This window comes from Streptomyces sp. NPDC057002, assembly GCF_042673825.1.
GTDB lineage: Bacteria > Actinomycetota > Actinomycetes > Streptomycetales > Streptomycetaceae > Streptomyces.
In genome coordinates this window covers 113,377-165,438 of sequence record NZ_JBHURZ010000013.1, presented here as the reverse complement: position 1 = coordinate 165,438, position 52,062 = coordinate 113,377, and the positions used below count along the sequence as shown (strand labels likewise).

55 protein-coding genes (1 of these 55 only partly in view) are annotated in these 52,062 nt (G+C 71.0%); 28 read left to right on the top strand and 27 right to left on the bottom strand.

The window, feature by feature from the left end; genetic code table 11:
* Positions 1 to 359: 359 nt before the first annotated feature.
* A complete protein-coding gene (locus tag ACFT32_RS42540) occupies positions 360 to 1,001 on the bottom strand; it encodes a DNA-3-methyladenine glycosylase (RefSeq protein ID WP_382499922.1) in 642 nt (213 codons plus the stop codon).
* A 146-nt stretch (positions 1,002 to 1,147) separates the two neighbouring features.
* Here ACFT32_RS42540 and ACFT32_RS42535 point away from each other — a divergent pair, with 146 nt between their 5' ends.
* The 3 genes from ACFT32_RS42535 to ACFT32_RS42525 all read left to right on the top strand — a co-directional run bounded on the left by ACFT32_RS42535 (position 1,148) and on the right by ACFT32_RS42525 (position 3,226).
* The gene (locus ACFT32_RS42535; protein ID WP_382499920.1) at positions 1,148 to 1,930 is read left to right on the top strand and encodes a sporulation protein; all 783 of its coding nucleotides are present in this window, start codon (positions 1,148 to 1,150) and stop codon (positions 1,928 to 1,930) included.
* A gap of 41 nt (positions 1,931 to 1,971) precedes the next feature.
* Positions 1,972 to 2,511 (top strand): YbhB/YbcL family Raf kinase inhibitor-like protein, encoded by a 540-nt coding sequence (locus ACFT32_RS42530; protein ID WP_382499918.1) that lies wholly within the window; start codon positions 1,972 to 1,974, stop codon positions 2,509 to 2,511.
* A 208-nt stretch (positions 2,512 to 2,719) separates the two neighbouring features.
* A complete protein-coding gene (locus ACFT32_RS42525) occupies positions 2,720 to 3,226 on the top strand; it encodes an HNH endonuclease (protein ID WP_382499916.1) in 507 nt (168 codons plus the stop codon).
* Between the two features lie 85 nt (positions 3,227 to 3,311).
* Here the strand turns inward: ACFT32_RS42525 and ACFT32_RS42520 are convergent, their stop codons facing one another.
* The 3 genes from ACFT32_RS42520 to ACFT32_RS42510 form a co-directional block, all read right to left on the bottom strand.
* The gene (locus tag ACFT32_RS42520) at positions 3,312 to 4,271 is read right to left on the bottom strand and encodes an SPFH domain-containing protein (RefSeq protein ID WP_382499913.1); all 960 of its coding nucleotides are present in this window, start codon (positions 4,269 to 4,271) and stop codon (positions 3,312 to 3,314) included.
* A 131-nt stretch (positions 4,272 to 4,402) separates the two neighbouring features.
* Positions 4,403 to 4,834, bottom strand: a complete 432-nt coding sequence (locus ACFT32_RS42515; RefSeq protein ID WP_382499911.1) for an NfeD family protein — start codon at positions 4,832 to 4,834, stop codon at positions 4,403 to 4,405.
* A 95-nt stretch (positions 4,835 to 4,929) separates the two neighbouring features.
* The gene (locus ACFT32_RS42510; protein WP_189730195.1) at positions 4,930 to 5,727 is read right to left on the bottom strand and encodes an ABC transporter ATP-binding protein; all 798 of its coding nucleotides are present in this window, start codon (positions 5,725 to 5,727) and stop codon (positions 4,930 to 4,932) included.
* Positions 5,728 to 5,888: 161 nt separating this feature from the next.
* On the opposite strand from ACFT32_RS42510, the gene ACFT32_RS42505 reads away from it, so the two are divergent.
* On the top strand, positions 5,889 to 6,677 hold the full coding sequence (locus ACFT32_RS42505) for a hypothetical protein (RefSeq protein ID WP_382499908.1): 789 nt from the start codon (positions 5,889 to 5,891) through the stop codon (positions 6,675 to 6,677).
* Positions 6,678 to 6,777: 100 nt separating this feature from the next.
* Here the strand turns inward: ACFT32_RS42505 and ACFT32_RS42500 are convergent, their stop codons facing one another.
* The 3 genes from ACFT32_RS42500 to ACFT32_RS42490 form a co-directional block, all read right to left on the bottom strand.
* Positions 6,778 to 7,023 (bottom strand): chaplin, encoded by a 246-nt coding sequence (locus ACFT32_RS42500; RefSeq protein WP_382499906.1) that lies wholly within the window; start codon positions 7,021 to 7,023, stop codon positions 6,778 to 6,780.
* Positions 7,024 to 7,179: 156 nt separating this feature from the next.
* Entirely contained in the window at positions 7,180 to 7,821 is a 642-nt protein-coding gene (locus ACFT32_RS42495; protein WP_382499904.1) for a response regulator, read from the bottom strand.
* Positions 7,814 to 8,959 carry a GAF domain-containing sensor histidine kinase gene (locus ACFT32_RS42490; RefSeq protein ID WP_382499901.1) on the bottom strand — a complete coding sequence of 382 codons (1,146 nt, stop codon included), beginning with the start codon at positions 8,957 to 8,959 and terminating at the stop codon, positions 7,814 to 7,816. Before ACFT32_RS42490 ends, ACFT32_RS42495 begins: the two co-directional genes overlap by 8 nt.
* A gap of 236 nt (positions 8,960 to 9,195) precedes the next feature.
* Between ACFT32_RS42490 and ACFT32_RS42485 the strand changes: the two genes are divergently transcribed.
* The 3 genes from ACFT32_RS42485 (at position 9,196) to ACFT32_RS42475 (ending at position 12,017) form a co-directional block, all read left to right on the top strand.
* On the top strand, positions 9,196 to 9,894 hold the full coding sequence (locus ACFT32_RS42485; protein ID WP_382499899.1) for an SDR family NAD(P)-dependent oxidoreductase: 699 nt from the start codon (positions 9,196 to 9,198) through the stop codon (positions 9,892 to 9,894).
* Positions 9,891 to 11,009, top strand: a complete 1,119-nt coding sequence (locus ACFT32_RS42480) for an S-adenosylmethionine:tRNA ribosyltransferase-isomerase (protein WP_382499897.1) — start codon at positions 9,891 to 9,893, stop codon at positions 11,007 to 11,009. Before ACFT32_RS42485 ends, ACFT32_RS42480 begins: the two co-directional genes overlap by 4 nt.
* 279 nt (positions 11,010 to 11,288) lie before the next feature.
* Positions 11,289 to 12,017: a transglycosylase SLT domain-containing protein gene (locus ACFT32_RS42475; RefSeq protein ID WP_382499895.1), complete on the top strand. Its 729-nt coding sequence runs from the start codon at positions 11,289 to 11,291 to the stop codon at positions 12,015 to 12,017.
* Positions 12,018 to 12,108: 91 nt separating this feature from the next.
* Here the strand turns inward: ACFT32_RS42475 and ACFT32_RS42470 are convergent, their stop codons facing one another.
* Entirely contained in the window at positions 12,109 to 14,637 is a 2,529-nt protein-coding gene (locus ACFT32_RS42470; RefSeq protein WP_382499893.1) for an FHA domain-containing protein, read from the bottom strand.
* Positions 14,638 to 14,878: 241 nt separating this feature from the next.
* Between ACFT32_RS42470 and ACFT32_RS42465 the strand changes: the two genes are divergently transcribed.
* Entirely contained in the window at positions 14,879 to 16,876 is a 1,998-nt protein-coding gene (locus ACFT32_RS42465; protein ID WP_382499891.1) for a streptophobe family protein, read from the top strand.
* Positions 16,877 to 17,005: 129 nt separating this feature from the next.
* Positions 17,006 to 18,220 (top strand): phosphoserine phosphatase SerB, encoded by a 1,215-nt coding sequence (gene serB / locus ACFT32_RS42460; protein ID WP_382499889.1) that lies wholly within the window; start codon positions 17,006 to 17,008, stop codon positions 18,218 to 18,220.
* 74 nt (positions 18,221 to 18,294) lie between these two features.
* Here the strand turns inward: serB and ACFT32_RS42455 are convergent, their stop codons facing one another.
* The 4 genes from ACFT32_RS42455 to ACFT32_RS42440 form a co-directional block, all read right to left on the bottom strand.
* Positions 18,295 to 18,813 (bottom strand): SixA phosphatase family protein, encoded by a 519-nt coding sequence (locus tag ACFT32_RS42455; RefSeq protein WP_382499886.1) that lies wholly within the window; start codon positions 18,811 to 18,813, stop codon positions 18,295 to 18,297.
* A gap of 65 nt (positions 18,814 to 18,878) precedes the next feature.
* Positions 18,879 to 19,085 carry a hypothetical protein gene (locus ACFT32_RS42450; RefSeq protein WP_215122339.1) on the bottom strand — a complete coding sequence of 69 codons (207 nt, stop codon included), beginning with the start codon at positions 19,083 to 19,085 and terminating at the stop codon, positions 18,879 to 18,881.
* A gap of 168 nt (positions 19,086 to 19,253) precedes the next feature.
* Complete coding sequence (locus tag ACFT32_RS42445; protein ID WP_104779641.1) at positions 19,254 to 19,370, bottom strand: SGM_5486 family transporter-associated protein; 117 nt, start codon at positions 19,368 to 19,370, stop codon at positions 19,254 to 19,256.
* A 66-nt stretch (positions 19,371 to 19,436) separates the two neighbouring features.
* Positions 19,437 to 20,750, bottom strand: a complete 1,314-nt coding sequence (locus tag ACFT32_RS42440; RefSeq protein WP_382499884.1) for a CynX/NimT family MFS transporter — start codon at positions 20,748 to 20,750, stop codon at positions 19,437 to 19,439.
* Between the two features lie 79 nt (positions 20,751 to 20,829).
* On the opposite strand from ACFT32_RS42440, the gene ACFT32_RS42435 reads away from it, so the two are divergent.
* Positions 20,830 to 21,522 (top strand): FadR/GntR family transcriptional regulator, encoded by a 693-nt coding sequence (locus ACFT32_RS42435; protein ID WP_382499882.1) that lies wholly within the window; start codon positions 20,830 to 20,832, stop codon positions 21,520 to 21,522.
* Here the strand turns inward: ACFT32_RS42435 and ACFT32_RS42430 are convergent.
* The 3 genes from ACFT32_RS42430 to fabG all read right to left on the bottom strand — a co-directional run bounded on the left by ACFT32_RS42430 (position 21,500) and on the right by fabG (position 23,507).
* Positions 21,500 to 21,853 (bottom strand): hypothetical protein, encoded by a 354-nt coding sequence (locus ACFT32_RS42430; RefSeq protein ID WP_382499880.1) that lies wholly within the window; start codon positions 21,851 to 21,853, stop codon positions 21,500 to 21,502. The genes ACFT32_RS42435 and ACFT32_RS42430 overlap by 23 nt on opposite strands.
* A 161-nt stretch (positions 21,854 to 22,014) precedes the next feature.
* A complete protein-coding gene (gene fabI, locus ACFT32_RS42425) occupies positions 22,015 to 22,782 on the bottom strand; it encodes an enoyl-ACP reductase FabI (RefSeq protein ID WP_382499879.1) in 768 nt (255 codons plus the stop codon).
* Positions 22,783 to 22,787: 5 nt separating this feature from the next.
* Positions 22,788 to 23,507 carry a 3-oxoacyl-[acyl-carrier-protein] reductase gene (gene fabG / locus ACFT32_RS42420; RefSeq protein ID WP_382499877.1) on the bottom strand — a complete coding sequence of 240 codons (720 nt, stop codon included), beginning with the start codon at positions 23,505 to 23,507 and terminating at the stop codon, positions 22,788 to 22,790.
* A 273-nt stretch (positions 23,508 to 23,780) separates the two neighbouring features.
* Here fabG and ACFT32_RS42415 point away from each other — a divergent pair, with 273 nt between their 5' ends.
* The 3 genes from ACFT32_RS42415 (at position 23,781) to tyrS (ending at position 28,045) form a co-directional block, all read left to right on the top strand.
* A complete protein-coding gene (locus tag ACFT32_RS42415) occupies positions 23,781 to 25,304 on the top strand; it encodes a TldD/PmbA family protein (RefSeq protein WP_382499875.1) in 1,524 nt (507 codons plus the stop codon).
* On the top strand, positions 25,301 to 26,704 hold the full coding sequence (locus ACFT32_RS42410) for a metallopeptidase TldD-related protein (RefSeq protein ID WP_382499873.1): 1,404 nt from the start codon (positions 25,301 to 25,303) through the stop codon (positions 26,702 to 26,704). Before ACFT32_RS42415 ends, ACFT32_RS42410 begins: the two co-directional genes overlap by 4 nt.
* A gap of 72 nt (positions 26,705 to 26,776) precedes the next feature.
* Positions 26,777 to 28,045 carry a tyrosine--tRNA ligase gene (tyrS, locus tag ACFT32_RS42405; RefSeq protein ID WP_382499871.1) on the top strand — a complete coding sequence of 423 codons (1,269 nt, stop codon included), beginning with the start codon at positions 26,777 to 26,779 and terminating at the stop codon, positions 28,043 to 28,045.
* Between the two features lie 63 nt (positions 28,046 to 28,108).
* On the opposite strand, the gene ACFT32_RS42400 is transcribed toward tyrS, so the two are convergent.
* On the bottom strand, positions 28,109 to 28,384 hold the full coding sequence (locus ACFT32_RS42400) for a GlsB/YeaQ/YmgE family stress response membrane protein (RefSeq protein WP_382499869.1): 276 nt from the start codon (positions 28,382 to 28,384) through the stop codon (positions 28,109 to 28,111).
* A gap of 244 nt (positions 28,385 to 28,628) precedes the next feature.
* On the opposite strand from ACFT32_RS42400, the gene ACFT32_RS42395 reads away from it, so the two are divergent.
* Positions 28,629 to 29,024 carry a DUF3099 domain-containing protein gene (locus ACFT32_RS42395; RefSeq protein ID WP_382499867.1) on the top strand — a complete coding sequence of 132 codons (396 nt, stop codon included), beginning with the start codon at positions 28,629 to 28,631 and terminating at the stop codon, positions 29,022 to 29,024.
* Positions 29,025 to 29,231: 207 nt separating this feature from the next.
* The gene (locus ACFT32_RS42390; RefSeq protein ID WP_382499865.1) at positions 29,232 to 29,447 is read left to right on the top strand and encodes a hypothetical protein; all 216 of its coding nucleotides are present in this window, start codon (positions 29,232 to 29,234) and stop codon (positions 29,445 to 29,447) included.
* Positions 29,448 to 29,507: 60 nt separating this feature from the next.
* On the opposite strand, the gene moaA is transcribed toward ACFT32_RS42390, so the two are convergent.
* The 3 genes from moaA to ACFT32_RS42375 form a co-directional block, all read right to left on the bottom strand.
* Entirely contained in the window at positions 29,508 to 30,497 is a 990-nt protein-coding gene (gene moaA / locus ACFT32_RS42385; protein WP_382499863.1) for a GTP 3',8-cyclase MoaA, read from the bottom strand.
* 171 nt (positions 30,498 to 30,668) lie between these two features.
* Positions 30,669 to 32,294, bottom strand: coding sequence for a cation acetate symporter (locus ACFT32_RS42380; RefSeq protein WP_382499861.1), 1,626 nt, complete (start codon positions 32,292 to 32,294; stop codon positions 30,669 to 30,671).
* Positions 32,291 to 32,647 (bottom strand): DUF485 domain-containing protein, encoded by a 357-nt coding sequence (locus ACFT32_RS42375; RefSeq protein ID WP_382499859.1) that lies wholly within the window; start codon positions 32,645 to 32,647, stop codon positions 32,291 to 32,293. The genes ACFT32_RS42380 and ACFT32_RS42375 overlap by 4 nt, the downstream gene beginning before the upstream one ends.
* A 256-nt stretch (positions 32,648 to 32,903) precedes the next feature.
* Here ACFT32_RS42375 and ACFT32_RS42370 point away from each other — a divergent pair, with 256 nt between their 5' ends.
* The 4 genes from ACFT32_RS42370 to ACFT32_RS42355 all read left to right on the top strand — a co-directional run bounded on the left by ACFT32_RS42370 (position 32,904) and on the right by ACFT32_RS42355 (position 37,721).
* A complete protein-coding gene (locus ACFT32_RS42370) occupies positions 32,904 to 34,433 on the top strand; it encodes a S8 family serine peptidase (protein WP_382499856.1) in 1,530 nt (509 codons plus the stop codon).
* A 69-nt stretch (positions 34,434 to 34,502) separates the two neighbouring features.
* Positions 34,503 to 36,026 carry a S8 family serine peptidase gene (locus ACFT32_RS42365; RefSeq protein ID WP_382499854.1) on the top strand — a complete coding sequence of 508 codons (1,524 nt, stop codon included), beginning with the start codon at positions 34,503 to 34,505 and terminating at the stop codon, positions 36,024 to 36,026.
* 77 nt (positions 36,027 to 36,103) lie between these two features.
* Positions 36,104 to 36,634 carry a hypothetical protein gene (locus ACFT32_RS42360; RefSeq protein WP_382499851.1) on the top strand — a complete coding sequence of 177 codons (531 nt, stop codon included), beginning with the start codon at positions 36,104 to 36,106 and terminating at the stop codon, positions 36,632 to 36,634.
* A 52-nt stretch (positions 36,635 to 36,686) separates the two neighbouring features.
* The gene (locus tag ACFT32_RS42355; RefSeq protein WP_382499849.1) at positions 36,687 to 37,721 is read left to right on the top strand and encodes a CopD family protein; all 1,035 of its coding nucleotides are present in this window, start codon (positions 36,687 to 36,689) and stop codon (positions 37,719 to 37,721) included.
* A gap of 29 nt (positions 37,722 to 37,750) precedes the next feature.
* Here ACFT32_RS42355 and ACFT32_RS42350 read toward each other — a convergent pair whose 3' ends face one another.
* Positions 37,751 to 38,431 carry a lysoplasmalogenase gene (locus ACFT32_RS42350; protein ID WP_382499847.1) on the bottom strand — a complete coding sequence of 227 codons (681 nt, stop codon included), beginning with the start codon at positions 38,429 to 38,431 and terminating at the stop codon, positions 37,751 to 37,753.
* The gene (locus ACFT32_RS42345; protein WP_382499845.1) at positions 38,428 to 39,387 is read right to left on the bottom strand and encodes a sterol desaturase family protein; all 960 of its coding nucleotides are present in this window, start codon (positions 39,385 to 39,387) and stop codon (positions 38,428 to 38,430) included. Before ACFT32_RS42345 ends, ACFT32_RS42350 begins: the two co-directional genes overlap by 4 nt.
* A gap of 235 nt (positions 39,388 to 39,622) precedes the next feature.
* Between ACFT32_RS42345 and ACFT32_RS42340 the strand changes: the two genes are divergently transcribed.
* The 3 genes from ACFT32_RS42340 (at position 39,623) to ACFT32_RS42330 (ending at position 41,801) form a co-directional block, all read left to right on the top strand.
* Complete coding sequence (locus tag ACFT32_RS42340) at positions 39,623 to 40,612, top strand: DEDDh family exonuclease (protein WP_382499843.1); 990 nt, start codon at positions 39,623 to 39,625, stop codon at positions 40,610 to 40,612.
* 108 nt (positions 40,613 to 40,720) lie between these two features.
* Positions 40,721 to 40,954: a hypothetical protein gene (locus ACFT32_RS42335; protein ID WP_078615365.1), complete on the top strand. Its 234-nt coding sequence runs from the start codon at positions 40,721 to 40,723 to the stop codon at positions 40,952 to 40,954.
* Between the two features lie 49 nt (positions 40,955 to 41,003).
* Positions 41,004 to 41,801, top strand: a complete 798-nt coding sequence (locus ACFT32_RS42330; RefSeq protein ID WP_382499841.1) for an SURF1 family protein — start codon at positions 41,004 to 41,006, stop codon at positions 41,799 to 41,801.
* Positions 41,802 to 41,950: 149 nt separating this feature from the next.
* On the opposite strand, the gene ACFT32_RS42325 is transcribed toward ACFT32_RS42330, so the two are convergent.
* A complete protein-coding gene (locus ACFT32_RS42325) occupies positions 41,951 to 44,104 on the bottom strand; it encodes a carbon starvation CstA family protein (protein ID WP_382499839.1) in 2,154 nt (717 codons plus the stop codon).
* 237 nt (positions 44,105 to 44,341) lie between these two features.
* Here ACFT32_RS42325 and ACFT32_RS42320 point away from each other — a divergent pair, with 237 nt between their 5' ends.
* From ACFT32_RS42320 to ACFT32_RS42300, 5 genes are read left to right on the top strand one after another with little or no spacing between them, the layout of a single operon-like run.
* Positions 44,342 to 45,889: a sodium:solute symporter gene (locus ACFT32_RS42320; RefSeq protein ID WP_382499837.1), complete on the top strand. Its 1,548-nt coding sequence runs from the start codon at positions 44,342 to 44,344 to the stop codon at positions 45,887 to 45,889.
* Entirely contained in the window at positions 45,886 to 46,476 is a 591-nt protein-coding gene (locus tag ACFT32_RS42315; RefSeq protein ID WP_382499835.1) for a sigma-70 family RNA polymerase sigma factor, read from the top strand. The genes ACFT32_RS42320 and ACFT32_RS42315 overlap by 4 nt, the downstream gene beginning before the upstream one ends.
* Complete coding sequence (locus tag ACFT32_RS42310; RefSeq protein WP_382499834.1) at positions 46,473 to 46,787, top strand: hypothetical protein; 315 nt, start codon at positions 46,473 to 46,475, stop codon at positions 46,785 to 46,787. Before ACFT32_RS42315 ends, ACFT32_RS42310 begins: the two co-directional genes overlap by 4 nt.
* 33 nt (positions 46,788 to 46,820) lie before the next feature.
* The gene (locus ACFT32_RS42305; RefSeq protein WP_382499832.1) at positions 46,821 to 48,605 is read left to right on the top strand and encodes a glycoside hydrolase family 15 protein; all 1,785 of its coding nucleotides are present in this window, start codon (positions 46,821 to 46,823) and stop codon (positions 48,603 to 48,605) included.
* A 5-nt stretch (positions 48,606 to 48,610) separates the two neighbouring features.
* A complete protein-coding gene (locus ACFT32_RS42300) occupies positions 48,611 to 49,366 on the top strand; it encodes an SDR family oxidoreductase (protein ID WP_382499830.1) in 756 nt (251 codons plus the stop codon).
* An 18-nt stretch (positions 49,367 to 49,384) separates the two neighbouring features.
* Here ACFT32_RS42300 and amaP read toward each other — a convergent pair whose 3' ends face one another.
* From amaP to ACFT32_RS42275, 5 genes are read right to left on the bottom strand one after another with little or no spacing between them, the layout of a single operon-like run.
* Positions 49,385 to 49,972, bottom strand: coding sequence for an alkaline shock response membrane anchor protein AmaP (gene amaP, locus ACFT32_RS42295; protein ID WP_382499828.1), 588 nt, complete (start codon positions 49,970 to 49,972; stop codon positions 49,385 to 49,387).
* Positions 49,969 to 50,685 carry a DUF6286 domain-containing protein gene (locus ACFT32_RS42290; protein ID WP_382499826.1) on the bottom strand — a complete coding sequence of 239 codons (717 nt, stop codon included), beginning with the start codon at positions 50,683 to 50,685 and terminating at the stop codon, positions 49,969 to 49,971. Before ACFT32_RS42290 ends, amaP begins: the two co-directional genes overlap by 4 nt.
* Positions 50,682 to 51,065, bottom strand: a complete 384-nt coding sequence (locus tag ACFT32_RS42285; protein WP_382499824.1) for an Asp23/Gls24 family envelope stress response protein — start codon at positions 51,063 to 51,065, stop codon at positions 50,682 to 50,684. The genes ACFT32_RS42290 and ACFT32_RS42285 overlap by 4 nt, the downstream gene beginning before the upstream one ends.
* Positions 51,062 to 51,247, bottom strand: coding sequence for a hypothetical protein (locus ACFT32_RS42280; protein ID WP_382499823.1), 186 nt, complete (start codon positions 51,245 to 51,247; stop codon positions 51,062 to 51,064). The genes ACFT32_RS42285 and ACFT32_RS42280 overlap by 4 nt, the downstream gene beginning before the upstream one ends.
* Positions 51,248 to 51,293: 46 nt before the next feature.
* Positions 51,294 to 51,767 (bottom strand): Asp23/Gls24 family envelope stress response protein, encoded by a 474-nt coding sequence (locus tag ACFT32_RS42275; RefSeq protein WP_382499821.1) that lies wholly within the window; start codon positions 51,765 to 51,767, stop codon positions 51,294 to 51,296.
* An 87-nt stretch (positions 51,768 to 51,854) separates the two neighbouring features.
* Here ACFT32_RS42275 and ACFT32_RS42270 point away from each other — a divergent pair, with 87 nt between their 5' ends.
* Positions 51,855 to 52,062: the beginning of a nucleopolyhedrovirus P10 family protein gene (locus tag ACFT32_RS42270; protein WP_382499819.1), read on the top strand. The gene runs 506 nt beyond the window's last position; the window shows 208 of its 714 coding nt (coding positions 1-208); its start codon is at positions 51,855 to 51,857; the stop codon falls past the right edge of the window.

Here is a 52,062-nt window from a genome sequence, read left to right as displayed (position 1 = left end):
AGTTCTCAAGGAACGGTCGCTTCCTTTGTACTCACCCTCTCGGGCTTTCCTCCGGGCGCTTCCCTTCGGTCTTGCGTTTCCGACTCTATCAGATCCTTTTTCGATCCGATTCCCTGTCGGTGGGATTTGCCTTGGGGCCTTGACTTTCGCCTGTCGGCCTTTCGACATTCACTACGTTAGCCGATTCGCCGTCCAACTCATAATCGAGTCTGTCGACATCGAATTCAGGCATGCGGGCACACCGAATTCGCCCCCGCTGAGGGGAGTGACTAGGTAGTGGGTTGGCCGCTTCCGGGTGCTGGCGATTGCCGTACCCGTTTCAGCGGCTCGGGCCACATTACGCACCTTGCGAGGACGCGTCAACTTCGGCGGCGCCTCGGGACATGGGCGCGATAGGGGCTGACCGTCGGGTCGTTGGCGATCCAGAAGCGCCAGGGGTGCACGGCTCCGTCGCCGGACACCCCGGTGCGGGGACCGTTGAGTACCTGGTCGGAGGGCACGGGAGTGCCGGTCAGCATGCGGAGGGGGGTGTCCTGGTGGGTGCACGCGTCCGTGCCGTCCAGGGAGCGGTCCACGCCCAGGGCCGTGGCCAGCCGGGCCGGGCCTTTGGCCAGTTCCTTGTCGTTGCGGGCCGAGAGTCGACGGGTGCGGGCCAGTTCGGCGCCCTCGATGATCTCGCCGGCGCGGAGCAGGACCGCGCTCGCCTTGTCCTTGGGGCCGCACACCAGGTTCATGCAGAACCACATGCCATAGGTGAAGTAGACGTAGACGTGCCCGGGCGGACCGAACATCACGTCATTGCGGGCCGTGCGACCGCGATAGGCGTGGGAGCCGGGGTCGTCGGAGCCGTCGTACGCCTCGACCTCTGTGAGGCGGAGGGCGATCGGACCGTCCGGGGTGGTGCGTACCAGGGTGCGGCCGAGGAGGTCAGGGGCCACATCGAGGACGGGCCGGTCGAAGAACTCCCTGGACAGGGGCGTACGGTCGGGGGTCGCGATCATGCCGTCCGAGGGTACTCAAAGACGTGTGGTGCGGCGGGGTGGCCAGCGGGCACCGGCCTTGCCAGGGTGAGGGCATGGAACCGGCCACGGCCGGATCGCGTTTGTATGGATCAAGGATCCACCCGTAGTGGGCGAGAGGGAGAGACATGGCGTTCAAGAAGCTGCTCGCGAGCCTGGGGGCCGGCGGGGCTTCGGTCGAGACGGTGCTGCACGAGGTCAACGTCGTCCCGGGCGGCGTCGTCCAGGGTGAGGTGCGGATCCAGGGCGGGTCCGTGAACCAGCAGATCGAGGCGCTCTCGGTCGGGCTGCAGGCCAAGGTCGAGGTGGAGAGCGGCGACCAGGAGTACAAGCAGGACATCGAGTTCACGAAGTCGAGGCTGGGCGGGGCGTTCGAGCTCCAGGCGAACGCGGTGCACGCGGTGCCGTTCGGGCTGGAGATCCCGTGGGAGACGCCGATCACGATGATCGACGGGCAGGCGCTGCGCTCGATGCACATCGGTGTCTCCACGGAGCTGGAGATCGCGCGGGCCGTGGACTCGGGTGATCTGGACCCGATCAACGTGCACCCGCTGCCGGCGCAGAAGGCGATCCTGGACGCGTTCATTCAGCTGGGCTTCCGGTTCAAGAACGCGGACATGGAGCGCGGTGTCATCCGGGGTACGCGGCAGAAGCTGCCGTTCTACCAGGAGATCGAGTTCCACCCGCCGCAGCAGTACCGGGGGCTGAACCAGGTCGAGCTGAGCTTCGTGGCCGACGAGCAGGCCATGGACGTGGTGCTCGAGATGGACAAGAAGCCGGGGCTGTTCAGCGAGGGCAGCGACACCTTCCGCTCCTTCAAGGTGGGGCTGCAGGACTACCAGAGCACCGACTGGACCGCGTACCTCAACCAGTGGCTGTCCGAGGTCGGCAGCAAGCGCAACTGGTTCTAGGCTCGAGGCTGACTGAACGAAATCGATCAGGAGGTACCGAGGTGACCGAGCTCAAGCGGCGGCCGCTCCCCCACGACTTCCATCCGCCCGTACCGTCGTTCACGGTCACGAGCAAGGATGTCGAGGAGGGTGCGACGCTCCAGGACGCTCAGGTCTACGCGGCCGGCAACACCTCGCCGCAGTTGCGGTGGGAGGGCTTCCCGCCCGAGACCAAGAGCTTCGCCGTGACCTGCTACGACCCCGATGCCCCGACGGGCAGCGGGTTCTGGCACTGGGTGCTGTTCGACATTCCGGGCTCGGTGACCGAGCTGCCGGTGGGTGCGGGCAGCGGTGCGTTCGAGGGTCTGCCCGAGGGCGCGGTCCAGGCGCGCAACGACTACGGAAGCAAGGAGTTCGGTGGTGCAGCGCCGCCGCCCGGGGACGGCCCGCACCGCTACGTGTTCACGGTGTACGCCGTGGATACGGAGAAGCTCGGTCCGGATGCGGAGGCTTCGCCTGCCGTCGTGGGCTTCAACCTGCGGTTTCACACCATCGGGCGGGCCCAGCTGATCGGTGAGTACGAGGTGCCCGCCGAAGGCTGAGCCGTCGTCCGGCGATCCCAGCGTTCACAGAACGTTTGCCCGCTCCTGGTCTTGGAATTGATCAGGAGCGGGCATTTTTGTTGCCGGGGGCACGGGGGTCACCCCCCGTGAGAGCAGCAGATATTGCGTTGTCCATCTCGGCGTGCCCGGCCAGAGTTGATCCCAGCCCGCCAGGGGGTGGGCCGGTGCACACGGGAGGTGGGCTGGTATGCGGGACACGCTGGTACTCAACGCGAGCTTCGAGCCGCTGTCGACGGTAACGCTGAACCGAGCCGTCGTTCTGGTGCTTCAGGACAAGGCCGTCGTCGAGCAGGCCCACCCCGAACTGCGGATGCGGGGAGCCGCGGTCGACATACCGGCGCCCCGTGTGATCAGGCTCTGCCAGTACGTACGGGTGCCCTTCCGAAGACGAGCACCGTGGTCGAGGCGGGGTGTGCTGGTCCGGGACCGTAACCGGTGCGCGTACTGCGGGAGGCGGGCGACGACTGTCGACCACGTGGTGCCGCGGTCGCGGGGCGGACAGGACTCGTGGCTGAACACGGTGGCCTCGTGTGCGGAGGACAATCACCGCAAGGCGAATCGGACTCCGGTGGAGGCTGGTATGCCGTTGCTTCGGGAGCCGTTCGAGCCGACACCGGCGGACGCGATGCTGCTGGCGCTGGGGCAGGACGACTTCGACGCGTTGCCGGAGTGGCTGGCGCAGCCCGCTGCCTAGCCGTCAGGGACTGACTGTCAGGGCCTGACTGACATACGAAGGGGCCCGCTTCCTCTGGGAAGCGGGCCCCTTCGTGCGTGCCGGGTCAGTCGATGGACGGCTTCTCGCGGCGTTCCTGGGCGGGGATGCCGGCTCCGGATCCGCCTCCGTTGCCGCCGGAACCGCCGCCGAGGCCGCCGAAGTTGCCCATGGCGCCGGAGAGGCCCTTGAGGGCGTCGCCGATTTCGCTGGGGACGATCCAGAGCTTGTTGGCGTCGCCCTCGGCGATCTTCGGGAGCATCTGGAGGTACTGGTAGGAGAGGAGCTTCTGGTCCGGGTCTCCGGCGTGGATGGCCTCGAAGACCGTACGGACGGCCTGGGCCTCGCCCTCGGCGCGCAGGGCGGCCGCCTTGGCCTCACCTTCGGCGCGCAGGATCTGGGACTGCTTCTCACCCTCGGCGCGCAGGATCTCGGACTGCCGGACACCCTCGGCCTGGAGGATCGCGGCACGCTTGTCACGGTCGGCGCGCATCTGCTTCTCCATCGAGTCCTGGATGGAGGTGGGCGGTTCGATCGCCTTGAGCTCGACGCGGTTGACGCGGATGCCCCACTTGCCGGTGGCCTCGTCGAGGACGCCGCGCAGGGCCGCGTTGATCTCCTCGCGGGAGGTCAGGGTCCGCTCCAGGTCCATGCCGCCGATGATGTTGCGCAGCGTGGTGACGGTGAGCTGCTCGATCGCCTGGATGTAGCTGGCGACTTCGTACGTCGCGGCCCGTGCGTCGGTCACCTGGTAGTAGATGACGGTGTCGATGTTGACCACCAGGTTGTCCTGGGTGATCACCGGCTGCGGCGGGAAGGGGACGACCTGTTCACGCAGGTCGATGCGGTTGCGGATGGTGTCTATGAACGGGACGACGATGTTGAGGCCGGCGTTCAGTGTCCGCGTGTAGCGGCCGAAGCGCTCGACGATGGCCGCGCTGGCCTGTGGGATGACTTGGATCGTCTTGATCAGGGCGATGAAGACCAACACCACCAGAATGATCAGGACGATGATGACCGGTTCCATCGTCGTTCCCCGTACCCTTCTCCGCCTCGGCGACTTCGGCAGATCTTATGGTTGTCGAAGATCTTGCTGGTCGAGTCTGACAGACCGTCGCGTAGCTGGCGAGGAGTTCACTCCAGTTACGTCCTGCGAGGTCACATGACGATCGCAGTGGCTCCCTCGATGTCCACGACATCCACTTCCTGGCCTACTTCGTAAGCACGGTCGGTGTCGAGGGCGCGGGCCGACCAGACCTCTCCGGCCAGCTTGATCCGGCCGCCTGCGGCGTCGACGCGTTCCAGGACGACGGCTTGTCTGCCCTTCAACGCGTCCACGCCCGTGGCGAGTTGGGGCCGCTGGGCGCGATGCCGGTTCGCGATGGGCCGTACGACGGCGATGCCGGCGGTCGAGATGACGGCGAAGACCACGACCTGCGCGACGGCTCCGCCACCGAAGACGCCGGTGACCGCCGCCGCGGCGACTGCGCCCACCGCGAGCATGCCGAGTTCGGGCATCGCGGTGACCACGAGCGCGATGCCGAGCGCTGCCGCGCCGATCAGCCACCACAGCCATGCGTCGATTTCCACATGGTCATGGTAGGTCCGACGCCCCTGTCGCCGACAGGGCGCCCAGCGTGTGAAATGCCGTTCTTACTCTGGCATTTGTGCGGTGTGGGGCCGGTTCAGGACAGCGGGAGGCCCTGTGCGGTCCAGCGCTCGCCCGCCTGTTCGACGACGAGCGGGAGGCCGAAGCAGAGGGAGAGGTTGCGGGAGGTGAGTTCGAGCTCCAGGGGGCCGGCTGCGAGGACCTTGCCCTGGCGGATCATGAGGACGTGGGTGAAGCCCGGGGGGATCTCCTCGACGTGGTGGGTGACCATGAGCATCGAGGGGGCGATGGGGTCGCGGGCGAGCCGGCCGAGGCGGCGGACGAGGTCCTCACGGCCGCCGAGGTCCAGTCCGGCGGCGGGCTCGTCGAGCAGGAGCAGCTCGGGGTCGGTCATCAGGGCGCGGGCGATGAGGGTGCGCTTGCGCTCGCCCTCGGAGAGCGAGCCGAACCTGCGCTCCAGGTAGTCGCTCATGCCGAGGCGGTCGAGGAAGGCGCGGGCGCGCCGCTCGTCGATCTCCTCGTAGTCCTCGTGCCAGGTGGCGGTCATGCCGTACGCGGCGGTCAGCACGGTCTCCAGGACCGTCTGGCGCTTGGGCAGCTTCTCGGTCATGGCGATGCCGGCCATGCCGATGCGCGGGCGCAGCTCGAAGACGTCGGTGCCGGGCCTGCCGAGGGTCTCGCCGAGGATGGCGGCGGTGCCCGAGCTGGGGAAGAGGTAGGTGGAAGCGAGGTTGAGGAGGGTGGTCTTGCCGGCGCCGTTCGGGCCCAGGATGACCCAGCGCTCGCCCTCCTTGACCGACCAGGAGACCTGGTCCACCAGAGCCCGGCCCTCGCGGACCACGGATACGTCCTGAAGCTCCAGAACATCGCTCATGAGCGCGTTGTCTCCCCTTGCAGTGTGGCCGGTCTCGGCTGTCGCGTAAGCCTGTGGCTCGGTCCGCCGCGCCGGTGGGCGCAGCCCTCCATGAAATCTACGCCACCGGTCGGTCCGGGCATTCCCTCGGTCCGGGTCTTGGGCTCTCTTAGGGTGGGGGCATGCTCTCGGAACCGCGTGCTGGACGTCTCGCAGCTTGGGGAAATGCCCTATTGGCCGGACTTGTCTCACCTGATGACGCCGTGCTCGCCATCGTCGGCGAGGACGCGGTGCACCGGGTGGAGGGGTTGCCCGGGGAGTCGGCGCCCGTCGGGCTCACGCTCGCGCTGGGGCGGCTGCGGACGCTCGGGGTGACCGGGCTGCGGCTCGCGCTGCCCGCGCCCGGGCATCCGCTGGGGCTGAGCGGGCCGCCGGAGTTCAACGCGCGGGCGCTGGATGCCGAGCAGGCGGTGGTCTGTTACGGCGCCGCGTTCGGGCTGGTACCGGAGGTGTACGAGGCCGGGCCCGAGGGTGATGTGCATGTCGAGGTCGTATGGCATGTACTGCCCGTGCGGGAGGCGCCCCCCGCGGATGTGCCGTCGCTGGGTGAGGCCGAGCGGGAGCTGGCGGAGGCCCTTCGGGATGCGACGGAGGTGCTGACGCGGCTGGATGTGGCCGGGTCGGGGCCGGTGGCCGAGGCGGCGATCGACGCGTATCGGGCGCGGGCCGAGCGGGGGCGGGAGGTGCTGGCGCCGGGGTATCCGTCGCGGGCGGTGCGGGTGCTGGAGCTGGCGCAGCGGGTGGGGACGTTGATCGTGGTGGCGACGGAGAGTGGGCACGGGGGTGCGGTGAGTGCGTCCGAGATGGGGGCGCGGCGGGAGGCGTTGCGGCCGGTGGAGCGGACGGCTCGGCGGGCGCAGGTCGCGGCGTACAACTCCGTTGTGGAGGAGCGGGAGCGGGGGGTGCGGTGACTGCTGGTTTCCGGGTGCTCGGCGTTTGTAGCTAAGCCGAACGGCCTCCCAGGTGTTCCTGGGAGGCCGGGGTCACCTTCGGCTCGAGGCGGAGGTGAAGTCAGTGGTTGACGGCGAGGTTGCCGAACGCCGGGTTCAGGACGCCGATGACGTTCACGCTGTTGCCGGAGACGTTGACCGGGACGTGCACCGGGGCCTGGACCACGTTGCCCGAGGCGACGCCCGGCGAGCCCACGGCGCTGCCGTCGGCGTGCGAGCCGCTCGTGGCGGAGGCCATGCCCGCACCGGCGGCCAGGAGTCCACCGGTCACCATCGTCACGGCAGCGGCCTTCTTCAGGTTCTTCACTTCTGAGCCCTCCTTGCGATCGCCGCGGCAGGCGCCGCGGCACGCACTGGAGAACGGCGGAGATCCACCGAGGATGCGCCATGCGAGGGACATTCCCACGACAGTATGAATCTCGGTCCGGAGTGGAACCTTCCGCGTTGCCGTGGGGTGAGCGTGTCAGCCGGTCATACCATGGCGAACGGCCCACAGGGCGGCCTGGGTTCGGTCGGACAGGTCGAGCTTCATCAGGATGTTCGAGACGTGGGTCTTGACGGTCTTCTCGGAGAGGACGAGCGCGCGGGCGATCTCCCGGTTGGAGCGGCCGTCCGCTATCAGGCCGAGTACCTCGCGCTCCCGGTCCGTGAGCGAGCCGGCCCGTCCCTGCCCCGAGTTGGCCTCCTCCTGGGACAGCAGGGCGCCGGCGACCTCCGGCTGGAGGAGGATGTGCCCGGCGTGGACGGAGCGGATGGCTCCGGCGAGGGCGTCGGGGTCGACGTCCTTGTAGACGTATCCGGCGGCACCAGCGCGCAGGGCCGGCACCACCGTGCGCTGCTCGGTGAAGCTGGTGACGACCAGCACGCGCGCGGGGTTGTCGAGTTCGCGGAGTCTGCGCAGGGCGTCGACACCGTCCATGCCCGGCATCTTGACGTCCATGAGGATGACGTCGGGCCTCAGCTCCTCGGCTCGGTCCACTCCTTCGGCGCCGTCCGCGGCCTCGCCGACGACCTCGATGTCGTCCTGCACCTCGAGGAAGGTGCGCAGGCCCCGGCGGACGACCTGGTGGTCGTCGACGAGCAGTACCTTGATCGCGTCAGCCACCGGGGACCTCCATCTCGATCGTGGTGCCCTTGCCGGGCACCGATTCCACGGTCAGCGTGCCGCCGGCCCCGCTCGCCCGGTCCCGCATGGAGACCAGGCCCAGATGGCGCCCCGCGCGCCGCACCGCCTGCGGGTCGAAGCCGCAGCCGTCGTCCGTGACCCGCAGGACGGCTCCGCCGCCGCGGCGGTCCAGGGTCACGTCGACGTGGTCGGCGCCGGAGTGGCGCAGGGCGTTGTGCAGGGCCTCCTGGGCGACGCGCAGGACGGCTTCCTCCTGGGAAGCGGGCAGGGCCTTCACACCACGGCAGGCGAAGGTCACGCGGGCGGTGTGGGCGCGGTCGAGGACCTGGATCTGCGTGCGCAGGGTGGCCACGAGGCCGTCCTCGTCGAGGGCGGCGGGGCGCAACTCGACGACCGCGGCGCGCAGTTCGTCGGCGGCCTCGGCGGCCAGCACCGCCACCTGGTGGAGTTCGCCCTTGGCGCGGGAGGGGTCCCGGTCCACCAGACGGGCGGCGGCCTGCGCCGTCAGGCGGAGGGAGAAGAGCTTCTGGCTGACCGCGTCGTGCAGTTCGTGGGCGAGGCGGGAGCGCTCCTCGGCGATGGTCAGTTCGCGGCTGCGTTCGTAGAGGCGGGCGTTGGTGAGGGCGATGGCCGCGTGCTGGGCGAGGATGCCGAGGAGTTCCTCGTCGTCCGCCGTGAAGCCGCAGCCGCCTTCGGGCTTCTCGCAGTTCTTGTTCGCGAGGAAGAGCGCGCCGATCACCTCGTCGCCGTCACGGATCGGCAGGCCAAGGAAGTCGACCAGGTCGGGGTGGGCCTTCGGCCAGCCCTCGAAGCGGGGGTCCTTGCGGACGTCGGCGAGCCGCTCGGACCTGGCCTCGTGCAGCATCGCGGCGAGGATGCCGTGCTGGCGCGGGAGGGGGCCGATGGCCTTCCACTGTTCCTCGCTGACTCCGTCGACCACGAACTGGGCGAAGCCTCCGTGATCGTCCGGCACGCCGAGCGCGGCGTACTGCGCGTCGAGCAGCTCGCGGGCCGAGGCGGTGATCGTCTTGAGGACGTCGCGCACCTCGAGATGCCTGCTCATGGCCAGCAACGCGGAGCTCACCGCTGCGAGGCCGGACCGGGGACCGTGACTCATGTCCTCACGGTACCGGCGGGCTGTGACAGCGCGGATCGGACCGGTGGCGGCGGGTGCCCGGTCCGGTGGTCCTAGGTCGCGGGCCCGAGTCGGAAGGGCTGCGCGGCGTAGGACCGGGGGCGCCGGGCCTGTGGCTTAGGGCGAAGGGACCCGGTGGGTTGCGGCCCTCGTCCGAGGTGGTGCGGGCGGCTCCGTTCCTACGTTGAGGGCACGCGATCACGACGAGGGAGCCGATCATGCCGGTTGCGATCATCACCGGGGCCTCGAAGGGCCTGGGCCGTGCGCTCGCCGAGGCCCTGGCGGGCCGTGGCTGGGACCTGGTGCTCGATGCCAGGGGTTCCGAGGCGCTGACGGAGGCGGCCGGGGCCGTCTCCGCGTACGGCACGCGCGTGACCGCCCTGCCCGGGGACGTCACCGACGCCGGCCACCGGGCGGAGCTGGTGTCGGCGGCGGGACGGCTGGGCGGCGTCGACCTGCTGGTGCACAACGCGAGCGCGCTGGGCGCCGAGCCGCTGGTGCGGCTGGAGGAGCTGTCCCTGGAGGGGCTGCGCCGGGCCCTGGAGGTGAACCTGGTGGCCGGTCTCGGCCTGGTCCAGGAGGCGCTGCCGCTGCTGCGGGCTTCGGGGGCGGGCACGGTCGTCGCCGTCAGCTCGGACGCGGCGGCCGAGGCGTACGAGACCTGGGGTGGCTACGGGGCGTCCAAGGCGGCTCTGGACCAGCTGGTGGCGGTGCTCGCCGTGGAGGAGCCGGGGCTGCGGGTCTGGGCGGTGGATCCCGGGGACATGGCCACGGACCTGTACGCGGCGGCCGTACCGGACGATCATGCTCCGCGGCCGGAGCCGGCGGCTGTGGTGCCGGGGTTCCTGCGGCTGCTGGACGAGCGTCCGGCGAGCGGACGGTACGGGGCTCCGGCTCTGGTGGACGTGGCCCGATGACACCGGCCGTGCGCGTGCCGGAGGAGCTGTCGGCCCGGGTGCCGGTCGAGCAGCGGGGGCCCGGGCTGGACCGGGACGCCGTACGGATGCTGGTGTCGCGGGGTGCGGGGGTGGCGCATCACACGTTCACGGAGCTGCCGCGGCTGTTGCGGGCGGGGGATCTGCTCGTGGTCAACACCTCGGCCACGCTGGCGGCGGCCGTGGGCGGGTGGATCGGGCACGCGCGCGTGGTGGTGCACTTCTCCACCTCCGGGGACGACGGTCGCTGGGCGGTGGAGCTGCGGGAGCCCGACGGGCGGGGCACCACGCGCGCGCGGGCGGGCGGACCCGCGGGTTCGGAGGTGTGCCTGCCGGGAGGGGTCCGGCTGGTGCTGGAGGAGCCGCTGGGCGGGCGGAGCGGGCGGCTGTGGTGGGCGCGGGTGTCCGGGCCCGGGGTTCCGGGGCTGCTGCGGGAGCACGGGCGGCCCATTCGCTACTCCTATACGGAGCGGGACCAGCCGCTGTCCGTCTACCAGACGGTGTTCGCGCTGCCGTCGGCGGACGGGGCGGGCAGTGCGGAGATGCCGAGTGCGGCGCGGCCCTTCACGGCGCGGCTGGTGGCGGAGCTGGTGAGCCTGGGAGTGGGGTTCGCGCCGGTCACGCTGCACACGGGGGTGGCGTCGGCGGAGGCGCACGAGCCGCCGTATCCGGAGCGCTTCGCGGTGCCCCCGGCGTCGGCGCGGCTGATCAACGCCGCGAAGGCCGGTGCGGGCCGGGTCCTCGCGGTCGGGACGACGGCGGTGCGGGCCGTGGAGTCGGCGGCGGGTGCCGACGGGGTCGTACGGGCGCGGGCGGGGTGGACCTCTCTCGTGGTGACCCCGGAGCGCGGGGTGCGGGTGGTGGACGGGCTGCTGACCGGGCTGCACGAGCCGGAGGCCTCGCATCTGCTGATGCTGGAGGCGATCGCGGGGCGGGCGGCGACAGAGCGCGGCTACGAGGCCGCGGTGCAGGGCCGTTACCTGTGGCACGAGTTCGGGGACGTGCACCTCGTCCTGCCGGGGCAGGGCCGTGACAGGCCGCTCACACAGAGCATTGCTCAAGCAACTGCCAGTGAGACCGAGCCCCGCCCGATGTGAGCCCTCGCATAGGACCCACGTCACGTACGAATGGACGTAGGAGACAAAGCCGCACCTATTGAGCGGCGCATACGGTCCAGTCTGCCCCGATTTGCCCTTCCCTGATCCACTATCTCCCTTCGTACGTCACACCTTTGCCACGCCATTTTGCGGCCGCTAAGAATGGCTGCCGTCGCTCAGCGCCGTGGGTTCACCTCCGCGGCGTTTGTGTCGGAAACACACCGAGTCCAACGCCGGACGCCGAGCGACTCCCGCGCTATTCGAAGAGGTCCAACCACCATGCCCAAGAACATCTTCAGCCGTGGCCCCAGTCGTAACCTGACCCGTCACCACAAGATCGCCATGGCGGGTGTCGCCACCCTCGGCGCCGCCGCCATCGGGTTCTCCGCGGTGCCGAGCGGTGCTTCGACGAAGACCACGACGGAAGCCGCTCAGTCGGCTCCGGTGGCGTTCAGCAACCAGCAGATCAAGGACGTGAAGGCGAGCGTCACCGACCAGATGGCCGGTGCCAGCCTGAAGGCCGAGCAGATCGAGGCGAAGAAGAAGGCCGACGCCGCGGCTGCCGCCAAGAAGAAGGCCGCCGCCGAGGCGGCGAAGAAGAAGGCCGAGGCCGCGCGCGAGGCCAAGGAGGCCGCGAGCCGCGACGCCAAGCGCGCCGAGGCCAAGAAGGCCGCCGCCAAGACCTACCCGAACAACCTCGACGGCTGGATCCGCGAGTCGCTCGACATCCTGAAGAAGCACGACATCCCCGCGTCCTACGACGGCATCCACCGCAACATCATCCGCGAGTCGTCCGGTGACCCGAAGGCCATCAACAACTGGGACATCAACGCCATCAACGGCATCCCGTCGAAGGGTCTGCTGCAGGTCATCCCGCCGACCTTCAAGACCTGGCACGTCGCCGGCACCTCCTGGGACATCTACGACCCGGTAGCCAACATCACCGCCGCCTGTAACTACGCGGCCGACAAGTACGGCTCGATGGACAACGTCGACAGCGCGTACTGAGGTAGCGCGGACCTCTGCTCGCTGAACGAGAACGCCGAAGGGCGGCACCCCCCTGACGGGGTGCCGCCCTTCGGGCGTCGTGCGGCGGAGACTACTTGCGCATGACCTCGGGCTCGTGGCGGCGCAGGAAGCGGGCCACGAAGAAGCCGCAGAGCACGCCGAGCGCGAGCAGTGCGCCCATGTCCATGGCCCAGGCGCCGACCGTGTGCTCCCACAGCGGGTCGTTGTCGCCGGCGGTCTCCGGCGGGGCGATCTTGTTGAAGTCGAGCGTGGCGCCGGACGCGGCGACCGCCCAGCGCGACGGCATCAGGAACGAGAACTGGTTGACGCCGATCGAGCCGTGCAGCGTGAACAGGCAGCCCGTGAAGACGACCTGGATGATGGCGAACATCACCAGCAGCGGCATGGTCTTCTCGGCGGTCTTGACCAGCGACGAGATGATGAGGCCGAACATCATCGACGTGAAGCCCAGCGCCATGATCGGCACGGACAGCTCCAGCAGCGTGGCACTGCCGAAGACCAGGCCCTCCTCGGGGATCTCCCGGCTGGAGAAGCCGATGACGCCGACCAGCAGGCCCTGGAGCACGGTGATCATGCCGAGCACGAACACCTTGGACATCAGATACGCCGAGCGTGACAGGCCGGTCGCGCGCTCCCGCTCGTAGATGACCCGTTCCTTGATCAGCTCACGGACGGAGTTCGCCGCGCCCGCGAAGCAGGCGCCGACGGCGAGGATCAGCAGGACCGTCGTGGCGGTGCCGTTCGGGATGATCCGGCCGGTCTGCGGGTTGGCCGGGTTCGGCAGCAGGCCCTTGTCCGCGTCGATGAGCAGGCTGACCGCGCCGAGCACGGCCGGCAGGATCACCATCAGGGCGAGGAAGCCCTTGTCGGACACGATCACCGAGACGTAGCGCCGCACCAGCGTGACGAACTGCGACATCCAGCCCTGGGGCTTCGGCGGCTTCATCGCCTGCATGGGCGGAACCTGTACGGACTGCGGCGCCACGGCGTCGATGTCCGCGGCGTACATCTGGTAGTGCTGCGAGCCCTTCCAGCGGCCCGCCCAGTCGTAGTCGCGGTAGTTCTCGAAGGCGGAGAAGACATCGGCCCAGGTGTCGTAGCCGAAGAAGTTCAGCGCCTCCTCGGGCGGGCCGAAGTAGGCGACGGAGCCGCCCGGGGCCATCACCAGGAGCTTGTCGCAGATCGCCAGCTCGGCCACGGAGTGGGTGACGACGAGAACCGTACGGCCGTCGTCGGCGAGGCCCCGCAGCAGCTGCATGACATCGCGGTCCATGCCCGGGTCGAGTCCGGAGGTGGGCTCGTCCAGGAAGATCAGCGAGGGCTTGGTGAGCAGTTCCAGGGCCACGGAGACGCGCTTGCGCTGACCACCGGAGAGGGAGGTGACCTTCTTCTCCTTGTGGATGTCGAGCTTCAGCTCGCGCAGCACCTCGTCGATACGGGCCTCGCGCTCGCGGGCCGTGGTGTCGGCCGGGAAGCGGAGCTTGGCCGCGTACTTCAGCGCCTTCTTGACGGTCAGTTCCTTGTGCAGGATGTCGTCCTGCGGGACCAGACCGATGCGCTGGCGCAGCTCGGCGAACTGCTTGTAGAGGTTCCGGTTGTCGTAGAGGACCTCGCCCTGGTCGGCCGGGCGGTAGCCGGTGAGCGCCTTGAGCAGGGTCGACTTGCCGGAGCCGGACGGGCCGATGACCGCGATGAGCGACTTCTCGGGGACGCCGAAGGAGACGTCCTTGAGGATCTGCTTGCCGCCGTCGACCGTGACGGTCAGATGGCGGGCGGAGAAGGACACCTCGCCGGTGTCGACGAACTCCTCGAGCCGGTCGCCGACGATGCGGAACGTCGAGTGGCCGACACCGACGACATCGGCCGGGCCGAGCAACTGCCCGCCGCCCTTGGGGATCGGCAGGCCGTTGACGTACGTGCCGTTGTGCGAGCCGAGGTCGCGGATCTCCATGCGGCCGTCGGGCGTCGCGTGGAACTCGGCGTGGTGCCGGGAGACCTGCAGGTCGGAGACGACCAGCTCGTTCTCCAGGGCACGGCCGATGCGCATCACGCGGCCGAGGGAGAACTGGTGGAACGTGGTGGGGCTGCGGTCGCCGTGGGCCGGCGGCGCCCCCGCGGCGCCGCCGGGGGCCTGCTGCTGCGGGATGTGCCCGCCGGGCTGTTGCGACTGCGCCTGCTGCGGCTGCTGCCAGCCCGCTTGCGGAGCCTGCTGCTGGGCGGGCGCCTGCTGGGCCCAGCCGGGGTTCGCGCCCTGCGCGGCGTACGGCTGCTGCTGCGGCTGGGCCTGCGGCGTGGCGACGGAGGCCGCGGTGCCGGAGAGACTCAGACGCGGTCCGTCGGTGGCGTTGCCCAGATTCACCGCCGAGCCCGGGCCGAGCTCCATGTGATGGATCCGCTGGCCCTGCACGAACGTGCCGTTGGTGCTGCCATGGTCCTCGATGACCCAACTGCGGCCGTTGAAGCTGACCGTGGCGTGACGCCAGGAGACCCTGGCGTCGTCGAAGACGACGTCCCCCTGCGGATCACGTCCGAGGGTGTATGCCCTGGACGGATCGAGCGTCCAGGTACGTCCGTTTGATTCCAGTACGAGTTCCGGCACTCCATGCCCCACTGAGTTGTCCCCCGAGTTACCCCCGACATGGGGAGTCTAGGGATGTCGAACATCGGGGGGAACTATTTCAGGAGCGGCCCCCTGACCGAAAGTCGGGCCTTGTGAAAACCGCGTACGGACGCTTCGGCCGATTCCGTTGACGGGGTTGAAACCGGGCCGGAGAGTGGTATTTCGTCGCGAGGGGGACATGCGCGGTGTTCCCGCCGCGTAGCGGATCGGGGGGTCTGCCATGGGTGCCGGTGCAGGTGTCGAGAAGGCGAATGACGGCACGCGCGTGCCGTGGGGGGACGTGGTGATGTCCGCCGTCGCCGCCGTGAGCTGGGCGTTGATCGGGATGGCGGGCACGGCGGCGCTGGGGCTGCGGCTGCTGGAGGCGGACGCGGCGGGCTCGTTGGGGCCGATGACCGCGGCGGTGGTGGCCCTTGGGGCGGGTGGTTCGGTCACACCGTCCGGCGATGTGTCGGTGTTCGGTCTCACGGGCGCGGAGGCGGACACGGCCATCGAGATCACGCCACTGGGGGTGAGCCTGGTCGGGGCACTGCTGCTGTCGTACTTCTTCCTGCGGTCCTTGCGGGCGGCGGGAGTTGTGATCTCACCGGCCGAACTCCTCGCGCGTGCCGGTGCGGTGGTCGCGTTGTTCGTGGCGATGCTGGGCGGGCTGGCCTGGGCGGGGCACGACGTCATCACGATCGACGGCGGCTCGCTGGGGCTGGACGACCTGACCGGCGGGGGCGGGGGCGGAAGCGGCGGCCTGGAGATTCCCGGGGTCGGGGACATCGGCGGGCTGCTGCCGGACCGGCTCGGGGACCTGGTCGACGCGCGGGCGGCGGTCGGTTTCACGGTCGACACCGTGCCCACCCTGTTCGGCGGTCTCGGCTGGTCGGCCGGGATCCTCCTCGTCGCCCTGCTGGCCTCGCGCCGCACACCGCTGCCCCGGGGGTGGGAGGCCGTGCACCGGGTCGTACGGCCGGCCGTTTCCGCGGTGGTGACCGTGCTGCTGGTGGCCGTGGCGGCGGGGTTGGCCGCGGCGGCGTACGCCGCGAGCGGCGACGACCGTCCCGAGCGCATCGCCGGCGCGGCGCTGCTCGGGGCACCGAACGGGGTGTGGCTGGGCGTGCCGATCGGCCTGTTCGTGCCGTGGGACGGCCGGGCTACGGGGGAACTGACCCGTTTCCTGCCGGACCCGCTGGACGATCTGCTCGCGGCCCAGCCCGGCCGCCAGGTGACGCTGGGAAGGCTGGCCGAGCTGGACGGGCGGGTGTGGCTGCTCGGGGTGGCGGCGGCGCTGATGATGCTGCTGGCGGGCGTGTTGACGGCGGTGCGGTCGCCGGTGGGGAGCGTCGCGGAGGTGCGGGCGGGGGCGGCGGTACGGGGTTCCGGTGCCCTCGGTTTCGCGGGCCGGTGCGCGCTGCGGCTGGGGGCCGTGACCGCGCTGGCCCTGCCGTTGCTGGCGTGGCTGACGGATGTGTCCGTGACCGCCTCCCTGTCCGTGCTCGGCTTCGACGCGTTCGGCGCGGGCATCGAACTGCACGGGCATCTCGGCATGGCCCTGCTGCTGGGCGCCGTGTGGGGCGCGGGGGCCGGGGCCGTGGGGGCGTTGCTGGCGTGGGCGAGCGGGGCCGCCGGGCGGTCGGCGGCGGCGTTGGCACGGGGGGACGGGTCGGCAGGGGCGGGGGGCGGGTCGGGGGGCGGGTCGGGGGTGAGCTGGTACGACGAGGGAACCGGCCGGCCCGACGGCACGGGCCGGCACGGCACCGACACCAGCCGGCAGGGCGAGGGGACCGCGCGGTCCTGGGACCAGGGCGTTCCGCGAGGCGAGCGGGCGTCGTACGGGAGGGAAGCCGGGCCCTACGCGCCGGGAACGCCGTACCGGCCGCCGAACCGGGCGACCAATCCGTACCTCCGGCTTCCGGACGAGCTGCGAGAACCGGAGGACGCGCGGCCTGCCGGTGAGGAACGGCGGCCCGGAGAGGCCTGGGGGCGGCCCGGTGACGCGCACCCGGTCGGGCCTGACGAAGAGCGGTCGGACGCGGGGGCCACCGAGCCCGGGAACGGCGACGTGTACGGCGCGCCCACCGTGGCGCGGCCGGTCGGGCCGCCTCCGCGAGGTCCCCGCCGGCCGCCCGGGCCGCGCGGCGGGAACGGGCCGCCGCCCCGGCCGGACGATGGGCCGCCGCCCCCGCCTCCTCCCCCGCCACCGCCGCGGAAACCACGGGGCGGGAGGTGATCCCGAGGGCGGAGGGACGCCGTACCGGTGCGTAAGATTCACGCCATCGACACGACACCCAGTGTTCGCTGTCCGCCAGCCGGACCTCACGGGCGGTGTGACCTGCCCGCCGGATACGGTGGAACCACCATGAGTGCATCGCAGACCTCGTCCTCTGACGTCCCCACCCTCCTTGTCAAGATCTTCGGCAAGGACAGGCCGGGCATCACGGCCGGCCTCTTCGACACCCTCGCCGCCTACTCCGTCGACGTCGTCGACATCGAGCAGGTCGTCACCCGTGGCCGGATGGTGCTGTGCGCGCTCGTGACCGAGCCGCCCCCCGGTCTCGAGGGGGATCTGCGGGCGACCGTCCACAGCTGGGCCGAGTCGATGAAGATGCAGGCGGAGATCATCTCCGGCCTCGGCGACAACCGGCCGCGCGGTCTGGGCCGCTCCCTGGTCACCGTGCTCGGGCATCCGCTCACCTCGGAGGCGACCGCCGCGGTCACCGCGCGGATCACCAGGACCGGCGGCAACATCGACCGTATCTTCCGGCTCGCCAAGTACCCCGTGACGGCGGTCGAGTTCGCCGTGTCCGGCGTGGAGACCGAGCCGCTGCGCACCGCCCTGGCGCCGGACGCGGCGAAGCTCGGCATCGACGTGGCGGTCGTCGCCGCCGGTCTGTACCGGCGTGCGCAGCGCCTGGTCGTCATGGACGTCGACTCGACGCTCATCCAGGACGAGGTCATCGAACTGTTCGCCGCGCACGCCGGCTGCGAGGACAAGGTCGCCGAGGTGACGGCGGCCGCGATGCGCGGGGAGCTGGACTTCGAGCAGTCCCTGCACGCGCGCGTGGCGCTGCTGGAGGGGCTGGACGCCTCGGTGGTGGACAAGGTGCGCAGCGAGGTGCGGCTGACGCCGGGCGCCCGCACCCTGATCCGTACGCTGAAGCGGCTCGGCTACCAAGTCGGTGTCGTCTCGGGCGGGTTCACCCAGGTCACCGACGATCTGAAGGAGCGGCTGGGGCTGGACTTCGCCCACGCCAACACGCTGGAGATCGTCGACGGCAGGCTGACGGGCAAGGTCACCGGCGAGATCGTCGACCGCGCGGGCAAGGCCCGGCTGCTGCGCCGGTTCGCGGCGGAGGCGGGCGTGCCGCTGTCGCAGACCGTGGCGATCGGTGACGGTGCGAACGACCTGGACATGCTGAACGCGGCCGGTCTGGGCGTCGCCTTCAACGCCAAGCCGGTGGTGCGCGAGGCCGCCCACACCGCGGTGAACTTCCCGTTCCTGGACACGGTCCTGTACCTGCTGGGCGTCACGCGCGAAGAGGTCGAGGCGGCGGACACCCTCGACGTGGTCTGAGGCAGGCGGCAGGGGCCCGGCACCGCACCGGTGCCGGGCCCCCTGTCACGTCCCCACAGTCACGCGGAGACGGTCTACTCGGTCGGCGCCCAGTAGTCCCGCAGCGCGGCCGTGCCCGGCTCCACGCTCTTCCACGAGCCGCTGAACGACAGGACGGCGAAGGCTGCGGCCGGGAACCCGCGGCGGTCCATCCGCTCGCGGGCGTCGTCCTCGGACGAGCCCGCCAGGATGTCGGCGAGGCCCTGGACGCCCGGGTTGTGGCCGATCATGACGACGTTCCGCACATCGTCGGGGGTCTCGTTGAGCACGGCGATCAGTTCGCCCGGCGAGGCCTCGTAGATCCGCTCTTCGTAGACGGTTTTCGGCCGATGCGGGAACTCATGGACGGCGAGCTTCCAGGTCTCCCGGGTCCGGACCGCGGTGGAGCACAGGGCCAGGTCGAAGGGGAGACCGGTGTCGGCCAGCCTGCGCCCGGCCTCCGCCGCTTCTTTTCGGCCCCGGTCGGCGAGCGGACGCTCGTGATCGGTCACCTGTGGCCAGTCGGCTTTCGCATGGCGGAAGAGGACAATCGTGCGGGGTTCTGCGACGCTCATGAGATCCAGCTTCGCATGAAACACGCCATGGGGCGCCAGGAGTTGACCACCGGCTTCGGCCGTGCTCAGCGGGCTGTGAGCTGCTGCAGTCGCTCGAAGAGGTGCGTGACCACGGGGTCACCGGTGGCCGCGTGGGCGCCGGACGGGTTCAGTATCAGGACGAGCAGCGCGGTGAAGAGAAGCGCCGGCAGGGCCAGGGCCCACCAGGGAAGCCGGCTGTCGACGCCGGACCGGGTCGCCGGGTGGGGCGGGGTCTGCGTAGGGGCCGACATGGGTGCCTCCGCTCTTCGAGTGGCCGGTGGCCCCCCGTCTCGCGGCCACACCTCGAAGTTACGGAATCCGCGTCAGCCAACCCATCCGGTGACCCACCCACTTGACCCTGACCCTCACCCCCTAGGGGACAGGGGGGCTAGCCCCACCATCGGCGGGGCCGGGGCCGGTCACGGCGAGGCGAGCGTCGCGATGACGGCGATGACGATGAAGATCGCGAAGAAGGCGCCGAACACGAGCAGCATCTTCTTCTGACCATGCTGGGGATTCGGATCGAGCACTGGCATGGGGCAAGTGTCGCACCCACCCCGAGTGCGGTACGCCCCGGGGTGAGGCCGACGTGAGGAGGCGGTTCAGCGGTCCGCCTCGTCCTCCACCGTGCGGTCGCGGCCCGCCAGCCAGCCGACGACCATCTGCGGGATCATCAGGGCGCTCATCAGCGTGATCGGCAGGCCCCAGCCGCCGCTGTGCTGGTAGAGGACGCCCACCAGGAGCGGTCCCGGGATGGAGATGAGGTAGCCGGTGCTCTGCGCGAACGCCGACAGCTGGGCCACGCCCGGGCCGGTCCTGGCCCGCATGCCGACCATGGTGAGGGCGAGCGGGAAGGCGCAGTTCGCGACGCCGAGCAGCAGGGCCCAGGCCCAGGCGCCACCGGCCGGCGCGAGATACAGCCCGGCGTAGCCGATCAGGCCGCAGATGCCCAGGGCCAGCACGATCGGCCCCTGGTGCGGCAGCCGCGTGGCCAGGCGGGGTATGACGAAGGCCAGGGGCACGCCCATCGCCATGGTGAGCGCCAGCAGCAGCCCGGCGGTGCCGGCGGACACACCGGCGTCCCGGAAGATCTGCGCCATCCAGCCCATCGTGATGTAGGCGGCGGTGGCCTGGAGCCCGAAGAAGACGGCCAGCGCCCAGGCGGTGCGGCTCCGGGCGATCCGCAGCCGCGGCGCCTCCGGGTCCCGTGTCGCCCCGTCGCCGTCGGCCCGCTGTCCCGGCCCGGATGCCACCGGGCGCCGCCGTACGAACGGCAGCCACGGCAGGATCGCCGCGACGGCGAGCCCCGACCACAGGGCCAGGCCCGACTGCCAGCTTCCGCCCAGCGCGTCGGAGACGGGCACCGTGACCGCGGCCGCGAGGGACGTGCCCAGGGCGAGTCCCATGGAGTAGACGCCGGTCATGGAACCCACGCGGTCGGGGAACCACTGCTTGACGATGGCCGGCATCAGTACGTTGCTGACCGCGATGCCCATGAGGGCGAGGGCACTGGCGGCCAGGAAGCCGGCCGTGCCGCCGGCGTACGGCCGGATCGCCAGGCCGGTGGCGATGGCGGCCATGCCGGCGCACACCACGGCGCCCGCTCCGAAGCGGCGGGCGAGCCGCGGGGCCATGACGCCGAAGACGGCGAAGCACAGCGGCGGCACGGAGGTGAGCAGTCCGGCCACGCTGCCGCTCATGCCGAGCCCGTCGCGGACCTCCTCCAGGAGGGCGCCGAGGCTGGTGATGGCGGGCCGGAGGTTCAGGGCGGACAGCACGATGCCGAGGACGAGCAGCCGTGTCGTCCACGCGCGCGTGGACGGGCCGCCCGTTTTACGGGCGTCGTGCGCGGCCGAGCTGCGAACGGTCGGGGGCGTCATCGTCCGGGTTTCCTCACTAGCCATGTGGCCCATCATAGAATCATGGGATGATTGACTGTCCAATCCGTCCGCTCCTCGGCTGCCGTCCGGCGCCCCGGCCGTGCGAAGGTGAGCCATGCCTCTGAGCCATCCCCGTCGTTCGGCGCTCTCCGAACAGGTCATCGCCGCGCTGCGGGCCCAGATCACGTCGGGCGAGTGGCCGGTCGGCTCCCGTATCCCGACCGAGCCGGAACTGGTCGAGCAGCTGGGCGTCGCCCGCAACACGGTCCGTGAGGCCGTCCGCGCGCTCTCGCACAACGGCCTGCTGGACATCCGCCAGGGCTCCGGCACCTACGTCGTGGCGACCAGTGAGCTGGCCGGTGTGATGCAGCGGCGGTTCGCCGGCGCCGACCCCCGGCACATCGCCGAGCTGCGCTCCACGCTGGAGTCGTCCGCCGCCCGGCTGGCCGCCGAGCGGCGCACCGAGAAGGACCTCAAGCAGCTCGACGCGCTGCTGCTGCGGCGCGAGGAGGCCTGGGAGTCGGGTGACGCGGAGGCGTTCGTGACCGCGGACGCGACTTTCCACCTGGCCGTGGTCTCCGCCTCCCACAACGACGTGATGACCGCCATGTACGCGGACCTGGGCGAGGTGCTGCGGGACTGGCTGCGCGAGGACGTCGGCGAGAAGCTGACGCCGGAGACGTACATGGACCACGGGCGGCTGCTCGACGCGATCCGCGTGGGTGACGCGGACCGGGCGGGGACGGAGGCGGCCCGTTATCCGTTCCTGTGCCGGCTGGGCGGGATCAGCTCGCCCTCCGGTGGCTGACCCAGGCGTCGCCGACTTCCTTCCAGCAGCGTCCCTTGAGGCGCACGGTCTGCGCGGGCCCGGCCTCCACCGGGGAGCTGTCGGTGTCGATGTCCCACCAGCGGGCGCACTCGACGTGCAGGCTCACACGGTCGGTCTCCGGGTAGGGGTTGTGGCAGTACGCGGTCACCCTGGAGTCGTCGACGCGGATCCGGCACGCGGCACCGAAGGGGTCGGCCCGCTCCTGCTCGTCACCGGCGGGCACACGCGCGTGCGGCACCGCCTCGTACGCCAGGGCCAGCACGAGAGCGACGGCGACGGACAATGAGGCCGTTCGGCGGGACAAGCGCACAAGGGGACCTCCTCGGCCGTGCTGGGGAGGGGACCGCGTGGTGAACGCGTACTCCAGAGTGCCCGGTCAGGGGCCTCCCCCGCCCGGCCGGCTGCGCCGAACGGGTGACGCCCCGCTCCCCGCGCGCTGCGGGGAACGGGGCGTCGACGGCGTACGGGAGATCAGGCTCCGATGGCGTGCAGACCGCCGTCCACGTGGATGATCTCGCCCGTGGTCTTCGGGAACCAGTCGCTCAGCAGCGCGACGATGCCGCGGCCGGCCGGGTCGGGGTCCTTCAGGTCCCACTCCAGCGGTGCGCGGGAGTCCCACACGGAGGCCAGCTCGCCGAAGCCCGGGATGGACTTGGCGGCCATGGAGCCGATCGGACCGGCGGAGACCAGGTTGCAGCGGATGTTCTGCTTGCCCAGGTCACGGGCCATGTAGCGGCTGGTGGCCTCCAGGGCGGCCTTGGCCGGGCCCATCCAGTCGTACTGCGGCCAGGCGTACTGGGCGTCGAAGGTCAGACCGACGACGGAGCCGCCGTTCTGCATCAGCGGCAGGCAGGCCATGGTCAGCGACTTCAGGGAGTACGCCGAGACGTGCATGGCCGTGGCGACCGACTCGAACGGCGTGTTCAGGAAGTTGCCGCCGAGGGCGTCCTGCGGGGCGAAGCCGATGGAGTGGACGACGCCGTCGAGGCCGCCGAGCTCCTCGCCGACGATGTCGGCCAGGCGCCCGAGGTGCTCGTCGTTCGTGACGTCGAGCTCGATGACCTTGGTGGGCTTGGGCAGCTTCTTGGCGATGCGCTCGGTCAGCGTGGGCCGCGGGAACGCCGTGAGGATGATCTCGGCGCCCTGCTCCTGGGCCAGCTTGGCGGCATGGAAGGCGATGGAGGACTCCATCAGCACACCGGTGATCAGGACGCGCTTGCCCTCGAGAATTCCGCTCATGGTGATCAGTGACCCATTCCCAGTCCGCCGTCAACGGGGATGACGGCTCCAGTGATGTACGAGGCGTCGTCCGAGGCGAGGAACCGCACCGTCGCGGCGACCTCCTCCGGCTGGGCGTACCGGCCGAGCGGGATCTGCGCCACGATGCCCTTGCGCTGCTCGTCGGAGAGCACCTTGGTCATGTCGGTGTCGACGAAGCCGGGCGCGACGACGTTGAAGGTGAGGTTCCGCGAGCCCAGCTCACGGGCGAGGGAGCGCGCGAAGCCGACCAGGGCGGCCTTGGAGGCGGCGTAGTTCGCCTGGCCCGGGCCGCCGTACAGGCCGACGACCGAGGAGATCAGGACGACGCGGCCCCTCTTGGCCCGCAGCATGCCGCGGTTGGCGCGCTTGACCACCCGGAAGGTGCCGGTGAGGTTGGTGTCGATGACCGAGGTGAAGTCCTCCTCGGACATGCGCATCAGGAGCTGGTCCTTGGTGATGCCGGCGTTGGCGACGAGGACCTCGACGGGGCCGTGGTTCTCCTCGATCTCCTTGTAGGCCTGCTCCACCTGCTCGGGGTCGGTGATGTCGCACTTGACGGCCAGGCAGCCCAAATCAGTCAGGGCGGCGGGCGGCTCACCCGAGCGGTACGTGATGGCGACCTTGTCGCCGGCATCGGCGAAAGCGCGGGCGATGGCGAGGCCGATGCCCCGGTTGCCTCCGGTGACGAGAACCGAGCGGCTCAACGGATCACCCTTTCGATAGCGGTCTGATACGCCCGCCCGGGCGCCTGGACGACAGACGGCGATGACAGGCGGCTTCATCGAAAACCTATCGGTCCGGGCACGCCCGCGGACAATCGGGCACCGACAGTGGCGTACGGGACTCACTGTCGGGTCTCTACAGAAAGCCACGCGCCCGGGGTACGGAAACTCATGGCCCGCGCGCGGGATGGACGACATGATCGGAGCAGTCACGCAGTACGGCGACCACCCTCACCTCGACAGAAAGAGACGGCGGTGCCTCATACCATCGACGAGGCCTTCACGGCCCTCCCCCTACGCGCCCTCGCCGACGCGGCCCTCGCACGCGCGCGTGCGCTCGGCGCCGAGCACGCGGACTTCCGGTTCGAGCGGGTGCGGGGCGCCTCCTGGCGGTTCCGGGACGCCAAGCCCGCCGGGTCGTCGGACACCACCGACCTCGGCTACGCGGTGCGCGTCGTGCACGGCGGGACGTGGGGTTTCGCCTCCGGTGTGGACCTCAGCCTGGACGCCGCCGCCAGGGTCGCCGGGCAGGCCGTGGCCATGGCCAAGCTGTCCGCCCAGGTGATCAAGGCGGCCGGGTCGGACGAGCGAGTGGAGCTGGCCGGTGAGCCGGTGCACGCCGAGAAGACGTGGGTCTCGTCGTACGAGATCGATCCGTTCACCGTGCCCGACGAGGAGAAGGCCGGGCTGATCGCGGACTGGAGCGCGCGGCTGCTGGCGGCCGACGGGGTCGACCATGTCGACGCCTCGCTTCTCACCGTCCACGAGAACAAGTTCTACGCCGACACCGCGGGGACCGTGACCACGCAGCAGCGGGTTCGGCTGCACCCGGTGTTCAACGCCGTGTCGGTGGACGAGTCGACCGGCGAGTTCGACTCGATGCGTACCCTCGCGCCGCCCGCGGGACGCGGCTGGGAGTACCTGCGGGGCACCGGCTGGGACTGGGAGGACGAGCTGGAGCGGATCCCGGAGCTGCTCGCCGAGAAGATGCGCGCGCCGAGTGTCGATCCGGGCCTGTACGACCTGGTCGTCGACCCGTCCAACCTGTGGCTGACCATCCACGAGTCCATCGGGCACGCCACCGAGCTGGACCGGGCGCTCGGCTACGAGGCCGCCTACGCGGGCACCTCGTTCGCCACGTTCGACCAGCTGGGCAAGTTGCGGTACGGCTCGGAGCTGATGAACGTCACCGGCGACCGCACCGCCGAGCACGGGCTCGCCACGATCGGGTACGACGACGAGGGCGTCGAGGGCCAGTCCTGGGACCTCGTCAAGGACGGCACGCTCGTCGGCTACCAGCTGGACCGGCGGATCGCGAAGCTGACCGGGTTCGAGCGGTCCAACGGCTGCGCCTACGCCGACTCCCCCGGGCACGTGCCCGTGCAGCGCATGGCCAACGTCTCGCTGCGGCCGGACCCGGCCGGGATGTCGACCGAGGACCTGATCGGGGGCGTGGAGCGGGGCATCTACGTCGTCGGTGACCGGTCCTGGTCGATCGACATGCAGCGCTACAACTTCCAGTTCACGGGTCAGCGCTTCTACCGGATCGAGAACGGGCGGCTCGCCGGGCAGCTGCGGGACGTGGCCTACCAGGCGACGACCACCGACTTCTGGGGCTCCATGTCCGCCGTCGGCGGTCCAGGGACCTACGTCCTGGGCGGCGCCTTCAACTGCGGCAAGGCCCAGCCGGGCCAGGTCGCGGCCGTGTCGCACGGCTGCCCGTCGGCCCTCTTCAAGGGCGTCAACATCCTCAACACCACGCAGGAGGCCGGTCGATGAGCGCGCGTTCCAGCAAGCCGCACGAGGTCGTCGAGCGCGCCCTCGAACTGTCCCGGGCGGACGGCTGTGTCGTCATCGCCGATGAGCAGTCCACCGCCAACCTGCGCTGGGCGGGCAACGCCCTGACCACCAACGGCGTCACGCGCGGGCGCACGCTCACCGTCGTCGCCACCGTCGACGGCAAGGAGGGCACGGCCTCGGGGGTCGTGTCGCGGTCCGCCGTGACCACCGACGAGCTGGAGCCCCTGGTGCGGGCCGCCGAGGCGGCCGCGCGCGGTGCCGGGCCCGCCGAGGACGCCCAGCCGCTGGTCACGGGCGTGGCCGCGAGCCCGGAGTTCACGGAGGCGCCAGCCGAGACCTCCTCAGCGGTGTTCGCCGACTTCGCCCCGGCGCTCGGCGAGGCCTTCGCACGCGCGCGTGCCGGCGGCCGGGAGCTGTACGGGTTCGCCAACCACGAACTGGTGTCGACGTACGTGGGCACCTCCACGGGCCTGCGGCTGCGGCACGACCAGCCGAACGGGACGCTGGAGCTGAACGCCAAGTCACCGGACCGGACCCGGTCCGCGTGGGCCGGGCGCTCCACGCGGGACTTCAAGGACGTCGACCCGGCGGCCCTGGACGCGGAGCTCGCGGTGCGCCTCGGGTGGGCCGAGCGGCGTGTGGAACTGCCCGCCGGCCGGTACGAGACGCTGCTGCCGCCGTCGGCCGTGGCGGACCTGCTGATCTACCAGCTGTGGTCGGCGTCGGGCCGGGACGCGGTGGAGGGCCGCACGGTGTTCTCCAAGCCGGGCGGGGGCACCCGGGTCGGCGAGAAGCTGACCGATCTGCCGCTGACCCTGCGCAGCGACCCGAACGAGCCCGGTCTGGAGTCGGCGCCCTTCGTGATCGCGCACTCCTCCGGGGGCGACGAGTCGGTGTTCGACAACGGCCTGCCGCTGGCGGGCACCGAGTGGATGCGCGAGGGAGAGCTGCGGCATCTGACGACCAGCCGCCACAGCGCGGGCCTGACCGGTCTGCCGGTGGCTCCGGGCATCGACAACGTGATCCTGGACGGGGGCGAGGACCGCTCCCTGGACGAGATGGTCGCGAACACGGACCATCGTGGGCCCTGTCTGCTGCTGACCTGCCTGTGGTACATCCGCGAGGTCGACCCGGCCTCGCTGCTGCTCACGGGGCTGACCCGGGACGGTGTCTACCTGGTCGAGAACGGCGAGGTGACCGGCGAGGTGAACAACTTCCGGTTCAACGAGACGCCGGTGGGTCTGCTGGGCCGGGTGACGGAGGCCGGGCGGACGGAGAAGACGCTGCCGAGGGAATGGAGCGACTGGTTCACCAGGGCTGCGATGCCGGCCCTGCGGGTGCCCGACTTCAATATGAGCTCTGTCAGCCAGGGCGTATAACCTCGTACCTGATTACGAGCCCCATCAATCGGGCCCGCTCCACACGGGCCCGCTCAAGGAGATACGAGAACCGTGACGGACATCGTCGACGAGCTGAAGTGGCGCGGGCTGTTCGCCCTGTCCACTGACGAGGACGCTTTGCGCAAGGCGCTCGCGGACGGTCCCGTCACGTTCTATTGCGGCTTCGACCCGACGGCACCGTCGTTGCACGTGGGGCACTTGGTGCAGGTGCTCACCGTACGGCGGCTCCAGCAGGCCGGTCACCGGCCGCTGGCGCTGGTCGGCGGTGCCACGGGCCTGATCGGCGACCCGCGCCCGACGGCGGAGCGCACGCTGAACGACCCGGAGACGGTGACCGGCTGGGTCGGCAAGCTGCGTTCCCAGATCGAGCCGTTCCTGACCTTCGAGGGCGAGAACGCGGCCGTCATGGTCAACAACCTCGACTGGACGGAGAACCTCTCCGCGATCGAGTTCCTGCGGGACATCGGCAAGCACTTCCGCGTCAACAAGATGCTGACGAAGGACTCCGTGGCCCGGCGCCTGGAGTCCTCCGAGGGCATCAGCTACACGGAGTTCAGCTACCAGCTCCTGCAGGGCATGGACTTCCTGCAGCTCTACCGCAGGTACGGCTGCACGCTCCAGCAGGGCGGCAGCGACCAGTGGGGCAACCTCACGGCGGGCCTGGACCTGATCCACCGCCTGGAGCCGGACGCCACGGCGCACGCCCTGGCGACGCCGCTGATGACCAAGGCGGACGGCACCAAGTTCGGCAAGACCGAGGGTGGCGCCGTCTGGCTCGACCCGGAGATGACGACGCCGTACGCGTTCTACCAGTTCTGGCTGAACGTGGACGACCGGGACATCTCGAAGTACATGCGCATCCTGTCCTTCCGCTCCCGTGCGGAGCTGGAGGAGCTGGAGCAGCAGACCGAGGAGCGTCCCCAGGCCCGTGCCGCGCAGCGGGCGCTCGCCGAGGAGCTGACGACGCTGGTGCACGGCGCGGACCAGACGGCCGCCGTGATCGCCGCGTCCAAGGCCCTCTTCGGGCAGGGCGAGCTGGCGGAGCTCGACGAGAAGACGCTGGCCGCGGCCCTGTCGGAGGTGCCGCACATCCAGGTCTCCGAGCTCGGCCCGGTCGTCGACCTGTTCGCCGAGGTCGGTCTGGTGGCCAGCAAGTCGGCCGCCCGCCGCACGGTCAAGGAGGGCGGCGCCTACGTGAACAACGCCAAGGTCACCGGCGAGGACGCGGTCCCCGCCAAGGAGGACCTGCTGCAGGGCCGCTGGCTGGTGCTGCGCCGGGGCAAGAAGAACCTGGCGGCGGTCGAGGTCACGGGCGGCTGAGCATGCGCGCGAAGGGGGTCGTCTCCGCTGCGGAGGCGGCCCCCTTCGCCGTGCGCCCCGCCGTCACGCCCTCTGTCTGTCTCCCCGTGCCGCCGTCCAGGCCTTGTCCCCGAGGCCGACGAGGATGATCGCCAATGCCAGCTGGAAGACATGCCGCCACCAGTCGATGCCCGCTGTGGCGTCGACGCCGGCCGCCCGGGCGATGGCGTTGCCGGCGACGCCTCCGATGATCCCCAGGATGACGGTCAGCCACAGCGGCAAGTGCTGCTTGCCCGGAATGATCGCCTTGGCGAGCAGGCCGAGTACCAGTCCCACGATGATCGCCCACAACCAGCCCATCGCTGCCTCCTCGCACGGCTCGACGTGAGCTCTAGGGCCAGTGTCGGCCCAGGTGCCGTACGCCGCATGCCGGGGATGGCCGTACACGCCACGGCGCACGGCGTTCGCCTCGGCCGGACGGGCCCCGGTCTCGTAGCGGGCGCAGCCGCGGCGTAACGTGGGAGCTGTCCTGGTCAGGCTCCCCGGCCGGTCCGGGGCGGCCACGGGGCGGGGAGAGTTCGATACGGGCGGATGGTGGAATGCGATGCGGAAGCAGCATGGCGGCGGCAACGTCCAGGTTTTCCGGATCACCGGCGCCCGGACGGGACTTCAGGAGGACGTACGCGGGCGGCAGCGCCGGTACGTGATCTCGATGACGGTCCGCACGATCTCCGTGATCCTCGCGGCCACGTTGTGGAACGTCGAACGGCACGTCGCCATCGTGGCGTTGGTGCTCGGGCTGGTCCTGCCGTACATCGCGGTGGTGATCGCGAACGCCGGGCGCGAGAACGCGCCGTCTCTGCCGTCGACGTTCGTGGCGGCGCCGACGCGTCCGATGATCGCGCCGCCGGATGCGCAGGACGGTTCCGCGGAATCCGCCGCGGAAGATGCCGCGTCCGGGCAGGCGCCGGGTGCGAAGACCGATTCGCGGGAGCGGTAGGGGCGTCCGGGGGCGGTCACAAACGGAAGTCATCTTCCCGCCAAGCTCAAGAAAAGCTCAGATCAATCATGTTGTTCAGGTGCCGGGGTCGGGGTTACCCGTGACATACTTCGTACGCGCTCCGCATCCCCCGTCGGAGCGACGGACCGACGCCGGGCAGCTCCCCCCGTGGCTGCTCGGCGTCGCCTTTTCTGGTGAGAAGAAGCTGTGACTGACGAGACGCCCATCTGTTCCGCGAAGGGTTGCCGCGTCGATGCGGTGTGGGTGCTTGCGTGGAACAACCCGAAGATCCATACGCCGGAGCGGCGCAAGACGTGGCTCGCGTGTGAAGAGCATCGCGAGCATTTGTCGCAGTTCCTCGGGGTGCGGGGGTTTTTGAAGGACGTGGTTCTTCTTGATGAGTGGGAAACGAAGGACGTCTGACGTCATTCGGGTACCGGCTCGTGGGGGCTGGTCGCGCAGTTCCCCGCGCCCCTGAAGCCCTTAACCACCGATCGCTGACATCGGACGGTCCGGCTGTACGAATGTCGGGTCGTCCAAGCCCGCTCCCGCCTTCTTGCCCCACATCGCCAGGCGCCAGATTCGGGCGATCTCCTCGTCCGGGGCGTCGGAGCGGAGGGCGGCGCGGAGGTCTGTTTCCTCCTGGGCGAAGAGGCAGGTGCGTATCTGTCCGTCGGCGGTGAGGCGGGTGCGGTCGCAGGCCGCGCAGAAGGGGCGGGTGACCGAGGCGATGACGCCGACCACATGCGGCCCGCCGTTCACCAGCCAGCGCTCCGCCGGGGCCGAGCCGCGCTTCTCCTCGCCCTCGGCGGTCAGCTCGAAGCGGGTGCGCAGGGAGGTCAGGATGTCCCCTGCCGTGATCATGCCGTCGCGCTTCCAGCCGTGCTGGGCGTCCAAGGGCATCTGCTCGATGAAACGCAGCTCGTAGTCGTGCTCCACGGCCCAGGCGAGGAGGTCCGGGGCCTCGTCGTCGTTGAGACCCGGCATCAGGACCGAGTTGACCTTGACCGGGGTCAGGCCGGCGTCGCGGGCCGCGTGCAGGCCCTCGATGACGTCCTTGTGGCGGTCGCGGCGGGTGAGGGTCTTGAAGACGTCCGGGCGGAGGGTGTCGAGGGAGACGTTGACCCGGTCCAGGCCCGCCGCCTTCAGGGCGGCCGCCGTGCGCTTGAGGCCGATGCCGTTGGTCGTGAGGGACATCTGGGGGCGCGCGTCCAGGGCCGCGACCCGCTCGACGATGCCGGCCAGGCCGGGGCGCAGCAGGGGCTCGCCGCCGGTGAAGCGGACCTCCTCGATACCGAGGGACGTCACCGCGATGTCGATCAGCCGGACGATCTCGTCGTCCGTGAGCAGATCCGGCTTGGCCAGCCACTGCAGGCCCTCCTCGGGCATGCAGTAGGTGCAGCGCAGATTGCACCGGTCGGTCAGCGAGACCCTCAGGTCGGTTGCCACTCGGCCGTAGGTGTCGATGAGCACGTGGGCCCCCTCCCTCGACGCGGATCGTGCCCGGAGCACTTCCTCTCCGACACCTGCGAGCCTACGTGACCGCACTGACAACTCCACAGGCCCGATCCCACGACGCGGAGCGCGGCCGCGCCGCAGGGACCTGGAGGTTCCTACGAGGCGGCCGCGCGAGGGGGTTGGTGCTCAGTGGGCGCCGGTGCCGGTCAGGGACCTGACCTCCAGCTCGGCGTACTTCTTGGCGTCCGGCTCCTCCTTGGACAGGACGGTGCCGAGCCAGCCCATGAGGAAGCCGAAGGGGATGGAGATGATGCCCGGGTTCTTCAGCGGGAACCAGGCGAAGTCCACCTCGGGGAACATCGCCTTGGGGTCGCCGGAGACGACGGGCGAGAACAGCACCAGGCCGACGGCGACGATCAGACCGCCGTAGATCGACCACAGGGCGCCCTGGGTGGTGAAGCGCTTCCAGAACAGGCTGTAGAGGATCGTCGGCAGGTTGGCGGAGGCCGCGACCGCGAAGGCGAGCGCGACCAGGCCGGCCACGTTCAGATCGCGGGCGAGGGCGCCGAGGCCGATGGAGACGACGCCGATGAAGACGGTCGCCCAGCGGGCCGCGCGGACCTCCTCGGCGCCGGACGCCTGCCCCTTGCGGATGACGTTGGCGTAGATGTCGTGCGCGAAGGACGACGACGAGGCGAGGGTGAGGCCGGCGACTACGGCGAGGATCGTCGCGAAGGCGACCGCCGAGATCGTGGCGAGCAGGATCGCGCCCCAGGTCGAGTCGACACCGCCGAGGTGCAGGGCGAGCAGGGGTGCCGCCGTGTTGCCGGACGGGTTGGACGCGATGATCTCCTCCTGGGAGATCAGCGCGGCGGCGCCGAAGCCGAGGGCGATGGTCATCAGGTAGAAGCCGCCGATGATGCCGATCGCCCAGTTCACCGACTTACGGGCGGCCTTGGCGTCGGGCACCGTGTAGAAGCGGATCAGGATGTGCGGCAGGCCGGCCGTGCCGAGCACCAGGGCGATGCCCAGGGAGACGAAGTCCAGCTTGGAGGTGCCGGTCATGCCGTACTGGAGGCCGGGCTCCAGGAAGGCGGCGCCCTTGCCGCTGTTCTCGGCGGCCGTGCCGAGCAGGTCGGAGATGTTGAAGTTGAACTTCAGCAGCACCAGGAAGGTGATCAGGATGGTGCCGCCGATGAGCAGCACGGCCTTCACCATCTGGACCCAGGTGGTGCCCTTCATACCGCCGATGGAGACGTACACGATCATCAGGATGCCGACGAGGGCGACGATGAGGATCTTGCCCGCGTCGGAGGTGATGCCGAGCAGCAGCGAGACGAGGACGCCCGCACCGGCCATCTGGGCCAGCAGATAGAAGATCGACACGACGATCGTGGACGTACCGGCGGCGGTGCGGACCGGGCGCTGGCGCATGCGGTAGGCGAGCACGTCGCCCATGGTGTAGCGGCCGGAGTTGCGCAGCGGCTCGGCCACCAGGAGGAGGGCGACCAGCCAGGCGACCAGGAAGCCGATGGAGTACAGGAAGCCGTCGTAGCCGAAGAGGGCGATCGCGCCCGCGATGCCGAGGAAGGACGCGGCCGACATGTAGTCGCCGGAGACCGCGAGGCCGTTCTGGAAGGCGCTGAACTGGCGGCCGCCCGCGTAGAAGTCGGCGGCGTCCTTGGTCTGGCGGCCGGCCCAGATGGTGATGCCGAGCGTGGCCAGGACGAACAGCGCGAACAAGGTGATGATCAGCGGCCGGTGCTCGCTGGCCTCGTTCGCGGCGAGCAGGGTCTGTTGTGCGGTGCTCATGCGCCGCCCTCCATCCGGGACTTGATGGCCTCGGCCTTGGGGTCGAGCTTCACGGCGGCGTGCCGCGAGTACCACCAGGCGATGAGGAACGTGGTGATGAACTGGGCGACGCCGAGGACGAAGGCGACGTTGATGTTGCCGAACAGCTTGGTGCCCATGAGGCCGCCCGCGTAGTTCGACAGCAGCACGTAGAGCAGGTACCAGGCGATGAAGGCGACGGTCAGCGGAAAGGCGAAGGAGCGGTAGGAGCGGCGCAGTTCACCGAACTCCGCGCTCTCCTGCACCTCGGCGAACTCCTCGGGTGAGGGGAGTTTGTGTTGCTCTTTCGAGGGGGGCGGTGCATCGGTGGACACGGAGAGTCTCCTCGTGACGACGGAAGCGGTTTTCGACGGGGACGGAGGCGAGTGTCCTCGCGCTCCCTGCTCAACGTCACGGCGGCACGCGAGAACCGGTTCAACTGCCCGGCGTTCTTTCCGAAGTCGTTTCGACAAAACGTTGCTGGCCAGCGAGAGCGCGGGATAGCTTCGCCCTGCACCACCCCGTCATGTACCTGCCCGAGCACCACCTGTGCCTCGGGCCGGTTTCGTTTCCGGATGATGTGGAGACCCCATGTCTCAGCTGCGTTCCAGACGCCGGCTCGCTCTCGCCGTGCCCGTCGTGCTGTCGTTGACGGCCTCGCTGGGCTTCCTGCCGGCTGCCGCGTCGGCCGCCCCGCGCGTGGAGTCCGCCGCGCCCTCGGCGGACGCGCCGAAGCTGGCGTACGTCGTCAACACCAAGGTGGACCGTCGCACGATCGCGTCGGTGAAGAAGGCGATCGGCGCGGCCGGCGGCTCGGTCGTGACCACGTACGAGCGGATCGGCGTGATCGTCGTCCACTCCTCGAACCCCGACTTCGCCAAGACCGTGCGCAAGGCGCGCGGTGTCCAGTCGGCGGGTGCGACGCGGACGACGCCGCTGACCGCGGCGGGGACGAAGGAGGAGGGCGCTGCGCAGTATCTGACCGGGGCCCAGGCCGCGCGGGTCGAGGCCGCCTCGGCGAAGACGCCCGAGAGCGAGCCGCTCGAAGCCGACCAGTGGGATCTGCGGGCGATCGGCGCCGACAAGGCCGCGAAGATCAACCCGGGCAGCCGCAAGGTGACCGTCGCCGTGATCGACACCGGCGTCGACGACACGCACCCCGACATCGCCCCGAACTTCTCCGCGTCGCAGTCCGCCAACTGCGCCGGGGGCAAGCCCGACACCAGCGAGGGCGCCTGGCGGCCGTACACCCCCGAGGACTACCACGGCACGCATGTCGCCGGTGAGATAGCCGCCGCCCGCAACGGCATAGGCGTGGCGGGCGTCGCCCCCGGTGTGAAGGTCTCCAGCATCAACGTCACCGACCGGGCCAACGGACTCTTCTACCCGGAGAGCGTCGTGTGCGCCTTCGTGTTCGCCGCCGACCACGGCGTCGAGATCACGAACAACAGCTATTACGTCGATCCCTGGCTGTACAACTGCATGGACGATCCGGACCAGCGTGCCATCGTCGACGCGGTCAACAGGGCGCAGCTGTACGCCCAGAAGAAGGGCACGCTCAACGTCGCCGCGGCGGGCAACTCCAACCACGACCTGGACTCGGACGCGATCGTCGACGACTCCAGCCCGGACGACTCCACCCCCGTCGAGCGCACCATCGACCCGCACGAGTGCTTCGACGTGCCGAACCAGCTGCCGGGTGTCGTCACGGTGAGCTCGACGGGCGTCAACAGCGTCAAGTCGTACTTCTCGACGTACGGCAAGGGCGTCGTCGACGTCGCGGCGCCGGGCGGTGACGGGCGCTACCAGATACCCGACACGCCCTCGAAGAACGGCCGCATCCTGTCCACCATGCCGGGCGGCACGTGGGGCTTCCTCCAGGGCACCTCGATGGCCTCCCCGCACGCCTCCGGTGTCGCCGCGCTGCTGAAGTCCAAGCACCCCAAGGCGTCTGCGGCCCAGCTCCAGGCGCTGCTGAAGGCGCAGGCCGACCGGACCGCCTGCCCCGAGTCCTACGACCAGGACGGCGACGGCACCCAGGACGCCACCTGCGAGGGCGGCAAGCGCGTCAACGGCTTCTACGGATACGGCATCGTCAACGCGCTGCGCGCGGTCAAGTGACCTGTGCATCCTGAGAGTTCACGCACCGTCAGCTCCGTCAGCTCGTACCGCGAACCTACTGGAGACACCATGACAGCGCCGCATGCGCGCTACCGCCGCGCCGTCGCGATCCCGGCCGGGATGGCCATGGCCACGGCCCTCGCGTTCCTGCCGAACACCACGGCCACGGCCGCCGACGAGGCCCCCGCGGCGGTCTCGGCCGACGCGACCACCCCGCTCAGCTACGTGGTCAACGTCAAGTCGGGGCACGGCACTTCGGCGTATGTGAAGAAGGCCGTCGGCAAGGCCGGGGGCACGATCGTGACGTCGTACGACCAGATAGGCGTCATCGTCGTCCACTCCTCGAACCCCGACTTCGCCAAGACCGTCCGCAAGGTGCGCGGCGTCCAGTCGGCCGGTGCCACCCGCACCAAGCCGCTGCCCGCGGCGACGACGGGCGACCTGGGCACGCCGAAGGCGCTGAGCGCGGCCGAGGTCGCCGAGGCCGAGGCCCCCGCCGGGCAGGACCCGCTCCAGCCCCAGCAGTGGGACCTGCCGGCCATCAAGGCGGACAAGGCGCACGAGAAGTCGCTGGGCAGCAAGAAGGTCACGGTCGCCGTGATCGACACCGGCGTCGACGACACCCACCCCGACATCGCGCCCAACTTCGACCGCAAGGCGTCGGTCAACTGCGTGTCGGGCAAGCCGGACACCGCGGACGGGGCCTGGCGGCCCGGTGCCTCGGAGAGCCCGCACGGCACCCATGTGGCGGGTGAGATCGCGGCCGCCAAGAACGGCGTCGGCATGACCGGTGTCGCGCCCGGGGTGAAGGTCTCCGGCATCAAGGTGTCCAACCCGGACGGCTTCTTCTACACGGAGGCCGTGGTCTGCGGCTTCGTGTGGGCGGCCGAGCACGGGGTCGACGTCACCAACAACAGCTATTACACCGACCCCTGGTACTTCAACTGCGGCGACGACCCGGACCAGAAGGCGCTCCTGGACGCGGTCGGCCGGGCCTCCCGGTACGCGGAGAAGAAGGGCGCGGTCAACGTCGCGGCGGCGGGCAACGAGAACTACGACCTCTCGGCCGACGAGATCACCGACCCGTCGTCCCCGAACGACACCACGCCGGGCGACCGGACCGTCGACCCCTCGGAGTGCCTCGACATCCCGACCCAGCTGCCGGGTGTCGTCACGGTCGCCTCGACGGGCGCGAAGGGCATCAAGTCGTCCTTCTCCAACTACGGGCTGGGCGTCGCGGACATCGCCGCCCCGGGCGGCGACTCGACCGCCTACCAGAAGCCGGAGGCGCCGGCCACGAGCGGGCTGATCCTGGGCACACTGCCGGGCGGCAAGTGGGGCTACATGGCCGGTACGTCGATGGCGTCCCCGCATGTCGCGGGCGTCGCCGCCCTCATCAAGTCGACGCACCCGTACGCCTCCCCGGCCTTGGTCAAGGCCCTGCTGTACGCGGAGGCCGACGCCACGCCGTGCACGGACCCGTACGACATCGACGCCGACGGCAAGATCGACGCGGTGTGCGAGGGCTCCAAGAACCGCAACGGCTTCTACGGCTGGGGCATCGCGGACGCGCTGGACGCGGTGACCAAGTAGAGCTCGTGTGAAGGCGGTCCGGGCCGGGCGGGGGCACCCGCCCGGCCCGCTGCGCCCCTGCGGCAGGATTTCTTGTCATGGACGTGTACGAAGATCCCGTGACCTGGACCGCCGAACCGGTGCGGCCGCGGTGGCAGTTGGCCCTGCGGTTCGCGGGGAGCGTGGTGTGGTTCCCGGTGGTGTGCGTGGTGTGGGTGGCGGTGGCGGCGGTGCTCTTCGTCGTCGCGCTGTTCGCCGAGGTGATCACGGCTTTCAGCAGCACCCTCGAACGCCGCTTCATCGAAGCCGCGGGCGGGACGGTTCTGCGCGTCGGGCGCCTGGCCTCCTGGTGCGTGTCCTGGCCGGAGCTCCGCCATGAGGGTGACGCCGACTTCTACAAGACGCGCGTGGACAAGGCGGTCGCGAAGTGGACCGCCCGGGCCTCGGCCCCGGCGGAGCGGGGGAAGCCACGACCGCCCGTGGAGTGTGCGATACCCCTGCGGAAATACCGCGGTGTCGGCGGGTGGTACGTCGCCGAGGTCGCGCTCGCCCAGGGATGGGAGCTGCGCCCCACGGACGTGGGCAAGGAGGTGCGGCTGTGGTGGTCGGCCGCGTCGAAGGGCGACTGAGTTCGACCCCCTGGACTTGCCCGACCATGTGAAGGTTGGTGAAGATCTTGGGGTGACCTTGACAAGACCCACGCCCGGAGTGTCCGACAGCGGCGGGCCCGTACGGCGCACCGGTGCGGGCCGGGCCGTCGCCGTCCTGGTCCTGGTGGCCCTGGCCGCGCTGATCCCGCTGCTCGGCCCGTCCACCGCGCTGCACGGCACCGGGGAGGCCGGCGCGCCCGGGGCCGGCGGCATCGCCCTGCTGCGCACGGTGCTGTTCGCGGCGCTGTGCGTACCGGTCGGCGAGCTGTTCGTGAACCGGCTGGCGCGTTCCGTGCCGGGCTCCGAGACGGCCCCCGGCCACGCCCCGGACGTGCCCCGCGGTTGGTCGCCCTTCGCGGCCGTCGCCGGTTTCGTCGCAGCCCTCGCGCTCGCCTCGGTCGTGGCCACGGGCAACCGGGTCCCGGGCGGTCTGTCGGACCTGGACATCGGAGGGCTCTACACGTCCCGGGACGGCACGCTCGCCCTGCTCGAGGTCAACGCGTTCCTCGTGGCGGGTCTGTGCGCGGTGTCGCACCGGCCCGCCAGGCAGGTGTGGCCGCTGGCCGCCGTGATCGTCGCCGAGGCGCTGCGCGCGCACCCCCCGACCGAGCAGAGCCCGCTGACCGGCTCCGGGCTGACGCTCGTCCACCTGACCTGCGCGGCACTGTGGGTGGGCGGTCTGCTGCACGCGCTGCGGACCCTGCGGTTGTGGCACGGCCGGCGGGACCCAGGGGCGGGCGCGGCCCTGCTGGGCCTCTACGCGCGCGTGGCTGCCGTGCTGCTCGCCGCCATCACCGCGACGGGTGTGTGGAGTTCACTGCGCCGGATGCCGCCGGGCACCATCGTGGAGCAGCTGACGGCCACGGCCTACGGGCGCGCGCTGCTCGCCAAGGTGCTGCTCGTGGCCGCCGTCGCCGCCCTCGCCCTGTGGGCCCGGAGCCGGCTGCGCCGGGCGGCCGATCCGCTGACCGCCTGTGCGCCGGCGCGGGCGGAGGTCGTCGCGCTGGGCCTGGTGGTCGCGGTGTCCGGACTGCTGACGGCCCTTCCGGTGCCCATCCGCTGGTGAGCCCCGGACGGAGCCCCGGCCGGTGAGCCTCAGACGGCGCGCATCTCGCCGTATGTCGCGGCCGGTGCCCTGCGCGCGTTGAGCGCCCCCAGTGTGCCGCCGGCCAGCAGGGCCTGCGCGGCGATGTACGTGAGCATGATCCAGAAGTCCGGCCGGGGCAGCTGCGGCCAGTCGGCGACGCCGGTCGCGATGAGCGTGTCGGAGAGCAGGAACAGCGCGCCGCCGAGTCCGGCGTAGAGGCCGAGCCGGGTGGCGGACCCGTACGCCATGGCCGTGAGCAGGAGGCTGTACCCGGCGACGGGCACGCGCAGGTCCGCGGGCAGGTCCGGCCACAGCAGCGCGACGGTGGTGACGAGAGCCGCGCCGTAGCCGAGGGCGAGGAGAACCGCACGCGCGCGTGGGACCGCGTTCCGGCTGCCGTACGTCCGGAAGAGGACGAGGTAGCAGACATGGCCCGCGGCGAAGGAGCCCATGCCGGCGAGGAAGGCCGGCTCGGCGTCGGACAGCAGCAGGACGTCTCCGCCCCAGCCGAACAGCAGGGCGGCCAGGAGCAGCCGGGGCGCCTGGCGCAGGGCGGCCCACAGGGCCAGGAGCGGCATCAGCAGGGGCTTGGCCACGGTGTGCCCGGCGTCGAAACCGGCCGCGAGGGAGACGAGGTCGACGGCGGCGGCGAGACCGAAGGCGGCGAGGAGGAGGCGGGCGGGGGTCACGCCGACGTGCTCTCACCGGCGTGGGTCGGGGCCGTGGCGGGGCCCGTCGGCGGAGACGTTTCCGTAGCCGTAGCCGTAGCAAGGGTCGCCGTAGCCGCAGCAAGGGTCGCCGTCGGCGCGGGTGCGGGTGCGGGACCCCAGCCCGGTCCCCGGAACACGCGTCCCGCACGCTCGCGCCAGCTGTGCGCCGCCTTCAAGTCCCTCGCGATGGCCGCGTATTCGTGCGTCGCCACCTTCAGCAGGTTGTACGTGTCGATGTTCTTGGTCAGTCCGTACACGGGCCGCTCGGTCTCGGGGGCGAACGATCCGAACAGCCGGTCCCAGACGATGAGGATGCCGCCGAAGTTCCGGTCGAGGTAACCGCCCTGGGAAGCGTGGTGGACGCGGTGGTGCGAGGGGGTGTTGAAGACGAACTCGAACCAGCGGGGCATCTTGTCGATCCGCTCGGTGTGGATCCAGAACTGGTAGACGAGGTTCGCGGAGGAGCAGAACGCGAGCGCGGCGGGGTGCACGCCGGCGGCTATGAGGGGGACGTAGAACGGCCACACCGTCAGGGACGTCCAGGGCTGGCGCAGCGCGGTGGTGAAGTTGAACTTCCGGCTGGAGTGGTGGACGACGTGGCAGGCCCACAGGACGCGGATGACGTGGTGGCCGCGGTGGGACCAGTAGTAGAAGAAGTCCTGCCCGAGCAGCATCAGCGGGACGGTCCACCACAGAACGGGCACGCGCAGGGGCGTGAGTTCGTAGAGGGCCGTGTAGAGGGCGACGATCGGGATCTTCCACAGGAAGTCGAAGACGAGACTGCCGAGGCCCATGCCGACGCTCGTGGCGGCGTCCTTCGCCTCGTAGCCCTCCGCGTCCTCGTCGGGGTGGAGACGGTAGCTCACCATCTCGACCACGGTGAGCAGCACAAAGGCGGGGATCGACCACAGCACGACATCGGGCAGGTTCGGCATACAGGCACCGTAGGACCGCCGTCGTGCCCCGACTAGACGTTGTTACCCACAAGTATTACCGACGGTACGCGCTTGCTTCTTGGTGATCTCCGCCAATCGGAGTGACTGAGCGTCGGACAGACGTACGCCTCGCGAACGGACAGACCGGACAACACGCCTGAGGGAGTATCGGAAGGGCCGAGTGAGCGCACCTGGCGGCCGATGGTGTCAGTCGTGGCCCGTATCCTCAGGGACCATGCTCGATGACCTGACGACCGCAGTGCCCTCTCCCACGTCATGGCCGGCCGCGTATCCCCAGGGGTACGCGGTCGTTGACGTGGAGACCACAGGTCTGGCCCGGGACGATCGCATCATCTCCGCGGCCGTCTACCGGCTCGACGCGCGCGGCGAGGTCGAGGACCACTGGTACTCGACGGTCAACCCGGAGCGTGACCCCGGCCCCGTGTGGATCCACGGACTGACGAGCGAGGCGCTCGAGGGCGCGCCCCTCTTCCAGGACATCGCCGAGGAGTTCACGACCCGGCTCGAGGGGCGGGTGCTCGTCGCGCACAACGCCGTCTTCGACTGGCAGATGATCGCCCGGGAGTACGCGCGGGCGCAGCGCGAGGCTCCGGTGCGGCAGCGGCTGTGCACCATCGCGCTCTCCAAGGAGCTCGGGCTCCCGCTGCCCAACCACAAGCTGGAGTCCCTCGCCGCGCACTTCGGCGTCGTCCAGCAGCGGGCGCACCACGCGCTGGACGACGCGCGCGTGCTGGCCGAGGCGTTCCGGCCCAGCCTCAGGGCCGCGGCGGCCAACGGGGTGCGGCTGCCGCTGCTGGAGTGCCGGCCGCTGACCGAGTGGTCGGACCGTCCCGCGCCCCGTATCGGCCAGCAGGCGGGCTACGGCGGCTACCGGCCGACCAGTTGGCGCCCGGCCCGCAAGCGGCCCGCCTGCCCCTACCCCAACCCGGGGCGCTACGAGGCGGGCGGGCGGCTCAAGCAGGGCATGCGGGTCGCCTTCTCGGGTGACACCTCGGTGGAGCGCGATCTGCTGGAGGACCGCGCGACCGAGGCCGGGCTGCACGTGGCCACCAGCCTGTCCCGGCTCACCAGTCTGCTCGTCACGAACGACCCGGACTCGGGCACGTCCAAGGTGGTCAAGGCGCGGCAGTTCGGCACGCCGGTCGTGGACGAGGCGGCGTTCGGGCAACTCCTCGCGGATGTGGAGCCGGCGTCGGAGGGGTGACCGCGTGCGGAGCGGCGTCGGAGGGGTGACCGTACGGACGGGTGATTGGGGGGCGACTCGCCCGGCACCCGCTCGCCCGGGCCGGGATGACGGCTCACCCTGTGGCGCATGGCGACCTGTGAGGTATGTGGCAATCAGTACGGAATGACCTTCGAGGTGCACGCGCAGGGCGCGGTGCACGTCTTCGACTGCTTCTCCTGCGCGATCCACCGCATGGCACCCATCTGCGAGCACTGCCGTGTACAGATCATCGGCCAGGGCGTGGAGGTCGAGGGCCACTGGTACTGCGGCGCGCACTGCGCACGCGCGGAGGGAAAGGCGGGAATTGTCGACAAGGTGTGAAACCGTACCCGCCTGATCGCACCCCACGACCGAGTTGTACGGTCGTGGGGTGTACCGCTTCCTGATGTCCCGGCAGTGGGTGATCCTCACGCTGATCGCCCTGCTTCTCATCCCCACGATGATCAGGCTGGGCATCTGGCAGATGCATCGCTACGAGGAGCGCACCGCCCGGAACCAGCTGGTCTCGGACGCGCTGGCGGCCGACCCGGTGCCCGTGGAGAAGCTGACCGGACCCGGGCACACCGTCACCAGCGCCGAGCGGTACCACACCGTGACCGCGAAGGGTCACTTCGACACGGAGGACGAGGTCGTCGTCCGCCGCCGTACCAACTCCGACGACGAGGTCGGCTACCACGTCCTCACCCCGTTCGTCCTCGACGACGGCAAGGTCCTGCTGGTCAACCGGGGCTGGATCCCCTCCGACGGCCCGAGCCAGACCACGTTCCCGAAGGTTCCCGCACCGCCGGCCGGCGAGGTCACCGTCACGGGGCGGCTGATGCCCGACGAGACGACCGAGGCGAGCGGCATCAAGAACCTCGAAGGGCTCCCGGACCGGCAGATCATGCTGATCAACAGCGCGCAGGAGGCACGGCGCCTGGACGTCCGGGTGCTCGGCGGTTACATCGCCCAGACGGCACCCGAGCCGAAGGGCGACACCCCCGAGCTCCTCGGCAACCCGGGCAAGGAGGACGCCGCGCTGAACTACGCCTACGCCTACCAGTGGTGGCTGTTCGCCGCGGCCGTCCCGGTCGGCTGGGTGATCCTGGCCCGCCGCGAGGCCCGGGACCGGGCGCAGGCGGCGGCCGAGAAGACGGACGCGACGGAGGCGGAGCCGGCGGCCGTGTGACCGCCGGTGGTCGGCCGCCCCACGGTGCGAGGCAGCAGCCGACCGCGGGGCACGTCAGCAGCACCGCCCCCGCGGCCCCGACCCCCGGTCCAGCGTGCGCAGCAGCTCGCGGACGTACCAGGCCACGGCCCGCGCACAGCGCACGGCCCTCATGAGCGGGCCCCGGTCAGGGACTCGGCCGGCTCCCCCGGCACCTCGATGCGGGACTCGACATACGGCGCCTCGGTGGTCGGCAGCGGACCCGAGGCCCGGGCCGCCCGTACGCACACCACCGCCGCGTTCACGAGCACCACGGCGACCAGCAGCAGGAACAGGGCGATCAGTACGCCGTCGACCGTGGAGTTGGTGATGACGGTCCGCATGTCGGCCGCGTTCTTGGCGGGCGGCAGGACCTGGCCGGCGTCGAGGGCGTCGGCGTAGCGGGCGCGCTGGGCGAAGAAGCCCACCTTCGGGTCGTCCGAGAAGATCTTCTGCCAGCCGGCGGTGAAGGTGATGGCGACGACCCAGGCGAGCGGAACGCCGGTGACCCAGGCCCAGCGCAGCTTCCCGGACTTGATCAGGACCGTGGTGCAGACGGCCAGGGCGATCGCGGCGAGGAGCTGGTTCGCGATGCCGAAGAGCGGGAAGAGCTGGTTGATTCCGCCGAGCGGGTCGGTGGCGCCGGTGTACAGGAAGTAGCCCCAGGCCGCGACGACCAGGGCGCTGCACAGCCAGATGCCCGGCTTCCAGTTGACCCGGCCGGCCGGCTTCCAGACGTTGCCGAGCATGTCCTGGAGCATGAAGCGGCCGACCCGGGTGCCCGCGTCCACGGTCGTCAGGATGAACAGCGCCTCGAACATGATCGCGAAGTGGTACCAGAAGGCCTTCATCGCGGTGCCGCCGATGACCCCGGAGAAGATCTCCGACATGCCGACGGCCAGTGTCGGTGCCCCGCCGGAGCGGGCGATCAGCGTCTGTTCCTCCACGGCCTCGGCCGCCTGGGTCAGCTGGTCCGGGCTGATCGTGAAGCCGAGGCCGGCGACCGCGTGGGACGCCGATTCGGCCGTCGTGCCCAGGAGGGCCGCCGGGGCGTTCATGGCGTAGTACAGGCCCGGCTCCAGGGTCGCGGCCGCGATCAGCGCCATGATCGCGACGAACGACTCCATCAGCATGGCGCCGTAGCCGATCATCCGGACCTGGGACTCCTTCTGGATCAGCTTCGGCGTGGTGCCGGAGGCGACCAGGGCGTGGAAGCCGGACAGCGCGCCGCAGGCGATGGTGATGAAGAGGAAGGGGAAGAGCGCGCCGGCGAAGACGGGGCCCGCGCCCGAGGAGGCGAAGTCGCTCACCGCGTCCGCGCGCAGCACCGGGGCGGCGACCACCACGCCCACCGCGAGCAGCGCGATCGTGCCGATCTTCATGAAGGTGGAGAGGTAGTCGCGCGGCGCGAGCAGCATCCACACCGGCAGCACGGAGGCGACGAAGCCGTAGCCGACCAGGCAGAAGACGAGGGTCGCGGGGCTCAGGGTGAAGGCGGAGGCCAGCGAGGACTGCTGGATCCAGCTGCCGCCGACGATGGCGAGCAGCAGCAGCGCGACGCCGATCAGGCTGGTCTCGACGACCCGGCCCGGGCGGATGACGTGCAGCCAGAAGCCCATGAACAGGGCGATGGGGATGGTCATGGCGACGGAGAAGGTGCCCCACGGGGAGTGGGCGAGGGCGTTGACGACGACCAGGGCCAGCACACCGAGCAGGATGATCATGATGGCGAACACGGCGATCAGGGCGGCGGCCCCGCCCCACCGGCCGATCTCGTCCCGGGCCAGCTGCCCGAGCGACGTGCCGTCCCGCCGCATGGACAGGAACAGCACGACCATGTCCTGCACCGCGCCCGCGAAGATCACGCCGGCCACGATCCACAGCGTCCCGGGCAGATAGCCCATCTGGGCCGCGAGCACCGGCCCCACCAGCGGTCCGGCACCGGCGATCGCGGCGAAGTGGTGGCCGAGCAGCACCCGGCGGTCGGTGGGATGGAAGTCGACGCCGTCCTCGAGGCGCTCGGCGGGGGTGGCCCGGCGGTCGTCGGGCCGGAGCACCCGCCGGGCGACGAAGCGGGAGTAGAAGCGGTAGGCGATGGCGTACGAGCCGAGCGCCGCGACGACCAGCCAGACGGCCGAGATGTCCTCGCCCCGGGCGAGGGCGAGGACACCCCAGGCGATCGCGCCGAGCAGGGAGACGGCGACCCAGAGCAAGAGGGACCAAAGGTGCATTCGCTGCTTTTCGGGCGCTGGCCGACCGGATTCGGGCAGGACTGATACGGGCATGGCGGCTCCTCACCGTGGCGGTGGTGTGCGACAGGACCTGCGCGGGGGCCGGTGCGGGGGCGCTTCCCCGACCTGCGCACCTCTCCCGCTCGCTGTCGGTCTGTGCAAGAGTTGCGCTCCCGCCGGAACCGGATGACACGGCGTTCCCGGAAGATTTCCCGCCGGTTTCCTGTCCTCCGGACGGGCCGTCCGCGCAACTCTCGCGCAAGGGCACAGGCACACCAAGGACGGTGACCCATGGCTGACGGCGCCATGACCGCGACGTTTCTCGCCGTGATCGGCGGGGCGTCGCTGCTCGCGGTCACCGCGCGGCGGCTGCGTCCGGTGGACCGGCTGCCCTCCCTGGAGGGCTGGGCGCTGGCCGACCGTAGCCTCGGCCCCGGCTGGACCTGGCTGCTGCTCGGCGGCACGATCTTCACCGCGTACACCTTCACCGCCGTGCCCGGTCTCGCTTACGGCAACGGCGCGCCCGCCTTCTTCGCGGTGCCGTACACGGTGATCGTCTGCCCGCTCGCCTTCGTGCTGCTGAGCCGGCTGTGGAGCGTGGCCCGCCGGCACGGCTACGTCACCGCCGCCGATTTCGTCCGGGGCCGGTACGGGTCGCCGCCGCTGGCCCTGGTGGTCGCGCTGACCGGGATCCTCGCGACGATGCCGTACCTGGCGCTGCAACTGATCGGCATCCGGGCGGTGCTGACGGCCGGGGGCGTCCATCCGCGGGGTGTGGCCGGGGACCTGGTGCTGGTGGCGCTGTTCGCCGGGCTCGCGGTGGCCACGTACCGGCACGGGCTGCGCGCTCCCACGGTCATCTCGGCGCTGAAGGCGGTGGCCGTGTTCGGCTCGCTGACCGCCGTGACCTGGCTGGTCCTCGAACGGTTCGGCGGCCCCGGCCCGGTCTTCGACGGCGCCGCGGCACGGCTGGGCGACCAGGCGCTGCTCCTGTCCCCCGCCCAGCAGCCCGCCTACGCCACCCTCGCCCTCGGCTCCGCCCTCGCCCTGCTGATGTACCCGCATGTGCTCACCGCCGGTTTCGCCGCCGACGGGCCGCGCACCCTGCGCAAGGTGTCGGTGGCGCTGCCGGCCTGGACCGGGCTGCTCGCGCTGTTCGGGTTCCTCGGCTTCGCCGCCCTCGCGGCGGGGGTGCGAGCGCCGCGCGGCGGTGCCGAGGCGGCCGTGCCGATGCTGGTCGACCGGCTGATGCCGGCGCCGCTGGCCGGGCTGGTGTTCGCCGCGATCGCCGTGGGGGCGCTCGTCCCGGCCGCGGTGATGTCGATCGCCGCCGCGACGAGCTTCGTCCGCAACGTCTACGTCGAGTACGTCCAGCCGACGGCCACGCCCAAGCGTCAGGTGCGCATCGCCAAGGCGGTGTCGGTCACCGCGAAGGTGGGCGCCGTGGCGTTCGTGTTCGGGCTGCGCGACCAGGACGCCATCAACCTCCAGTTGCTCGGCGGCGTATGGATCCTGCAGATCTTCCCGGCCGTCGCCGTCGGGCTGTTCACCGGGCGGCTGCATCCGCGGGCGCTGCTCGCCGGGTGGGCCGTGGGCATGGCGTCGGGGACGTACCTAGTGGTGCGCGAGGGGTTCTCCTCGATCGTGCCGCTCGGCACCGGCGCGGGGCCGCTGGAGATCTACGCCGGGCTCGCGGCCCTGCTGCTCAATCTGGCCGTCGCGGTGGCCGGCACCGCGATGCTGACCCGCCTGGGCGTCCCGCGCGGCGCCGACTCGACCGACCTGCCGTCCCGCCTGACCGTCCGGCGACGCCCGGAGACCGGAGCGAACAACCCGTGAGACGCAGACAGCACTCCCCCGTCGCGGCGCCGCCCGTGCCACCGCCCGCCACCGTGCCCCTGCCCCCGGCGGCCGCCGACCCGGCCGACCTGGAGCGGGAGGCCGGCGTGGCCCGCCTCTTCGAGCTGCACTACTCCTCGATGCTGCGGCTCGCCGTCCTGCTGGGCGCCGACGACCCGGAGAACGTGGTGGCCGAGGCGTACTACCAGATCTACCGCAAGTGGCGGCGGCTGCGGGACGCGGCCGCGGCGGAGGCCTATCTGCGGTCCACGGTCTGCAATCTGACGCGGATGCGGATACGCCACCTCCAGGTCGCCCGCCGGCACGAGGAGAACCCGCCGAGCACGCCGGACGAGACGGTCGCCTCCGCCGAGCACGCCGCGCTGCTGCGCGACGACCAGCGCGTGCTCATCGACGCGCTCCAGCAGTTGCCGCCCCGTCAGCGCGAGGCACTGGTGCTGCGGCACTGGCTCGGTCTGAAGGAGAGCGAGATAGCCGCCGCGATGGGTATCTCCGGCGGTTCCGTCAAGACGCACACGGCACGCGGCATCGCCGCCCTGACCCAGGTGATGGAGGCCCGGCGATGAAGGACACGAGCCCGGACCGGACCGGCCACGGGGAAGGCCGCACCGAGCGCGAGCTGCGCGAGGCACTCGAGGCGCTGGCCGGCGGGGTGCTCCCCGACCCCGACGCGTACCGCACGGCACGGGGCGAGTGGCTGCGGCGCGAACGCCGGCGGCGGCTCGTGCTCGCCGTGCTGATCGCGGTCGTCTTCACCCTGGCCACGCTGATCGGCCTGTGGGTGCTGAACCAGGCACCGTCGGATCCCGGCGTCATCTTCGACGGCACCGGCTCCCCCGCCGCCGAGGGCCTGTCACTCACCCGGCTCCACCCCTGATTGCAGGCCCGACTTGCCGGGAACCCGCACTCCGTGCATACCGGTATCGAGGACTACGCGCTCGTCGGTGACGAACAGACCGCGGCCCTGGTCGGCATGGACGGCTCCGTCGACTGGCTGTGCCTGCCCCGCTTCGACTCGGCCGCCTGCTTCGCCAAGCTGCTCGGCGACGAGGACAACGGCTACTGGCGCATCGCCCCCGTGGGGGTGGACCGGTGCACCCGGCGCGCCTACCGCCGCGACACCCTCGTCCTGGACACCGAGTGGGAGACCGAGCAGGGGGCGGTCCGTGTCACCGACCTGATGCCCCAGCGCGACCAGGCCCCCGACCTCGTACGGATCGTCGAGGGCCTGGAGGGCGAGGTGACGCTCCACAGCGTCCTCAAGCTGCGCTTCGACTACGGCTCGATCATTCCGTGGATGCGCCGGGCCGACGGCCACCGGGTCGCCGTGGCCGGCCCGGACTCCACCTGGCTGCGCAGCGAGCCCGAGGTGCGCAGCTGGGGCGAGGACTTCGGAACGCACGCGGAGTTCACGGTCGCCAAGGGCGAGAAGGTCGCGTTCGTCATGACCTGGCACCCCTCCCACGAGTCGCGCCCGCCGCTCGTCGACCCGTTCGACGCGCTGCGTCACAGCGTCGAGGACTGGCGGGCCTGGGTGTCGCGCTGCCGCTACCAGGGGCCGTACCGGGACGCCGTCGTCCGCTCCCTGATCACCCTCAAGGCGCTCACCTACGCCCCGACCGGCGGCATCGTCGCCGCCCTCACCACCTCACTGCCCGAGGAGCCGGGCGGGGTGCGCAACTGGGACTACCGCTACTGCTGGCTGCGCGACTCCACCCTCACCCTGGGCGCGCTGCTGGCGGCGGGCTACCAGGAGGAGGCCGAGGCCTGGCGGAACTGGCTGCTGCGCGCGGTCGCCGGCGACCCGGCCGATCTGCAGATCATGTACGGCCTGGCGGGCGAGCGGCGGCTGCCCGAGTCCGAGCTGCCGTGGCTGTCCGGCTTCGCCGGGTCCGCGCCCGTCCGTATCGGGAACGACGCCGTGAACCAGCTCCAGCTGGACGTCTACGGCGAGGTCATGGACTCGCTGTCGCTGGCCCGCGAGTCGGGCCTGTCGGCCCAACCGGACGTGTGGGCGCTGCAGACGGCCCTGATGGACTTTCTGCGGACCCACTGGCGCCAGCCCGACGAGGGGCTGTGGGAGGTGCGCGGCGGCCGGCGCCAGTTCGTGCACTCGAAGGTGATGGTGTGGGTGGCCGCCGACCGTGCCGTACGCACCCTGGAACGCCATCCGGAGCTGGACGGCGACCTGGAGGGCTGGCGCGCGCTGCGCGACGAGGTGCACCGCGAGGTGTGCGAGCGTGGCTACGACCCCGGACGCAACACCTTCACGCAGTCCTACGGTTCACGCGAACTGGACGCCGCGCTGCTGCTCATCCCGCGCGTCGGTTTCCTGCCGCCCGACGACCCGCGGGTGATCGGCACCATCGACGCGATCCGCGCGGAGCTGGACCACCACGGGCTCCTGCTCCGCTACACGACCGACGACGCGGACGTGGACGGACTGCCCGGCTCCGAGGGCACCTTCGTGGTGTGCTCGTTCTGGCTCGCGGACGCCCTGTTCATGACCGGCCGCACGAAGGAGGCCCGCGCACTGTTCGAGCGGCTGGTGGGTCTCGCCAACGACGTCGGCCTGCTGTCCGAGGAGTTCGACCCGGTGACCGGCCGGCAGCTCGGCAACTTCCCGCAGGCGTTCAGCCACATCGGCCTCGTGAACACCGCCCTCGCCCTGTTCGGCGCGGAGGGGGCAGGATAGGAACCATGGATCTTGGACTGAAGGACCGGGTGTACGTCGTCACCGGGGCCACTCGAGGCCTCGGCAACGCTTCCGCGCGCGAGCTGGTCGCGGACGGGGCGAAGGTGGTCGTCTCGGGCAGGGACGAGAAGAGCGTCGCCGAGACGGCGGACGCGCTGGGCCCGAACGCGGTCGGGGTGGCCGTCGACAACGCCGATCCCGAGGCGGCGGCCCGGCTGATCGGGGCCGCGCGGGAGAACTTCGGGCGCTTCAACGGTGTCCTGATCAGCGTGGGCGGCCCGCCGGCCGGGTTCGTCGCCGACAACACGGACGAGCAGTGGCAGGCGGCTTTCGAGTCGGTGTTCCTCGGTGCCGTACGGCTGGCTCGCGCCGCGGCCTCCGAGCTGGAGGCCGGGGGTGTCATCGGGTTCGTGCTGTCCGGGTCGGTGTACGAGCCGATTCCGGGACTGACCATCTCGAACGGGCTGCGGCCCGGGCTCGCGGGGTTCGCCAAGTCGTTGTCGGAGGAGCTGGGGCCGCGGGGGATCCGGGTGATCGGGGTGCTGCCCGGGCGTATCGACACGGACCGCGTGCGCCAGCTGGACGGGTTGTCGGCGGATCCCGAGGCGACCAGGGCGGCTTCGGAGTCGCGCATTCCGTTGCGGCGGTACGGGGCGCCCGAGGAGTTCGGGCGGGTGGCCGCGTTCCTGATGTCGCCGGCGGCGTCCTATCTGACCGGGGTCATGGTTCCTGTGGACGGCGGAGCGCGGCACGGGTTCTGAGACCTGACCAAGCCGTACTCAACTCACCCTCTCCGCACGGTGCTTGACACCCCGCAGCCTCACCTCCGCCGGGAGTGCGGCAAGGCCCGCCGACGTCCTGGCGTGGGCCAGGGGGCCGGTCGTCAGGTCGTGCAGAGCCGTTCCCGGGTCCACGTGCGGTTCCAGCGCGAGCCGTACGCGGGCCTCGGGGGCGGTACGGCGGCCGGTCAGGCGGGCGTCGGCGCGGTCCACGCCGTCGGCCCGTTCCGCCTCCTGGGCGAGGGCGCTCTCCAGGGCCCGGCCGCGCAGCAGCGCGCCGTCACCGTCGCCGGTGTCGACGAGGACCTCGGCGAGGCGGCGCCGGCGGAGCACCGCGACGAACCACCACAGGGCGAGCAGCAGAACAACGGCGAGTACGGCGATGACGGTCGGCCACCACCAGCCGTCCTCCCGCCAGCGCGTGCGTTCCGCGTCGCTCAGCAGAACGTCGTGCCGGCTGTCGTGGATCCACCACGACGGTGCCGGGGCGCCGAGGCCGACGGCCAGTACCGAGCCGCCCAGCACCAGCAGGACGAGGCCCACGAGCCCGATGATCACGCGGTTGACGATCCGGAGCACCGCCGTCACCCCTTCCGGCCGGGCCGCCGCACGCGCACCGACACCGCGGGCGGCCGGGACAGCCCCAGTCCGCGGACCGCGTCGGGTAGCACGGCGTCCAGTTCGGTTCGTACGTCGTCCAGTTCACGGAAATGCGACGCGGCGCGGACCCTCGCCCGGGTCCGGCGCACCCGGACGTCCACGGACTGCACGCCGGACACCTCCATGGCCCGGTCCCGCAGCGCGGACGCGGCGGCGTCGCGGTGCAGTCCGGCGTGTACGTCGGCGTGCGCGCGCCTCATCGGGAGCACGGCCCGCAGGCCGGGCGTGGCGGCAAGGACGAGCAGCCAGAGCCCGAGGGCGGCGGCCACCCCGGCCCCGACGAGCACCCAGATGTCGTCCAGGGGCCGTTCGGCGAGCTGCCGGGCGAGTTCCCGGCGCCAGCTCATGACGGGCCGGTCGGCGCGCACGGACGCGATGTCGTACAGGAACAGTCCGGCGAGGCCAAGGAGCAGCAGCGCGACGATGCCGGCGGGGACGCGGCGCGCCGACCAGAAGCGGCCTTCGCTTCCGCCCTCGCCGTCGGGTGCGGGCGGCGGTCCGTCGGCTTCCGCCGGCGCGGCCCGGTCGGGTCCGTCGCCGGTCTCCGACGTGTCGACGACCGGCAGGCGCTGGGTGGTGCCCTCCTCGGACTCGGGCGGTTCGGTCGGCTCGGCCGGACCGGTGCCCCGGGGTTCGCTCATCGCGTCCTCCCCTGTGCCGCGCCGGGCCCGGCGACCAGGTGCAGCCGCTCCACCTGGACGACGACCTCCGGCACGTCCATGCCCGCCAGGGTGCCCACCCGCTCGACGACTTGGTGACGCACCTGGCGGCAACGGTCGCCGACGTCGCAGGGGTAGTCGAGTTCGATGTGCACCCGGACGTGGGCGGCCTCGTGGTGGACGACCACGCTGGCGGAGGGCCGGCCGGCGTCGGGCGGCAGTGTCCCGACGGCCTCGCGGGCCGCCTGCGAGGCGATCTTCGCGACCACCCGGTCGGCGATCCGGGTCGCGCCGCGCTCACCCGGCGGGACGGCCGTCATGGGTCTGTCGAGCTCACCGGCCCCCGCGCTCACGGTCGTCACCGCCGCCGTTCGTGACGTGGACGGAAGAAGTCGCCGAAGTCCATGTCCCCGTCCAGGAACCGGCCGACGACGAAGCCGACGGCGCCCAGCGCCGCCACCAGCAGGAAGGCGCCGAAACCGCCGAAGTATCCGGCGAATGCCAACGCCATGCCGGCGATCATGCCGACCACGGCCATGCTCATGCGCTCCTCAGCTCCTCAGCCGCTGTGTTGTCCGGTGGCCCGTGCCTCACTGGATCCGCCGTTCCGGTTCCTCTTCCTCCTCGTCCGGCAGCTTCACATCGCTCACCGCGATGTTGACCTCGACGACCTCGAGGCCGGTCATCCGCTCGACGGCGGTGATGACGTTCTCCCGTACATCCCGGGCGACATCGGCGATCGACACGCCGTAGTCGACGACGATCTCCAGGTCGAGGGCGGCCTGTACCTCGCCGACCTCCGCCTTCACCCCGCGTGTCACGGACTTGGCGCCACCGGGTACGCGGTCGCGCACGGCTCCGAAGGTGCGTGAGATGCCGCTGCCCATGGCGTGCACGCCGTCCACGTCGCGTGCGGCGAGCCCGGCGATCTTCTCCACCACGCCGTCCGCGATCGTCGTACGCCCCCGGGAGCCCGGGTCTCCCCCGGCACGCTTGGCCAGCGGACTCCTGCGCGCCGCCGACGTCTCGGACTCCCCGCCCCGGTTCTCGGTCATGTCAGTCATCACCGCACGTCCTTTTCGGTTGTCGTCCTTCGACCACCGTAAGCACGGTTGCGTGGTAGCGCGCCTCTGATGCGGCAGGCTGGAGGAATGACGGGTGACCGGTGGACGCAGACAGTGAGACATCAGCTGGGCCTCGGCAGGCTCCTGCCGCTGGGTGATGCGCGGGACGGCGCATGGATCGCCGAGCAGGCGGCTGAGGCGGTGCTGCGGCGCGCGGCTCAGGACGCTCCGGGCGTACGCCTCGACGCGCTCCGTGTCGCGCTCGCCGACCCGGCGGACACCCGGGAGCCCGCCG

Excerpts from the sequence above, each read along its gene's own strand:
- ACFT32_RS42540 (WP_382499922.1), bottom strand. The coding sequence starts at position 1,001 with ATGATCGCGACCCCCGACCGTACGCCCCTGTCCAGGGAGTTCTTCGAC.
- ACFT32_RS42535 (WP_382499920.1), top strand. The coding sequence starts at position 1,148 with ATGGCGTTCAAGAAGCTGCTCGCGAGCCTGGGGGCCGGCGGGGCTTCG.
- ACFT32_RS42525 (WP_382499916.1), top strand. The coding sequence starts at position 2,720 with ATGCGGGACACGCTGGTACTCAACGCGAGCTTCGAGCCGCTGTCGACG.
- ACFT32_RS42520 (WP_382499913.1), bottom strand. The coding sequence starts at position 4,271 with ATGGAACCGGTCATCATCGTCCTGATCATTCTGGTGGTGTTGGTCTTC.
- ACFT32_RS42510 (WP_189730195.1), bottom strand. The coding sequence starts at position 5,727 with ATGAGCGATGTTCTGGAGCTTCAGGACGTATCCGTGGTCCGCGAGGGC.
- ACFT32_RS42505 (WP_382499908.1), top strand. The coding sequence starts at position 5,889 with ATGCTCTCGGAACCGCGTGCTGGACGTCTCGCAGCTTGGGGAAATGCC.
- ACFT32_RS42490 (WP_382499901.1), bottom strand. The coding sequence starts at position 8,959 with ATGAGTCACGGTCCCCGGTCCGGCCTCGCAGCGGTGAGCTCCGCGTTG.
- ACFT32_RS42485 (WP_382499899.1), top strand. The coding sequence starts at position 9,196 with ATGCCGGTTGCGATCATCACCGGGGCCTCGAAGGGCCTGGGCCGTGCG.
- ACFT32_RS42480 (WP_382499897.1), top strand. The coding sequence starts at position 9,891 with ATGACACCGGCCGTGCGCGTGCCGGAGGAGCTGTCGGCCCGGGTGCCG.
- ACFT32_RS42475 (WP_382499895.1), top strand. The coding sequence starts at position 11,289 with ATGCCCAAGAACATCTTCAGCCGTGGCCCCAGTCGTAACCTGACCCGT.
- ACFT32_RS42465 (WP_382499891.1), top strand. The coding sequence starts at position 14,879 with ATGGGTGCCGGTGCAGGTGTCGAGAAGGCGAATGACGGCACGCGCGTG.
- serB (WP_382499889.1), top strand. The coding sequence starts at position 17,006 with ATGAGTGCATCGCAGACCTCGTCCTCTGACGTCCCCACCCTCCTTGTC.
- ACFT32_RS42455 (WP_382499886.1), bottom strand. The coding sequence starts at position 18,813 with ATGAGCGTCGCAGAACCCCGCACGATTGTCCTCTTCCGCCATGCGAAA.
- ACFT32_RS42450 (WP_215122339.1), bottom strand. The coding sequence starts at position 19,085 with ATGTCGGCCCCTACGCAGACCCCGCCCCACCCGGCGACCCGGTCCGGC.
- ACFT32_RS42445 (WP_104779641.1), bottom strand. The coding sequence starts at position 19,370 with ATGCCAGTGCTCGATCCGAATCCCCAGCATGGTCAGAAGAAGATGCTG.
- ACFT32_RS42440 (WP_382499884.1), bottom strand. The coding sequence starts at position 20,750 with ATGATGGGCCACATGGCTAGTGAGGAAACCCGGACGATGACGCCCCCG.
- ACFT32_RS42435 (WP_382499882.1), top strand. The coding sequence starts at position 20,830 with ATGCCTCTGAGCCATCCCCGTCGTTCGGCGCTCTCCGAACAGGTCATC.
- fabI (WP_382499879.1), bottom strand. The coding sequence starts at position 22,782 with ATGAGCGGAATTCTCGAGGGCAAGCGCGTCCTGATCACCGGTGTGCTG.
- ACFT32_RS42410 (WP_382499873.1), top strand. The coding sequence starts at position 25,301 with ATGAGCGCGCGTTCCAGCAAGCCGCACGAGGTCGTCGAGCGCGCCCTC.
- ACFT32_RS42400 (WP_382499869.1), bottom strand. The coding sequence starts at position 28,384 with ATGGGCTGGTTGTGGGCGATCATCGTGGGACTGGTACTCGGCCTGCTC.
- ACFT32_RS42395 (WP_382499867.1), top strand. The coding sequence starts at position 28,629 with ATGCGGAAGCAGCATGGCGGCGGCAACGTCCAGGTTTTCCGGATCACC.
- ACFT32_RS42380 (WP_382499861.1), bottom strand. The coding sequence starts at position 32,294 with ATGAGCACCGCACAACAGACCCTGCTCGCCGCGAACGAGGCCAGCGAG.
- ACFT32_RS42370 (WP_382499856.1), top strand. The coding sequence starts at position 32,904 with ATGTCTCAGCTGCGTTCCAGACGCCGGCTCGCTCTCGCCGTGCCCGTC.
- ACFT32_RS42365 (WP_382499854.1), top strand. The coding sequence starts at position 34,503 with ATGACAGCGCCGCATGCGCGCTACCGCCGCGCCGTCGCGATCCCGGCC.
- ACFT32_RS42360 (WP_382499851.1), top strand. The coding sequence starts at position 36,104 with ATGGACGTGTACGAAGATCCCGTGACCTGGACCGCCGAACCGGTGCGG.
- ACFT32_RS42345 (WP_382499845.1), bottom strand. The coding sequence starts at position 39,387 with ATGCCGAACCTGCCCGATGTCGTGCTGTGGTCGATCCCCGCCTTTGTG.
- ACFT32_RS42340 (WP_382499843.1), top strand. The coding sequence starts at position 39,623 with ATGCTCGATGACCTGACGACCGCAGTGCCCTCTCCCACGTCATGGCCG.
- ACFT32_RS42335 (WP_078615365.1), top strand. The coding sequence starts at position 40,721 with ATGGCGACCTGTGAGGTATGTGGCAATCAGTACGGAATGACCTTCGAG.
- ACFT32_RS42325 (WP_382499839.1), bottom strand. The coding sequence starts at position 44,104 with ATGCCCGTATCAGTCCTGCCCGAATCCGGTCGGCCAGCGCCCGAAAAG.
- ACFT32_RS42320 (WP_382499837.1), top strand. The coding sequence starts at position 44,342 with ATGGCTGACGGCGCCATGACCGCGACGTTTCTCGCCGTGATCGGCGGG.
- ACFT32_RS42310 (WP_382499834.1), top strand. The coding sequence starts at position 46,473 with ATGAAGGACACGAGCCCGGACCGGACCGGCCACGGGGAAGGCCGCACC.
- ACFT32_RS42300 (WP_382499830.1), top strand. The coding sequence starts at position 48,611 with ATGGATCTTGGACTGAAGGACCGGGTGTACGTCGTCACCGGGGCCACT.
- ACFT32_RS42290 (WP_382499826.1), bottom strand. The coding sequence starts at position 50,685 with ATGAGCGAACCCCGGGGCACCGGTCCGGCCGAGCCGACCGAACCGCCC.
- ACFT32_RS42280 (WP_382499823.1), bottom strand. The coding sequence starts at position 51,247 with ATGAGCATGGCCGTGGTCGGCATGATCGCCGGCATGGCGTTGGCATTC.
- ACFT32_RS42275 (WP_382499821.1), bottom strand. The coding sequence starts at position 51,767 with ATGACTGACATGACCGAGAACCGGGGCGGGGAGTCCGAGACGTCGGCG.